The organism is Aliivibrio salmonicida LFI1238, assembly GCF_000196495.1.
Taxonomy (GTDB): domain Bacteria; phylum Pseudomonadota; class Gammaproteobacteria; order Enterobacterales; family Vibrionaceae; genus Aliivibrio; species Aliivibrio salmonicida.
Genome location: NC_011312.1, coordinates 921,314 through 978,984, shown reverse-complemented (window position 1 = coordinate 978,984; position 57,671 = coordinate 921,314). Strand labels below are relative to the sequence as shown.

Genomic DNA, 57,671 nt, shown 5'->3' with positions numbered 1-57,671 from the left:
ATCCATTTCATTTGCCAAATGGCAGTCAATGTAGCCTAGATGATTTTTGCCAAATGGTAGCAACAACTGCCGATATGGTCGGAATAGAACATTTAGGTATTGGCAGTGATTTGTGCTTAAACCAACCACAAGAAGTGTTGGAATGGATGCGTAATGGTCGTTGGTCAAAAGCGATGAATTATGGAGAGGGGTCCGCCAGTAATTCAGGATGGCCCGATGCACTCCCATGGTTTTGTGGCAGTGCAGGAATGGAAAATATCTACAACGGATTAATGCGTCATGGATTCAGTGAATCTGAGGCCGGAAAAGTACTGGGTGAAAACTGGTTTAACTTTTTAAAGCAAGGACTAGAGCCTATTTCGTAAAACGAAACCCATACATGGAGCACCTACTCAATACAACAATAATAGGGTAGGTAGCAAGCACACCTTTGCAGCTGCAAATTGAATACTGGAGCCAGAGTATGTCTGATGTAACCGATAACATGAAAAGTTCAAGCAAGAATTCGTCAATAAAAGAGAATGAATCCACGGCAGAAAAACTGGGGCTCGATAACCCCGCTTTATGGTATAGCGGTGGTTTTATCGCTTTATTTGTCTCACTTGCGTTAGTGAATGCTGAATTACTGTCGACCATTGTTAATAGTGGATTTGCATGGGCTGTGAGTGTCTTTGGTCCTTATTGGCAAATCTTATTATTACTGACATTCCTAATTGGTTTAGGGTTGGCAGCAGGACGTACTGGTCGAGTTATTTTGGGGGGAATAGATAAACCTGAAATGGACGGATTCCGCTGGATGGCGATCATCTTTTGTACTTTATTAGCGGGTGGAGGCGTATTTTGGGCCGCGGCTGAGCCGATAGCTCATTTTGTTAGTGCACCACCATTATATGGCGCGCAAGAGAACGTACAGCAAGCGGCGGTTAATGCGTTATCACAATCTTTCATGCATTGGGGATTCTTAGCATGGGCAATCGTGGGGAGCTTAACGTCCATTGTTGTTATGCATCTTCATTATGACAAAGGGTTACCGCTTAAACCGAGAATTTTACTTTATCCTCTCTTTGGTAAACGCGTACTGACTGGCCACACAGGTGCATTGATTGATGCGTGTTGTATTGTCGCGGTTGCGGCAGGGACAATTGGTCCGATTGGTTTCTTAGGTCTACAGGTGAGCTATGCGTTAAACGCTCTGTTTGATATACCAGATGGTTTTACCACACAGCTCATCATCATATTATTCGCTATCGCTCTATACACAATTTCTGCGTTAAGTGGTTTGAATCGTGGTATGCAAATGCTTAGCCGTTATAACGTTATTTTAGCGTCAGCATTGATGATTTATGTGCTTGTTTTTGGTCCAACTAACTTTATCGTCAATGGCTACATCCAAGGGGTGGGCAGCATGATTGATAATTTCATTCCGATGGCAACCTATCGTGGTGATGAAGGCTGGTTAAGTTGGTGGACGGTATTTTTCTGGGGATGGTTCTTAGGGTACGGACCAATGATGGCGATTTTTATTGCTCGCATATCACGCGGCCGCAGTATTCGCCAATTGATCTCTACCATTAGTATTATTGCACCGCTTGTGACGTGCTTTTGGTTCACGATAGTCGGTGGTTCAGGATTGGCTTTTGAAATTGCGAATCCAGGCAGTGTGAGCTCGGCTTTTGAAGGGTTTAACTTACCGGGGGCTTTATTGGCCGTGACCTCTCAATTGCCAATGCCAATGGTAACGTCAATCCTATTTCTAATTTTAACCACCATCTTTATTGTGACCACGGGTGACTCGATGACATACACCATCAGTGTGGTTATCAGTGGAGAAACAGAGCCAAATGCCATTATCAGAACCTTTTGGGGCGTGATGATGGGGGTAACGGCATTAATCCTTATCTCTCTTGGATCTGGTGGTATATCAGCATTGCAATCCTTCATTGTCATTACCGCTGTTCCTGTCTCTTTAATCTTGTTGCCCTCACTTTGGGATGCACCACGGATCGCCATGAGGATGGCAAAAGAACAAGGGTTGTAAACCCATCCAATAACGTGAAGCAAGAGCGGTGTTTGCCGCTCAACTTGGCTCTAATAATGAACTAAATTCTAATAAAAGAGCCCCTATCAATACACCTATAATTAGAAATGGTGGTGAGCAACATGGATGCACATCGTTCAACGTACGCTGAAACTCATCTGCGTAAACCTGAAATTGTAATGGCGCCGGAAAGACTGGGTGCAATGCACCAAAATAGAATCAGTTTTGTTCGTAGCTTAATACGCAAAATGGCACAGCAAGAGTGGCAAGTCACTAAGTATGAATGGCAATTATCACCACAAGGTTTTGGTCATGTTATTTATAAATTAGTGACACCGAATGATACGTATCATTTGGTTGTTTTTTGTGACGAAATTGCAGATGAAGAACGTAATGATCGTGTTATTGCTGAAAAGTGGGACGTAACGTTTGCTTTGGTTCTTGGGGAGGTAAATGTCGATTTATTAAGCCAATTAAGAGCCAATGTTCCATTGCAAGAAGCGGGTAGAAACTCAAATAATGTCTTGGTGTTAGCAAGAGCAAATAAAAGTGTTCGAGTGTTTGATCATCTTGTCTCTCATTTATCTAGAGGCGAACAACCCAATCAAAAAGAGCTTGCCGAGGTGGGGTATATTTTAAGAACGACCGCGGTGTATGGTAATGGTAAATTTGGTATTGCAGACTTTAAATTGTTAGAAAACAATGCCGATTTTAATCAGTCTTTTAGCGCTCAAATGTGTGCTGTTTATTTATTACGTCAGTTCAGTTTGGACTGGGTTCATTATTTAGCGACAGAGCAAGGGGGAGTGAATGCCGTTACTCTCGATCGTGAATTGCAACGCTATCTTGGTGTTGGTAATGCGACAGGGTTAGGGATGGCTCCTTATTTAATTAACCATCCTTGCATTGTTGATCAGTGGATGTTCGCACGAGAAATGGCGTTATCTGCGGTACTTAATGCGCCTGTAATACGAGAGAGAAAAGAGCCATTACAAACGTTATTGCGCAAAGGCGTAAGACATTTACAGCAAGTGATCACGATTAATGAACACCAAGATGCGCTAAATCATCGTGCGGTTTCTGAGCTTAACGAATTGATTGCCAGTTTAGATAACATCGTGGCGAAAAGTTCGACTTGGGAAGACGTCGTTACCCATTCAAATGGTATGAGTTTAGAAGCTCAAGAAATGTTGCTCTCTTGTTTGATGGAAATCTATCCTGAATTAGTTGATCGCTTTGAAGAACAAATGAACGGCAATGAAAATCTATCTTTACCTAGTGGAAAAAAGATTCAAGACTTAATCACGACCTTAGAAGCGTGCTATCAGTGGGCAATTAAAACGGACTTCACTAAACCTGAAAATAATTATTGGTTTTGGTATCGCTCACAAGATAAAGAAGAACCGCGTCTTGGGGTTCGAGGTGAAGAGAAAGGCGAAGACAGAGAATTGCCTCTTGATATTGGCCGTCAAGTGTATCGTCTTTATCACGCATTATTGAAATGTGAGGCATCAATGTCTTTAGCAGAGTTCTTAGTGGAGCATCCTCAATATCGCGCAATAAGCCGCAGAGTATGGACATTAGGACATAAAGCGTTAGGTGATATTCAAATGAATGTACTACATAAGTCGTCTTTACCAATGCATTTATTACGTTGTAAATTAGCCGTCTTTGGTGCAACGAAGTTTGATCCACGATCCGATCGCTGGGTTCGAGTTACTTTTTTTCAAGGCGCGCCTTTGTTAGATGAAGTTCATGATGGGGAATGGTTATTCCCGTTATTGCCAAATGCAGGAGAAGGCCAATGATCGTGTCACACAATGAATTAGTAGCGGTAACTAATAAGGCATTCTTAGGCATGCGCCGAACGTGCGGAGAAGCCGATGTTATTGCCAATATGGTGGCAGATCTGCAAATGGTTGGGTTGAATGGCGTCAGACATTTTAATAATTCGACCAAATTTTTAACGGTTGAGGAGGATTGTCCTGTCGAAATAACCATGAGCAAATCAGGTAATTTAGTGGTGGATTTACACGGTTGCAGTGTGGCTTGCCATTTACCTGTGATTGTTGATTACGCGGTTGAAAAAATGGTGAAACGTAAACGCTTAAGCATCACATTAACCAAATGTCATAACCGTTGGCTCGCCTACAGTGAGTTGGTGAAGTTGGCAGCAAAAGGCATCGCTTGTAAAGCCGAGTGGGAAAATGGCACTAGCCCTAAACGGACCTTGTATGTTTTAAATCGAGGGTGTGTATCACCTGAATTGTTTTTGTCAGATGACGTTGAGCTCAACAGTGGAAAATTAAATGACATGACCATTGAATTATCAGTACGAGATTTTGATGTGGTTGCTTTATCTGAAGGGTACAGCATTCATATTAATTCGGCTGAGCTGAATGGATCACAAGAAAATGCATGGAGTCATGGCATTCAGGTTGATGATGCTGATTGGGAAAGTTTGAAAAAAACAGCGACCGCTATTTTAGTCGAAAACAGTGAGCAATCGTTAAAAGGTGCGGGAGAGCTAGCCTGAAACCATACATAGTTAACGATTAAGATGACAACGCTCATGGTGAAAACGATGGGCGTTTTTTATACTATTGACTCAGTAGTAAAATGAATGCAAAGTACTTTAAGTACAATATTGCGTTAAGTCTTAATTAAAGAGCAAAAGGGTATGGTGATTTATATGAATAAATTAGATAAAAACAGCATGGTTTCAGATGAAGAAACCATAAAAACGTTGCCTACTCAACCTGCTCAGTCAAACGATTCGATAAATACATGGGATCAGCTGACCGATGAGCAACAACAAGATATTTTGGCTCACTTAACCGAAGTACCTTTTCAATAATCCTCGGCGTTAACTTCTTTTTCTGATTGTCGATACATTACCGCTTTAACTTTTATGTGGGGCACTTTTATTTTAATAGTGCCAAACACTTTTTCGCTCTCCCTTCCATGAGAGTTCTGCAAACTGTTAACTTGATTGCATTCTCACTAGCCTTCATTGTGATTCTCTATTTATTGAGCTAACTTAATAAAACTATTATAAAAAATAATGATAAGCAGCGGAGTCTGCGCCTTGGACATGGAGTACTAATCACGGATGATATCTTATTTATTTAGACGGCTTTTATTGGTTGTCCCTACTTTCATCGGTATTACCTTACTCATTTTTGCGCTAACCCGATTTGTGCCTGGTGGACCAGTAGAAAGAATGCTGCTGAGTTTACAAATGCAAGGGAGTTCTGAAACTGGGGGAACCAGCAGCGTTACTGATGGAAATAATGCATTATCTGAAGAGCAAATCGCAGAACTTAACGCCTTTTATGGATTAGATAAGCCCGTGTTTGAAGCTTATTATGATTGGTTAACAAAATTGGTCGTTCTTGATCTCGGTGAATCCACCCGCTATTACGAACCCGTATGGGACATGATCTCTGAACGATTACCCGTGTCTTTATTTTATGGAGGAATGACCTTTTTACTCAGTTACCTTATTTCAATTCCTCTGGGTTACTTTAAAGCCTTAAAGCACGGTTCCATCCTCGATTCTATGTCCTCTGTCGCTATTTTTGTTGGCTTTTCTTTGCCCGGTTATGTCATTGGCGTTTTCTTAATTAGTTTATTTAGTTATCAAATGGAGTGGTTCCCGATGGGGGGATTTGTCAGTGATGATTTTGATGACTACGGTGCGATAGAACAAATAAAAGACATTATGTGGCATGCGGTTTTGCCTCTGTTTTGTTATCTGATTGGCGATTTTGCATTGCTTACAATGACGATGAAAAACAATTTGATGGAAAATTTGACGGCCGATTATGTAAGAACGGCCATTGCAAAAGGGTTGCCATTTAAAACGGCCGTACGTAAACACGCATTAAGAAACAGTCTAATTCCGGTCGCGAGTCATTTTGGTAATTCGTTGATGTTTTTTATGACGGGATCATTTTTGATTGAGGTGATATTTAATATTGATGGTATTGGGTTGCTGGGTTATGAAGCGATCATGGAGCGAGATTACCCGGTTGTGATGGGGTTGTTCGCTATTAACGCAATGATGCTGATGATAGGGAATATTTTATCTGATGTGTGTGTGGCGGTGGTTGATCCTCGCGTTAAGTTTGGAGCCTAACTATGTCGTCTATCTTAAAAGTAAGTCCATTAACGCAGAAAAAAATACAGCGCTTTAAAGCGATAAAACGCAGTTATTGGTCTTTCATTATTCTGCTCTTATTGCTTGTGTTGTCGATCTTTGCTGAAGTCTTTGTAAACAGTCGAGCTTTACTGGTGAGTTACCAAGGTGAGTGGCACTTTCCAACGTACGGTGATGTTAAATCAGGCGAAATGTTTGGATTAGATTATGTCCATGAAACGAATTATCGAGACTTAAAAGCTGAATTTAAAGAACAAGATAATGGTGATTTTGTTGTTATGCCGATTGTGCCTTGGAATCCTTATGAACAAGATTTCTCAGGGGATTTTCCGCCTACCGCGCCTAGTGTTGAAGCGCAGCATTATTTGGGTACCGATACCATTGGGCGAGATATTGTATCGCGGTTAGTTTATGGCTTTAGGATTGCGATAGGCTTTGCGCTTATTACTTTAGTCATTTCATATGCGATAGGTGTATCGGTTGGCTGTGCAATGGGGTTCTTTGGGGGCAAGTTTGATCTGTTTTTTCAGCGCTTTATTGAAATATGGTCAATGGTGCCTTTTTTATTCGTCATCATGATCCTTGTTTCCATAATGAAACCTAGCTTCATGCTATTCACACTAATTAATGTCATGTTTGGGTGGATGGGGATGACATGGTACATGCGAACAATGACCTATAAAGAGAAATCTCGTGAGTACGTTATGGCTGCGAAAGCGTTAGGGGCTTCAAATTCACGAATTTTATTTCATCACATTTTACCCAATACGATGGTGATGATAGTGACATTAGCACCATTTACGATTGTGGCTAATATTACCGCGCTAACCGCTTTGGATTATTTAGGATTAGGGCTTATGCCACCCACACCGAGTTGGGGGGAATTATTACAGCAAGGTAAATCCAATTTAGATTCTCCTTGGATAGCAAGTTCGGTCGTGACTGCTATTGTTACAGTATTGATTATGGTGACTTTTATTGGTGAGGGAATACGAGAAGCTTTTGACCCTAAAAAACACACGCGTTATGTGTAAGCCAAAAAGAATAAATAATAGGAAGGAATCTATGACAATAAAAAATAAAATGACGTTATTTTCGGCATCTGCAGCGTTATTTAGCGTCGGACTTTTTTCTGCTGAATTACCGACAAATTTAGAATGGAAAACGAATGATTTAGCGCCGACGTTTGCTTCACCAGAGGCCGTGTTTGGTGGCACTTATCGTACGTATTCGTTGAGTTTTCCGCAGACATTTCGCTCGGTTGGTCCCGATTCAAATGGTGCTTTTCGTTCTTGGATTGTAGAGGCCAATTTACCGCCGTTAATTCAACACCCAAATACGGGTGAGTGGCTGCCTGGCTTGGCGACATCGTGGGCGTTTGGTGACGATAATAAAACGATGTATTTCAAATTAAATCCAAAAGCAACATGGAGTGATGGAAAGCCGGTAACCGCGGATGATTACCAATTCATGCTAACGTTAATGCGCTCAAAAGACATTGTCGCGCCGTGGTATAACGATTTTTTTACCAATGAAATCGCCGATGTTATTTCTTATGACGCTCATACGATTGGGGTTGTTTCAGCCAAAGAACGTAATCGTGATGAGTTGATTCAATATACTAATTTAATGCCCCGTCCAGCGCATTTCTATGGCAAACCAAAACTCGATGAAAACAACGATGGTATTGACGATAAATTTGTTCGTAAATATAACTTTAAACCAGAACCAGTTACAGGACCTTATTACATCGATAAAATCAGAAAAGGAAAAAATATTGTTTTTAAACATGTGGGTGAAGATTGGTGGGGCTATGAAAATAAATACAATCAGAATCGCTACAACGTAGAGAAAATCAATATCAAAGTGATCCGTGATGATGACATAGCATTAAAGCATTTTGAAAAAGGAAATTTAGATTCTTTTACGTTACTTCGTCCCGATTTATGGCATGAGAAATCGAACGGTAAAAACTATCAAAATGGGTATATTCAGAAGGCCTGGGTATATAACCAAGCCCCTGTTGGTGCGGGTGGGTTATGGCTAAACACAGCAAAACCGATGCTGAATGACATGAACATTCGTAAAGGCATTATGTATGCCACCGATTTTGACATGATGATCGCCAAAGTGTTGAGAGGGGACTATTCACGTAAACCCAATGGGATGGGATTTGGTCATATTGGCTACGATAATACCACCATCAATGCACCTACATTTGATGCGAAAAAAGCCATCGAATATTTTGAGAAAGCCGGATTTGAAAAAATAGGCCCTGATGGCATTCGAATAAACGCCAAGGGTGAACGACTCAGTTTCGCCATCACGTATTCCGCTCAAGCTCATACTCCTCGAATTGCGGTATTACGTGAACAAGCCAAGCTTGCTGGAGTCGATTTTGAGTTAAACCTGATCGATGGTTCAAGCATGTTTAAATACGTACTTGAGAAGAAGCACGACATTTCTTTTCATAATATGGGAACCAGTGAGATCCCTGCGTATTGGGAATATTTTCATTCAGACAATGCAAATAAACCGCAAACCAATCATTTTACTAATTTTACGTCACCTGAACTGGATACCTTAATCGATTCATTTAAAAACGAATTTGATATTGATAAAAAACAGGCATTGTCTCGCGAAATTCAACAAGCGATTGCAGATGCTAATGTTATTGTTCCCGGTTATATGGTGCCTTACGCTCGTTCTGGTTATTGGCGTTGGATGAAGTTACCCGAAAAAATGGCAACCAAACAAACGGGTTATTTATTCCATGGTTGGGGTTTTTCTCAAACCTTCAGTACGTTCTGGATTGATGCATCGATAAAAAAGGAAACCAAAGCGGCGATGAAATCAGGTAAGGCATTTGAGCCCGTTATTATTATTGATGAAACCTATAAATTATAACTATAAAAATAGTGAAGATGCGCATGGATAGACAAATCATATTGTCAGTGGAAAATGTGATCACTGAATTTGAAACCGATGAAGGGATCATTCGAGTACTTGATGGTGTCAGTTTTGATGTCCCTAAAGGGAAAACCATTGGCATTGTTGGAGAATCAGGTTGTGGAAAAAGCGTAACAGCATTGTCTATTATGGGCTTATTGCCTAAGCCTTACGGCAATGTCGTATCTGGACAGATTTTATATGGTAATACAAATTTAGTTCAACTTAGTCCAAGTCAATTATATGAAATGCGTGGCAATCACATTTCGATGATTTTTCAAGATCCAATGACGGCACTAAACCCGGTACATACGATTGGGAAACAACTCAATGAAGTGTTGGAATTGCATCGCTCTGATTTAAACAAAAAACAGCGTTTAGCGTATTCTATCGAAATGCTTGAAAAAGTAGGCATGCCATCTCCTGAATCTCGCTTACATGAATACCCTCATAGTTTATCAGGGGGGATGAGGCAGCGAGTGATGATCGCAATCGCATTAGCGTGTGAGCCAGATATATTGATTTGTGATGAGCCAACGACGGCACTTGATGTCACGATTCAAGCGCAAATTTTAACGTTAATGAAAAAACTGCAAGACGAGACGGGAATGTCGATCATTTTTATTACTCATGATCTTGGTGTTGTGGCTGAAATCTGTGACGAAGTGGTGGTGATGTACGCTGGTCGAGTGGCTGAGCAAGCTGACATTTTTGAGTTATTTGATAATCCTCTGCATCCTTATACTCAAGGATTAATGTCCTCAATGCCAAGCTTAAGTTTACAACCTAAAACAGAGCTTGAAACCATTCAGGGTACCGTACCATCATTAAATGAAATGCCTCAAGGGTGTCGCTTCTCTACTCGTTGTAAATTCAAACAAGACCAATGTGATTTAGTGGTTCCTGAATTGACTCAGATTTCACCGTTGCATAATGTGAGCTGTCACTTTTCTGGTCAGTTGATTGAGAATAAATCAGAGGGGACATTATGACGGAGTTATTAAGAATTGAGGGGTTAAAACAACATTTCATTTCAGGTAAAGGTGTATTTAATAAAGGATACATTGTACATGCTGTGGATGGCGTATCTCTGAGTGTTACTGAAGGTGAGACGTTAGGATTAGTTGGGGAGTCTGGATGTGGAAAAAGCACACTAGGGCGCAGTTTGCTGAAGTTGTTTGAACCAACGGCTGGTAACATTTTTTTTGAAGGAGAAGACATTACTGATCTTGGAAATAAAGCAATGCGATCTCTGCGTCAAGACATGCAGATTATCTTTCAAGATCCTACAGAATAGTTAAACCCAAGGCATACTATTGAAATGATTTTAGAAGAACCTTTCATTATTCACGGTATAGGGACAGCGAAAGAGCGCAAAGAGTGGGTAAAGGATCTGTTAGTTAAAGTGGGATTATCACCCAGTGCGATTACTCGTTATCCACATGAGTTTTCTGGGGGACAAAAACAACGAATTGGTATTGCGAGAGCCATTGCTTTAAAACCAAAATTGATAGTGTGTGATGAGTCGGTATCGGCATTGGATGTATCAGTACAAGCGCAAATCATTAATCTGTTATTAGATCTTCAAAAGGAGATGAATTTAGCCCTTATATTTATTGCTCATGATCTTTCTGTAGTGAAACATATTTCAGATAAAGTGGCGGTTATGTATTTAGGGAAGATTGTTGAGTACGGCAATTCAGAGGATTTATATCATTCACCTAAACATCCTTATACAGAAGCGTTATTGTCTGCGATTCCGGGTGCTCATCCTCGACTTAGAGGAAAAAAAAGAATCATACTAAAAGGCGACGTACCCTCGCCAATTAACCCACCTAAAGGGTGCCGTTTTTCGACTCGATGCCCAAAAGCTGAAAAAAGATGCGTTGAGATAGAACCACAAAGACAGTGTATTGATAGTGCTGAGCATGATGTTGCTTGTCACCTATATGAATAACAGATATCAGGGGGGAGTAGTGGCTGTTATTTAACGGATGAGTTGAATAAATATCTATTTTGAACCCTCTTTTTTGAGTTCATTTATTCTATAATCAGTAAAAATAAAACGATTGAGGAAGGTATGAAAAAATTATTCGCTTTGGCTGCTGTGATGACGCTTGCTGGTTGTTCGACGACGATGCCAGATATGGGAACGGCACAACCCGTGCACTATACGTGCGAAGCAGGACGTAATTTTCAAATAACATTTAATGACGATAACGCGTTACTGCAATTACCAAAAGAAGATTATGCATTAAAAAGAGCAGTATCAGCATCAGGGATGAAATACATTTCAGATGATGGAATGCCTGATGTGAGTAAGACGATTGTCTTTCATGGGAAGGGGGATTCTGCAATTCTTGAGTTAGGTCGCGTTGTTCTTAAAGAGTGCACCGTAATACAGTAATTGTTGGATCTGAAAATGGCCACGTAGTTGACATTACATGGCCATTTCATGTCACTTTTGTTTATGAGGAAACTACGACCCGTAAGTCACAATATAACGATTTGGTTTGTGATTCATTGCAAGCACAATGTTTAATACGATAGCACCAAGAACGGAAATCAGTAATAACGAAGGCGTAATAAAGAAGAAAGAGGCGCTTAAAATGCAGAAATCAATTGCCATTTGAACCTTGCCTACTGAAATGCCAAACTTCTCTTGAATGAATAAACATAAGACATTAAAGCCACCAAGACTTGAACGGTGTCTAAATAATATCAGCATACCTAACCCCATCAATAAACCGCCAGCAACTGCACAATAAATATCATTAATATGGTCAACTGAAATCATCATATTTAGATGATCGGTCATGATAGAAACGAGTGCACCTGAAATTAAGCTTGTTAGTGCAAACTTCTTACCGAATCGATTCCAAGCTAGCGCATAAAAAGGGAGGTTACATACAAAGTATAAAACCCCAAAACTGATGTCTGTCATTTGGCTTAACAGCAATGCTAAGCCTGTTGTTCCGCCCGTTAATAAATTAGCGGCTTGCAAAAAGAAGATCCCTTGAGAGACTAAAAATGTCCCTGTTAAAATCGCAATGACATCTTCTTTGTGAGTGTGTTTGATTTTTTCCATAATATCGATACCAACAAAATAATGCAGGCTAGCATAGGGTGAGATGGATTTTATGCAATCTGTTGGCTACAAATATCCGGCGTAGTTTGTAGTTAACCCTTTACACAGTGTAAAGCTAAAAATTGACACTTAATGAATATCTTTCATGTTGATAATGAGTAATCCCCAACAAAAATAACAAAGAAAAGTACAATTGAGGCTATCTGATCCAGATCAAATTATGTAGAATAACGACCAGTTAAGGCTAGTGACGTAATCGTTTGCGTCATTGGGCTATTTTTGGGTTTTATATTTATCTGAGTCAGGAGATACAGATGCTTAAGCGTGATATGAACATTGCAGATTACGATGCAGACTTGTTTGCAGCAATCCAGGAAGAGACAGTACGTCAAGAAGAGCATATCGAGCTGATTGCTTCTGAAAACTACACTAGCCCACGAGTGATGGAAGCTCAAGGTTCACAACTAACAAACAAGTATGCTGAAGGTTACCCTGGTAAGCGTTACTACGGTGGCTGTGAGTTCGTTGATAAAGTGGAAACACTGGCTATCAACCGTGCATGTGAATTGTTTGGCGCAGAGTACGCAAACGTACAACCGCATTCAGGTTCTCAAGCGAACAATGCCGTTTACATGGCACTACTAAACGCTGGCGATACCGTGTTAGGTATGAGCCTTGCTCACGGTGGTCACTTAACTCACGGTTCTCCAGTAAACTTCTCTGGTAAGCTTTACAACATCATTCCTTACGGTATTGATGAAGCGGGTCAAATTGACTACGAAGAAATGGAAGCGCTAGCAATAGAACATAAACCTAAGATGATCATCGGTGGTTTCTCTGCTTACTCTCAAATTTGTGATTGGGCGCGTATGCGTGAAATCGCAGACAAAGTTGGTGCTTACTTTTTCGTTGATATGGCTCACGTAGCGGGTCTTATTGCTGCTGGTGTTTACCCTAACCCTGTCCCACACGCTCACGTAGTAACAACAACAACGCATAAAACATTGGCTGGTCCTCGTGGTGGTCTTATTCTTTCTAACGAAGGCGAAGATCTTTACAAGAAACTGAACTCAGCAGTATTCCCTGGTGGTCAAGGTGGCCCTCTAATGCACGTTATCGCTGGTAAAGCGGTGGCATTTAAAGAAGCACTAGAACCAGAATTTAAAGAATACCAAGTTCGTGTTGTTGCTAATGCAAAAGCAATGGTTGCAGAGTTTCTTGCTCGTGGTTACAACATCGTTTCAGGCTCTACTGAAAACCACTTGTTCTTGGTTGATTTAATCGACAAAGACATCACTGGTAAAGAAGCCGATGCGGCTCTGGGTTCAGCTAACATTACCGTGAATAAAAACTCAGTACCAAACGATCCACGTAGCCCGTTTGTTACTTCTGGTATCCGTGTTGGTTCTCCTTCAATTACTCGTCGTGGTTTCTCTGAAGAAGACGCGAAGAACCTTGCTGGCTGGATGTGTGACATTCTAGACAACATGGGTGATGAGTCTGTTATCGAAGCAACTAAAGCGAAAGTATTAGAAATCTGTAAGCGTTTACCTGTATACGCTTAATTTTTAATTCAGTTTTAAAAATTGAAAAGGTCAGCCTGTTATAGGTTGGCCTTTTTTATTGCCTAAAATTTAATGAACTGTTGAGGGTTGTATTTCTTTATGTGATTAATGTGCAGATTGGAGAAGATAACTACATAACATTCAGTAATTCAATGTAAATATAATTCACATTCATGATTTTTATTCTATTTCTGTATTATTTATAAGATTGAGTGAAAATAAATGTGATATGTTTCGGCCTTAGTGAACTGGACGATTAGTTTCGGCACTTTTAAAAGGTTGAGCCATGAGTAAAAAATTATTATTAGCGTCGTTAATATCGATGCTGCTTGCTGGGTGTAATGACGAGAATATAGATACATCAGGAGCAATTCCTGATGTCGGAACTGGCGGTGGGTCGGTGACTCCTCCCAAGCCTGAACCAACGCCAGAACCGATACCACCAACGGATATTATTCCTCCGGTGACATACGTTGGTACCTTGATGGCTTCGGGTAAAACCGTTTCTGGTGACGTCTGGTGTAACGGCGTAGTTTTAGATGAAAATACAAGTACATTTACCGTTAAACAAGGGAATGAATTTAACTGTTCTTTTGGTGCGGTAGAGTTAGGTCGTTTTAAAGCTTCTTTTCCTAAGGTTAAATCAATCGATTTGGTTAATACAATCGTGCCTGCTTCTTTTGATCTTCAAGACAGTAAAGGGGTTAACGTAACGAAAGTTCTACAATCCATTTCCACATGTGAGCTGCAAGATGGTATTTGTTTAAATGAAATAAATGCATTTGATATTCAAGATATTTACTTAGACTTAGATAATAATGAGTCCGTGAATGAATTTTTAAAGCCGAAAGAAGAAGAAGCCACTGATGACGTCGGTAAAGCACCAAGTTCTCATGTTGATGCTGAAATAGCGCCAGTTGTCACGCCTGGTACAAGCAATGACCTCAATAGTGGGTTTGTATCAGCCAGCGCAGAAGACAGTTACGCTTATAAACCAAGTTCAGCGGCACAGGTGTTAACTAAAAGTAAATTAACAGGTGATAATAGTACACCATTAGCTGGGGTTAATTTCTTTTCTACTAATGCTATTGGGATCACGGATGACAATGGTGAATTTGAATACCTGTGGGGTGACAAACTTACCTTTAGTATTGATACTTTTGAATTTGGTAGTGTAACCGGCAACCAAATTAACTATAAAATTACAGATGTCAGCGATAATGAAATTGTAAAATCAAATATTCAGTCATTAATCACTCGATATGCAGAAAATAGTAATAATACACTGCTTATATCAAATCGAGTACAAGAGGTTTTCTCTCTTTATCCTAACGTAATCAATGAATTAATTAATCTGAATTTACCTAGCGGTGGAATGATTGAAGGCACACAGTTCTCGATTCCGAATGAATTTGATGCACAATTTGAACATGGTTTAACTGCCGCTATTGATGCAGAGTTACAACCGCAAGGGTCATCATTTTATTTTTCAGATTATCCACATGTATTTGCTGTAGATAGTGGTACCTATGTTACCGACTCTCTCACTGCAATATTCAAGGGGGTTGGCAGTTTCCATGTATTTAATGACAACGGCAGTTTCTATGGTGCGACAGGTTACACTCGAGGAATGCGCGCATTAAATTTATCTAATCGAGCATTTCCAATAATGATGCCTCGTGCTGATATTAATAAAGACATCCCATTTGGTCAGCAGCAAGCATGGACTCGTGAAGGTCGTCCTTATATTGCGGAATACCCAGGAATAGATAAGATGCCAGCTATCCCTGTTGTATCGAAAGATAATGCAACGTTCGGTTTCCCATTCGTTACCGCCGGTGAAATTGGTGCGGGTAAAGTGGTATTTATGGGGAATAGCATGTACCCGAGTATCATTTCGTGCCCTGATAACTATTGGGCTAATGGTGCTTTACGTATTGATAGTGTCAAAAAATCATGTACATCGTCATTTGATCTAGCAAATGATCCTCGTAATGATAACGGCAGTATGAAGACCTTTTTCTCTAATTTATTTACATGGTTAAATAATGATAAGACAATCAATGGCATCAATGTTGCTTCCAATATAGACGTTGCTACAGCTTTACGTTCTGGTACTTCTCATGGAACTGCATATGATTTCTTTGTTAATCCATCTTTTGGCTTTTCTTCTGTTGAAATGTTAACTAAAGATGGTTTTTCAGGGCATTTATCGGCATCAGAAACACCGTTGTTAATTCTTCAAGCTTACCCTCCGAAGCCCCAAGGTGATGGCATGAGTCATCGTTTTATTGCTGATTTAGAGAATCCAAACCTGAGTCAAGATGATATTACCGCTTTAATTACGTACATTAATGATGGTGGTAGCGTTCTATTTATGGACGCTATCGATAGAATCACTAACCCTGAACCTATTGGGCGTTTAGCTGACTCTGCAGGTGTATCATTAGGTGGAAGTAACGTAACGCCCACATCGCAAGCATTTTGTGGCTCGTCATATTATTGTCAAGTACCATCCCCAAATCTTCATGTAAAGAGTCAGTATGAAATGGTGGTTCTTGAACGTTTCCAAGATGTGGACGGAAAGCAACCTTATACAGTTACTCAGGATGGTTCGGTCGAGTGGATCAAAGATGAAACTAAGATCAAATTTGAAATCCCAACCTATGAAATGATCAAACGTGATGATAAAGGTCAGCCAGTATTAGATAAAAATGGTGTTCCAGTAATGGAAACCAAATTTGCTCGTATTTTTGTTAAAAATGAAGAAGAAAGAGCGGCTGCAATCTCTGAATTACAAACAGCGTTTAAAGGCACTCCTTTATGCTCTAATGGTTATGAATATGAGTTTAACTGCATAGAAACTCGTCAAGGTGATGGTATAGAAGTTCGTGGGTCGTACGGACGTGCAGATTTTGAACGCTATCAAATGAGTCAAGACGTTGTAGAAAGTATGGTTAAAGCGGCAAACCTTGGTGATAACTTTAATGCACTAATGGAGCATGAGCTTTATTACCGCACCAAAGGTAAGCAAGGCATTCGTTTATCTTCCGTCGAGTTAAATCAAACTTACGATAATCTTTCTATTTGGATGTGGAATGACAACGCTTATGCTTATGATTCAAACGTTCAAGATGAACTCGGCTTTAAAACTGCGGTAGGTTTTCTTAATTGCTACACGAATAATGCGCATGGCAATGGATTAACGTGTCCTGATGATTTAGCGACTAAGTTAATTAAAAATGGAATGATTTATGGTGAAGGTGAACTTGTTGGGCAAATGAATCCAAGTTACCCACTAAACTACATGGAAAAACCACTAACTCGTATTATGTTAGGTCGTTCTTTCTGGGATCATGAAATCACGGTTGATACGACTAAGTACCCAGGTAGAACCGTCGCTTCAACGATCACAGAGACCGTAAATATCGAGACGGCAGGTAAAGCGGTCAGTTATTCTGCAGGAAATAATCAATCTACGGGGTTATGGGCGCCCCAACTTAGCGATATCACTATTAATGGCGGGGTTTCGGCAACGATCACCGTCATGATGGCGGATGATCTAACGGGTAAACCTCAGCATGAAACCAGTCTAAATCGTCCACCAAGAATGCAAACTAGTTATGCTTATGATGGAAGATTACTGACCTTTAAAGTGCCTTATGGTGGTCTAATTTATGTTAAGCCAACTGAGGTTCTGAGTGGAGGTTCAACGATTGCATCGTTTAATCTTATTGGTGTTGAAAAAGCAGCGTGGTGGAAAAAGGATCCTGATAGCGCAAAAGGTGAGTGGATAAATGCCCCTGAGTCATCAACGGCTCCAATTGCTGAAATAGATACGGGCTCATTTATTTATACGACTGCTCTTAATAACGTTAAGACAGCTGATCTTAATGAGTTTAGTTAACCTGAATTCTGGATAAAACATGCTTTAAGCGAGGATTAGTTCAAATTCACATTCTGATAGCTTAATTCGTGGCTTTTGTTTTTTTAAACAATAAGCCACAACGCCTGAAATTACATTTAGCATGAAACCAGTCACGCTACGATGACGGCTATGTTCAATTTGAGAGATATTCTTCAATTGGTCATTTATCGTTTCGATAATGTATCTCTTTGATAACATAGCCTTATCAAAAGCACTTATCTCTTTTGCTTTCATGTTTTTTCGCGAGGTAGTCACTAAATCGACATCAGAGTTCTTTAAGCTCTCACTCAACTTTTTACCTATGTACCCTTTATCAGCGTACAATTTCCCCGAGAGTTCTTTGCATAAATCAGGTACAGGAGTCCTATCATTTACATTGCCAGCTGTGATTTTCAGCGAAATAATTTCTCCAAGATGGTTAATCAATAAATGAAGTTTGAAGCCGAAAAACCATCCCATGGTACCTTTTCCTCTTTTCGCAACACCATCAAAGACTTTATGGCGAGGAATTCGAATGTTATGGCATACTTTAAGACTCGTGGAGTCAACAAAAGCAATGCCAGTCGGCTTACCTTTGATAGATTGAAAATAGGCACACATTGGGGCGATTAGGCTAGGCATTTTGCTCACAAATCGAGTGTAGCTAAGTAAATTTGGAAAGTATCCTTTCCAATATTGATGAACTAACCCGATATAGAAGTTCTTGAAATCTCTATGATTTGATTGATGAAAAGCGATGACAATAGTCATACATTCACTAGTAGACATTACTGACTGACGTTTTCTTTTTCTCTCACTAGCCTCAACAAGGTATTTTTCCCATTGAGATAAGAATTGATAACAAAAATCATCGACATCACAAAATATATCAACTAATTTATTCATCTTGCCCACCTTTTAAAATACGTTCAAATAATTCTTGGTCGAAAGATCTGATCGTTAGGTGGGCAATTAGTTCAGCCTTATCCAGAATTCAGGTTAAATAAGGTATCTAAATCAGGAAAACCGGTATTGTGACGTGCAGGTACATGACCTAATAATAAACTTGTCGTTAATACATGATCATACCAAGCAAAATCACCCGCAGTAACAAAACCCAATCCAGACGCCGCCTGATCATTCCAATGACGCTGACGAAGCTCACTGCCTACTGATAATAATTCTTTTTGTTCGATCTCCCCGCGCCAATATTTCTCTTGTGCGAACTTAAGTTCACGTTGAGCGCCTACTCGTGGATAACCTAAAATATGCGTTACTGTTTTTGTTTTCAATTCTGTTGTCATTGCTCTAATTCCCTTAGCCGTTTGGATGGCTAAACAATGACTCTTTTCTTTACCAGGCACAACGGAGAAATATTCACATTGATTATGAATTTATTTCAACAACAATAATTTTTCAATTAAAGTATTAACATCATTTAGCCGTCTAGATGTTTACTTTGAAGGTTTTTCACTTTACTGTGAAGATTATTGAACTGACTCAAACGGAACTTGAGGAATTATAATGATTGAATTAAAACACCTAAAAACCTTAGTCACACTTAGAGATACGGGATCATTAACCGCAACAGCAAATGCCCTACACCTCACTCAATCAGCACTGTCTCATCAATTAAAAGATTTTGAAACTCGCCTTGGTGGCACTGTTTTTTTACGAAAAACTCGCCCAGTCAAATTTACGTCTGAAGGTGAAATACTGTTAACTCTTGCTGATGATATTTTGCCTAAAATGGCCAGAGCTGAATATGACATCGCAAGTTTAAAAGAAGATCTTCATGGAAGGCTGCACATGGCTATCGAATGTCATTCTTGCTTTCAATGGTTAATGCCTGCAATTAAAGAGTATCAAGTCGGTTGGCCAGAAGTAGAATTGGATTTTTCATCTGGCTTTGGTTTTGAACCTTTACCGGCATTAGTTAATGGAGATTTAGATCTGGTTATCACTTCTGATATTCAACCTCGTAATGAAGTACATTACGAACCTTTGTTCGATTTTGAAATGCGCCTGGTCATGGCAACCAATCACCCTCTTGCAAGTAAAGAATACATTGAACCGGAAGATTTGATCGATCAAACCATGATGACGTACCCAGTACAAAAGCAACGATTGGACGTGGTTAAGCATTTTTTATCGCCAAACAACGTTGAACCCGCTAAATGGAAGCAGGCAGAAAACACATTAATGTTAATACAGATGGTATCCGCAGGATTAGGGGTTGCAGCATTGCCAAATTGGGCAATTAGCGAATTTTCACGACAGGGGTTGATTGAAAGTAAACCATTAGGAAAAGGGTTATGGCGAAGATTGTTCGCTGCCGTTAGAGACAGCGAACATGATAAAAAATATTTACAAGCATTTTTCTCTACTGCGAAACAGCAGAGCCAGAGTCATTTAGATGGTATTAAAATGACTTAAATGAGGTATGTTTAAAATCATTTATTCTTGAATTGATTCGTTAATGGGTCATATTTATAACCCAAGCCACTGAGCTTGTCTTGAACTCCTTCTGTATCAAGCTCATACATTCTGGATAATTCTTCTAGACTGTGACATTCCAATCGCAATTTTTCGTTAATGATGCCGAGCAGAATTCCACTTTCTAGGCCATGAGCATTACTTAAATCCAATCTTCACCCTCCATATTGCTTAAGAGACAAGATTAGAATAGACCAGATTTTGGAAGCAAGACGTGGGCTACATCACAAAAAACAACTGAAATTGATAATAACCAGAAATAGCCATAATAATGCTTGCTGGTACTAAAAATTGCCATTTAGCGGCTTGCTTATTAAACAAGTGAAAGTTCCATAAACCAAGGCTCAGTAACATCAGTCCTAAACCAATACCCAACTTAACAGCCATTCTGTCTAAGAAGATTTCATGAATACTTAGGGTTTGACATAGTAAGATAACAACCATCACTATGCCGCTAATAATTCCACTGATGGGTAATAATCGATGAAATGCCTGTAAGCGAGTTCGTGCCAACGTTAATAAAAGATGAGTTAACAAAGCACCAAACAAGAAAGGACCAATAAGAGCAAAAAACAATTGCGTAAATGAGCCGGAGCCTAACGCCAAATTAACAAAACTTGCGGCTGCAAACCCATTCGCTAGAGCCATAATAATTAGAGGCCCTTTATCTCGAGTTTTACTTGTTTTAACACTAAAATAAAACCCAGCAATGGCAATTGCAGGAATAAGATTAATGGCAAAAACCATCGCGTAAGTCATCCCAACGCCCGCAATAAGGCACCAACCTAAAATTAATACTGGTAACCATTTGTGAATTCGTCCTCGTTGACCAGGACAAATATCGCCTTTATGCAAAATAATAGTTAACAGGATTTGTGCACCTAACAGTGCAGGAATAAGAATATATTGTAAGGTTTGAAAAAACATAATTACGCCACTGGATTAGAATAACGCTAGTATAAACCCTATTTTCACTTCGTCTAGTACGGTGAAAAAACAACCATATCTACTCAACATCTCAAAACATCACGTCATCTCTTTCAACTTATTATCCTTTTATAGCAACAAGAACAACAAGCCAATAGCATGTTATTAACAAAATTAATTATTGTTTGTTTTAGATCATAATGAGGTTAACTAGGTGATGTGCCACAAACAAAACTTAGGTAAGTTTCTATTATGAAATGTGTAAGAAAATGTATGTAAGTTACACAATTTTTGTATTTTTGAAACTTTATTAGAAGGAAATTCCATGTTGGAGTTAATGATTGGTTTAGTGATCACCGTTTTGGTTGGTTACTTTATTGTCAAAGGATATAAGGCTGCCGGTGTTCTACTGACTGCGGGTTTAGCGTTATTAATGATTGCGGGTTTATTAGGCCATACTGTTTTACCGGCTAAAGTTGCGACAACAGGTAACTTATTAACCGACGCATTAGAATACGTGAAATACATGCTGCAATATCGTGGGGGCGGCTTGGGTATGCAAATCATGCTACTTTGTGGTTTTGCTTCTTATATGACTCACATTGGCGCAAATAATGTCGTTGTTAAACAATTTTCTAAACCATTAGCATTTATTAAATCACCTTATGTGTTACTTGTAGCGGCTTACATTGTGGCATGTTTAATGTCCCTTGCTGTAAGTTCGGCAACAGGTCTTGGTGTGCTGTTAATGGCAACCCTTTTCCCAATGATGACAGCAATGGGTATTTCTCGCCCAGCAGCAGTAGCCGTTTGTGCTTCACCAGCCGCAATCATTCTTTCTCCGACTTCTGGTGATGTTATTGTTGCAGCAGAAAAGTCTGGCCTTCCTTTACATACCTTTGCGGTTGAAACGGTATTACCTGTTTCTATCTGTGCAATCATTGTAATGGCCGCCGCCGCTTTCTTCTGGAACAAGTATCTAGATAAGAAAGAAAACACGCCAATGGAAAAAGTGGATATTTCGGCAATGGAAGTAAACGCGCCGTCTTATTACGCGATTTTGCCTTTCTTGCCAATTGTGGGTGTTTTTATCTTCAACGGCCAAACTATCCCTGGTTTATCTTTAGATATTTATACTATCGTTGTAGCGTCTATCTTTATTGGCGCGATCGTCAATTTCATTACTAACCGCTTTAACGGCAGAGCAACACTTGAAGATTTAGAATCATGCTACGAAGGCATGGCCGATGCATTTAAAGGCGTGGTAATGCTATTGGTAGCCGCTGGCGTATTTGCACAAGGTCTAATGTCAGTAGGTGCCATTGATAACCTACTTCACCTTGCTGATTCTGCTGGTGCTGGTGGTATGGCGTTAATGCTTCTTCTTACTGGTTTAACCGTAGCCGCTGCAATTGCTACCGGTTCTGGTAACGCACCATTTTATGCCTTTGTTGAGCTTGCTCCACAACTTGCTGATAAAATGGGTCTAAGCCCTGCATTCTTAATCATTCCGATGCTTCAAGCATCTAACCTTGGTCGTACTATTTCACCGGTATCTGGTGTTATTGTTGCGACATCTGGTATGGCTAAAATCAGTCCATTTGAAGTAGTTAAACGTACCTCTGTTCCTGTTATCTGCGGTTTAATTACGGTTATCGTAGGCACAATGGTACTGGTTCCTATGTACGTATAATTAAGTAAAAAGTGATATTAACGCCAGTAGTGTAAAAGTACTGGCGTTTTTTATTATAGTAGGCACCTTTATCACAAAGAATTTACAGTTTGCTCACCCAAAATGCATCGATAGCCTATATATTTACCTCAAATATGAATCTACAATTAATAGGTAAATTAGTAATGATTAGACAAACAGCCATCCTTGTCGCTCTCTTTCTCTCCGCCACTTCCGTCGCTTATCTTTACCGCTTATTTTTATAATATTTCTTCAAATAATTCTCTTACTTAGAAAGGGGCCTTTCTTTTCTGGTTAAAACACTCTCAAATCGGTATAATTCGGCCTCCAAATTCTGAGGTGAACTAATGCACAACGTAACTCCAATAAACGAATACCCGAAATTCTGGGCAGAATGCTATGGAACAGCCCCTTTCTTTCCTACTTCTCGTAAAGAAATGGACCAACTTGGTTGGGATAGCTGCGACATTATCATTGTAACTGGGGATGCGTATGTGGATCACCCAAGTTTTGGTATGGCGATCATCGGACGTTTGCTAGAAGCACAAGGCTTCCGCGTTGGTATCATTGCCCAGCCAAAATGGGAAAACAAAGACGAGTTCATGATCCTTGGTCAACCAAACTTATTCTTTGGTATCACTGCAGGTAACATGGATTCCATGATCAACCGTTATACCTCGGATAAAAAACTTCGTCACGATGATGCTTATACTCCAAACAATGAAGGCGGTAAGCGCCCTGATCGTGCAGTATTAGTCTATTCTCAACGTTGTCGTGAAGCGTTTAAAGACACCCCTATCGTATTGGGTGGTATTGAGGCAAGTCTTCGTCGTCTAGCGCATTATGATTACTGGTCTGACAAAGTTCGTCGTTCTGTATTATTTGATGCAAAAGGCGACATTCTTCTGTTTGGTAATGCGGAACGTGCATTGGTTGAGGTTGCTCACCGTCTTGCTAGTGGTGAAGACGTGAAAACAATGACCAACATCCGTGGTACTGCCGTTAACCTCGCAGCGGAACCGGAAGGATTTAAAATCATTGATTCATCTCGTATTGAGAAGCCAGGCAAAACTATGTTTGTGCCTATTAACCCATACGCAACAGAAGAACAATGCGAAACCAATAAAGCTGAAGTGAAAGAAGAGCAACCACAAGTTATTACGGTAACCGCTTCTCGCCATGATTCAAAAACAACAGCAATTCGCATTCCACCGTTTGAAAAATTAAACAGTGACCGTATTCTTTATGCTCATGCTAGTCGTATTATGCATTTAGAAACGAACCCATATTCTGGTCGTGCATTAATCCAACGTCATGGTGATCGTGAGTTATGGGTAAACCAAGCGCCAATTCCTCTGACAACAGAAGAAATGGATTTTGTGTTTGATCTGCCTTATGCACGCGTACCACACCCAATGTATGGCAAAGCAAAAATCCCTGCGTATGAAATGATTAAAACATCAGTCAACATTATGCGTGGTTGTTTTGGTGGTTGTTCGTTCTGTAGTATTACAGAGCACGAAGGTCGTATCATTCAAAACCGCTCTAAAAAATCAATTCTTAATGAATTAGAAGAAATTCGCGACAAGGTTCCTGGATTTACCGGTACGATCTCAGATCTTGGTGGCCCAACAGCAAATATGTACCGTTTAGGTTGTTCAATACCAAAAGCGGAAGCAACGTGTCGTCGACCATCTTGTGTTTTCCCTAAGATCTGTGACAAGTTAAATACCGATCACGTACATACGATTGATTTGTACCGTGAAGCACGCCAAGTAAAAGGCATAAAGAAAGTCTTAATTGCCTCTGGTGTTCGTTACGACTTAGCGATTGAATCGCCAGAATACGTACGTGAGTTAGTGACTCACCACGTTGGTGGTTACTTAAAAATTGCCCCTGAACATACTGAAAAAGGCCCATTAGATCTTATGATGAAGCCTGAGATGGGGTCATACGATCGCTTCAAAACAATGTTTGAGAAATACAGCAAAGAAGCAGGTAAGAAACAATATCTAATTCCTTACTTTATCTCGGCTCACCCGGGCACAGAAGATGAAGACATGCTGAATCTAGCGATGTGGCTGAAAAAGAACAACCTTGAGTGTGATCAGGTTCAGAACTTCTATCCATCACCAATGTGTAATGCAACGTCAATGTATTACTCAGAAACCAACCCACTAAAACGCGTTAAATATAAAAAACGTGAAGATGTGACCGTTGCAAAAGGTGAGCGTCAACGCCGACTGCACAAAGGCCTATTGCGTTATCATGATCCTAAAAACTGGAAAATGATCCGTGAAGCATTAACTGAGATGGGTAAAAAGCACCTTATTGGTGACAAACCACACTGTTTAGTGCCTGAACATGACATTGATACACAAACACCGGCTGAACGTCGTCAAACAGGTCGTCATGGCGCAAAACGCTTTGCAACTAAGCATACGCAAGCGCAGTTTGATGGTGATCCTCGTACTAGCAATAATCGCAGTGGTCAAAATAATAGTAACCGCAGTGGCAAGCCTGCTACACAAGGACAGCAACAAAACCGTACAGGGAATTCTGGTTCAGATAAACCAGCCTCTAGCGGTCAAAAGAATGGGGTTCGCAACGGTTATTCAAACAACAAACCAAGTGGTAATGGCAAACCTGGTAGCAGTAAACCTACTGCAAATAAGCCAAGCGGTTCAGCACCAAAACGTAATAAACCAAAACACCGTTAATTACGGTTTCTTAAATAGAACAAATTAACATGCATAAAAAAAGCGAACCTTGTCGGTTCGCTTTTTTATTATCTGAACAATGAATAATTTATCTCCCATTAATGAGAGACAAATCCCTCATCAACGGAAGCTAATATTATTTCCAGATGTATAAGTTAAACAGTTTCTTACCACGCTTAATTACGCTGTATTTACCGAATAATGCGTCTTCTTTTTTCAGAATCACTTCAGCATCAGCCACTTTTTCACCATTCACTGAAACCGCACCGTTACCAATAAATTCACGCGCCATCTTATTTGATTTTGCTAGTTCAGATTGAGTCAGTACTTCAACGATAGTTTGCTCAGAAGCCTCAAGTTCAGTCGTTGGTAGACCATCTTGTGCTAATTGTGCTAAATCGGTTTCAGTTAGAGAGGCTAAGTCACCAGAGAATAACGCGGCTGTAATGCGCTCAGAAGACGCTAAACCTTCTTCACCATGCACTAAGCGAGTCACTTCTTTAGCTAGTACACCTTGGCCTGCAGGACGACCTTGTACACTTTTGTCACTCTCTTCAAAAGCAGCAATCTCATCAACAGATAAGAATGTGAAGAAACGTAAGAAATCATATACATCAGCATCTGCTGTTCCCAACCAGAATTGGAAGAATGCGTATGGTGACGTTTTGCTTGGGTCTAACCAAATTGTACCTGATTCTGTTTTGCCGAATTTAGTACCGTCGGATTTAGTCACTAGAGGTAGCGTTAAACCAAATACTTTATTACGGTTCATACGGCGAGTTAGGTCGATACCGCCAGTAATGTTACCCCATTGATCAGAACCACCGATTTGAAGCGTACATTCTTTCGCTTTATTCAATGCAGCAAAATCGTATGATTGAAGTAGCATGTAGCTGAATTCAGTAAATGAAATACCAGAACCTTCACGGTCAATACGCTGCTTCACTGATTCTTTTTGAATCATTGAGTTTACGCTGAAGTGCTTGCCGATATCACGCATGAATTCGATTACATTGATTTCACCAATCCAATCTAGGTTATTCACCACTTCTGCGCCATTTTTTGATTCATTAAAATCAACAAATGCAGACACTTGTGCACGGATTTTATTAACCCAATCACCAACAACATCAGATGTATTTAATTGACGCTCAGCCGCTTTAAAGCTTGGGTCACCAATTAGGCCAGTTGCACCGCCAACAAGCGCTAATGGCTTATGACCTGCTTGTTGAAAACGTTTAAGCACTAAAAGAGGAACAAGGCTACCAATATGTAAGCTGTCTGCTGTCGGATCGAAACCACAATAGAGAGTACGACAGTCTGTAGATAGGTGCTCAGCAAGTTCTTCATCTGCTGTACACTGTGCAATAAGCCCACGAGCTTTTAAATCCTGCAATAATTCATTTGTTGCTGTCATAGATAACCTACTTGTACTCTAAATTTCGGTATAAAAAAGAAGTCTCGATTTTACACATTTAGCGGCTAAATAACAGAGTTAGTGACTAAAAAGGCACTTCGTCGCCGTATCAATCTCTTATGATTAATTAATATCAAATATTCTCGTTACAATTGCTTTCATTTCCCGATTAGAAAAGTTCAAATTTTGACCTATATTTACGTCATAAAGTGTCATTTTGTGATGCCTAACTCAAACCTAAATAATGGTTATTTGCTAGGTATTGAATCTGCTAACTATGCCCATATTTCATTAGTAGGTGTTGCTAAGATACGCTTTACTTAGTTGCTATTTCTTTCTATCTTGCTAAGGAAAAAGAATGAAAAAGTTTGCCCGCGCTGCCGTCTTAATGGTTCTCGTCTTTGGACGACCTCAAGTACAAGCAGCCTCTTTAATTGAGTCCATTGAACCTGATTTTCAAGAAGCTAACCAATCAGAATTAGATCGCCATCATGTCCTTCATAGCTTAAATGGCCTACTTTCTATTGAAAGTTGGAACCAGTTTTCACATCAACCTTATTCCGATTTCGACATCTTAAATTCTAAAGCTCATCAAGCTCAACGAGAGTTAGAAAATATTTGTAAAGAAACCGCTCTGATTTCAAATACTCAGCCTCAATTTGCTGGCGTAAAAAGTAGCGAACGCGCTTTATTAAAAATAGAGCAAGAATTAAACGGGCAGGTAAATAAGCTCACAGACATCGCACGAGCAACCATCGTCGCTGATTCCATTCCTGATCTCGTGACTGCTTATGAATCATTAAATAGAGAAACAACCATACTGAGTGTAACGAATCGTTTTTCAACACCTGCTAAATCAGGGTATCGAGATATAAAACTATTAGTTGAATTGCCAAAAACAAAACTCGTTGCAGAAGTCCAATTGCATTTAAAAGACATCGCGATTGTTAAGAATGGCGCTGAACATAAAATTTACGAAGAAATACAAAATATGGAACGTCTTGTATTTGTCGAGGACAGGAACTTCACTGAATTTGAACAAGCACGCATAACAAAACTGAGAGCATTATCTCAATCTTTATATGCTAACGCTTGGAAATCTTACCTCCCAACACAAGCTCTGGCTTAATCAATAAAAAAGCCTTTTCTGTATTAGAAAAGGCTTACATTTTTTATCACACTGGATAATTAAACTTGATCACGCAATGCATCAATCGTGAGTTTTGCTTGCTGTTTAAAGTGTGCTCTTTCGCTATTATCTACAGGCGAAGCTTGAGGTAAAGGAACTTTCATTGCATTTACCGCTCGCCCATTTTTAATCAGCTCATAATGCAGGTGTGGCCCTGTTGAACGTCCTGTATTACCACTTAAAGCAATTTTATCGCCCATAGATACTTTCTGCCCTTTCTTCACCAAAATCTTACTCAAGTGAAGATAACGCGTCATGTATTCACGGCCATGCTTAATAATCACATAATTACCCGCTAAAGGATGGTGTAAAGCTCGAACAACCACTCCATCACCCGTCGCATAAACAGAGGTGCCTACAGGAGCAGCAAAGTCAGTCCCATTATGTGGTGAAATACGCCCTGTAATTGGGTGTTTTCGATATGGGTTAAATGGCGAACTGATTCTAAAACGCTCATGTGTTGGATAACGATCCAATGCTCGGTTTAAGCTTCGGCCTTGAACATCATAATAATGACCATCCGTATGTTTCAGTAAGGTAATTTCTCTACTGCCATTTTTGTACAGTACCGCTTCAACCTCACCAGATGACACGGCCTTTCCATCAATAAATTCTTTATTTATCTCAACCGCAAATTTATCACCTTTACGTGCTTCTCTGCCAAAATCAAATTTCCATTGCAATTGCTTGGTCAATGTTTGAATTTGTCCAGGCGTTAATCCTGCTGAACGTGCTGAGTTATAAAAGTTACTCGTCACTCTGCCCGTTAGAAATACCGGTTTAATTTCACCTTTCTCTTCTAACTGCGTAAATGTGTATTTATCGCCACTCCACGCATAAACATCAGTGTCTTTTATATTACGATGAATTTTAAGTTCAGTTAATTTTCCATCATTATCTTGCTGCCACTCAAGATCAGCACCAACTCTCATGTTCGCTGCTGACTTATTCACATCCAATAATGAATACATATCCGCCATTGGTAGCGCATATTGTTTGAATATTTCACCGAGTGTTTCACCGCTTGCAACAGTATGAGAATGCACAGTATCTGCTGCATCTAACTGTTTATCGAGTTCATCTTTAGGTGCATTGAAATTAGGATCATCTTGTTCAAAGATTGTCTCAACAGGTTCACTGTTTTGATCGGCTAATGTTTGAAGATTATCACTTGATAATGACACTTCATTTCGACCTTGAACTGATGAGGAAGTACCTAGACTGTGGGTAGGTTCCCAAATTAAGATAACGCAGGTAAACAGAGATAAAGACAATAAAATAAACTTATGTCTTTTTGATAATGTACCTACTTTAGCCGCGATGGCTTTTTTATATTTTATTGACTTAGACAACGTGATAACTCATTACTGATGGTTGATAGAAATATAAAATAAGCCCCATTTTCATCCGCTTGCTGTATGGCTAAAGGATCAAGTTCCCCTTTATGCACTTCTGTTCCTCTGGTAATTGTAGTCACAATTGCCGGTTCAAACTGAGGTTCAGAAAAAACACATACCGCTTGTTGATTTAAAAGTGATTTTTTTATATTAATCAAAGTTTTTGCACCCGGTTTTCTATCCGGACTCACCGTAAAGTGCCCCAAGTTATTCATTCCAAAATAACGTTCAAAATAACCATATGCGTCATGAAAAACAAAGTAGCCTTTACTCTGCACTGGTTTTAATTGCTTTGAAATAGTCTCCACAGCCTGTGCTAACTTATTTTCAAAGGCTGCAAGATTAGACTTATATTGGTCTTTATTCAATGGATCAATTTTAATCAATTGAACCGTTATCTCTTTTGCTACACCCAAAGCTTCTTTTGGGCCTAACCAAAAATGCGGATCAGTATTGTGATGGTGCCCGCTTTCTTCGGCATGAGCGTCATCCCCATGTTGGTCAAAGTGATAAAAATCAACCGAACTAAATTCACTGATGGTGATGACATTTTTTTGGTCCGCTAACACTTTACTTAGGAAAGGTTCTAAATCATTTCCGTACCAAATGATCATATCGGCATTTTTTATTTTTTTAATGTCAGAAGGACGTAATGCATAATCATGTGGAGAAGCACTTTGTGGAACCAAGTAAGAGGATTCCGATACGCCATTTGTCAGTTCTTGCACGATTAGGTTAATCGGTTTCACTGATGACAACACGTTCATTGCTTGAGCTTGAGCGCTTAGCAATGTACATAAACATAAGGCAATAAATTGATTTTTTTTACTCATTTTCTTCTCTTAAAAAATGTGATGGCGGTTGGATTTCTAAAATGTTACATTATAACACTTACTAATTGCAAACGACTCTTATTTTAAAATGACTACTTTACTCACTTTACAAGATGTCTGCGTTGTCTTTGATGACCGTCATGTTCTCGATAATATTTCATTATCCATCGAATCAAATAAGATCATTACTTTGATTGGTCCCAATGGTGCAGGTAAATCAACGTTAGTGAAAGCTATTCTCGGTTTGCAAAAACCGACCAGTGGTCAGATTAAAAGAGAAAAAAAATTACGCATTGGTTACGTACCTCAAAAAATACATTTAAATGATTCCCTTCCTCTAACAGTACAAGGCTTTTTGAAGTTAGCGGGGAAATACAGCCAACAAGAATACCTTGATGCATTAAAGCTGGTCGAGGCTGAACATTTACTTAACTCAAATATGCATAAATTATCGGGTGGCGAATCTCAGCGGGTATTACTCGCAAGAGCACTGCTACAACGCCCAGACTTACTAGTACTTGATGAACCAGCCCAAGGTGTCGATGTTCAAGGTCAAATCAGTTTGTATGCGCTAATAGAGTCAATTCGTCATCGCTTTAATTGCGCAATATTTATGGTTTCTCATGATTTGCATCTTGTGATGGCCAAAACAGACGAAGTCATTTGTCTGCAACATCACATTTGTTGTTCTGGTGCGCCAGAATCGATCTCTAAACACCCTAAATACATTGCATTATTTGGTCAACAACGAGATCAAGAATTGGCCTTCTACCATCATGACCACCACCACAATCATGATCTTTCTGGTGAACCAACAAATGGTTCATGCTGCAGTAAAAATAAAAAGGCATCATCATGATTGAGTTTTTGCTTCCTGCTCTTTTAGCAGGATTAGGCATTGCATTACTTGCAGGGCCATTAGGTTCTTTTGTTGTATGGAGAAAAATGGCCTATTTTGGCGATACTCTCGCTCATGCCTCTTTACTTGGGTTATCTCTTGGCTTTTTATTCGACATCAACTTAAATTTAGCGTTGATCGTCTGCTGTATTGCCATCGCATTATTATTAGTTACGCTACAAAAACAACGTTTAGTCGCAACTGATACCTTACTTGGTATTTTAGCGCATAGCTCTCTCTCGCTAGGACTCGTTGCTGTCAGCTTTTTAGATAATGTTCGAGTCGACTTAATGTCTTATTTATTCGGTGATTTACTTGCCGTAACTTATAACGATTTATTGTATATCTATACTGGTGTGATTATCGTTTTAGGCCAGATATACATTGTCTGGAGACCATTATTATCATCTACAATTAGTGAAGAATTAGCTCAAGTTGAAGGGGTTAACGTTGAATTAATGCGCTTGGTCTTAATGTTAATGGTTGGGTTGGTTATTGCGATATCAATGAAGTTTGTTGGTGCATTAATTATTACTTCGTTGCTAATTATTCCTGCGGCTACCGCTCGACGTTTTTCTCGTTCACCAGAACAAATGGTGCTATTCGCATCAATCTTTGGTTGTATTGCCGTTATTGCAGGTCTTGCCCTTTCTTGGCACTACGATACCCCAGCGGGCCCTTCCGTTGTTGTTTCTGGCGCTGCTATCTTTATGTTATCTCAGTTAAAGAAAACGACTCAATAACAGTCTTAATATAATAATAAGCTTTAGATAATACCTGTAAATAAAAACCCCGAGCTCACAAGAACTCGGGGTTTATTTTTACGGGAATATCAGCAGTTGATTACCAACCAGTGATTTCACGCAATCCTTTACCGATATCAGCAAGGCTCTTAACTGTTTTAACGCCTGCGGCTTCAAGTGCTGCAAACTTATCTTCAGCAGTACCTTTACCACCAGAGATGATTGCACCAGCATGCCCCATACGCTTACCAGGAGGCGCGGTAACACCCGCAATGTAAGAAACAACAGGCTTAGTTACATTGTGTTTAATAAACTCAGCAGCTTCTTCTTCCGCAGTACCACCGATTTCACCAATCATAACAATTGCTTCAGTCTCTGGATCTTCTTGGAATAACTTTAAGATATCAATAAAGTTTGAACCAGGAATTGGATCACCACCGATACCAACGCACGTTGATTGGCCGAAACCTTCATCCGTTGTTTGCTTTACGGCTTCATAAGTCAATGTACCTGAACGAGAGACAATACCTACTTTACCTTTTTTATGAATGTGACCTGGCATAATACCAATCTTACATTCATCAGGAGTAATTACACCCGGACAGTTAGGACCGATCATCACAACACCTTCAGCATCTAGACGAACTTTAACGTCAAGAAGATCAAGCGTAGGAATACCTTCTGTAATCGTTATGATTAATTTGATGCCCGCATCGATTGCTTCAAGAATCGCATCTTTACAGAAAGGTGCAGGTACATAAATAACAGAAGCGGTTGCGCCAGTTGCTTCAACTGCATCACGAACGGTGTTAAATACAGGAAGACCTAAATGAACTTGACCGCCTTTGCCTGGTGATACGCCACCAACCATTTTTGTTCCGTAATCAATTGCTTGCTCTGAGTGGAATGTTCCTTGGCCACCAGTGAAACCTTGGCAGATAACTTTTGTATCTTTATTAATTAGTACAGACATTATTTGCCCTCCGCAGCAGCAACAACTTTTTCAGCTGCTTCAGTTAATGAAGTAGCCGCAATGATATTTAGGCCACTTTCAGCCAGTTTTTGTGACCCTAGTGGTGCGTTATTACCTTCAAGGCGAACAACAACAGGCACTTTTACACCCACTTCTTCAACCGCACCAATAATGCCATCAGCAATAAGGTCACAGCGAACAATACCACCAAAGATGTTAACCAAAACCGCTTTTACATTGCTGTCTGATAAGATGATCTTAAAGGCTTCTGTTACACGTTCTTTTGTTGCACCGCCGCCAACATCTAGGAAGTTAGCAGGTTGGCCACCGTGTAGATTCACGATATCCATTGTGCCCATAGCAAGGCCTGCACCATTTACCATACAACCAATGCTACCATCTAGGGCAACGTAGTTTAATTCCCATTGTGCTGCATGTGCTTCGCGCTCATCTTCTTGAGATGGATCATGCATTTCACGCAGTTTTGGTTGACGGTACATAGCATTAGAATCAATGTTAATTTTACCATCTAAACACAGAAGGTTACCTTCTGCCGTCACCACAAGTGGGTTAATTTCAAGTAGCGCTAAATCATACTGAGCAAACATGTTGCCAAGACCTAGAAAGATCTTAACGAATTGCTTAATTTGATCGCCTTCAAGACCAAGTTTAAAGGCTAATTCACGGCCTTGGAAAGCTTGAGGACCAACTAATGGATCAATCGCCGCTTGGTGAATTAACTCTGGAGTTTCTTCAGCAATCTTCTCAATATCCACACCACCTTCAGTCGATGCCATGAACACGATACGACGCGTAGCACGGTCAACAACCGCACCTAGGTATAATTCATTTGCAATATTTGACGCTTCTTCAACCAATACTTTTGTGACTGGTTGACCCTTAGCGTCTGTTTGGAAAGTCACTAGGTTTTTACCTAACCACTTTTGAGCGAATTCTTTAACGCCTTCTTTTGTGTCATGCAGTTCAACACCGCCCGCTTTACCGCGACCACCAGCGTGGACTTGACACTTAACCACTTTTTTCGCAGTGCTAATACGTCCAGCAGCTTCAAAAGCCTCTTGAGCGGTATCACAAGCATAACCTTCAGGTACAGGAAGGCCGTATTCTGCAAAGAGTTGCTTTGCTTGATATTCATGTAGGTTCATTATGTTCTATCCATTTTAGTTATTCCCTTTAATGGGAATTTTTAATGTCCTAAGACGCTCTAAGGCATCTTTCTATTTTTATCCAATAATGAAGTTGAATAAGAGGCTACCGTGAGCATGATAGCCTTTGTTTATTTCTAGATATTTATTACTAAACGTCTAGTAGTAAGCGAGCAGGATCTTCAAGTAACTCTTTAATCGTTACAAGGAAACCTACTGATTCACGACCATCGATTAGACGGTGATCATAAGAGAGTGCAAGGTACATCATTGGTAGAATTTCTACTTTTCCATTGACAGCCATTGGACGGTCTTGGATTTTATGCATACCTAAAATTGCCGCTTGTGGTGGGTTAATAATTGGTGTCGACATAAGCGAACCAAACACACCACCATTAGTGATAGTAAAGTTACCACCGATTAAATCTTCAACCGCTAGTTTTCCATCACGGCCTTTAATCGCCAGTTCTTTAATGCCTTTTTCAATATCGGCAAAACCAAGTGCATCACAGTCTTTTAGTACTGGAGTCACTAAACCACGTGGCGTAGATACCGCCATACTAATATCAAAATAGTTATGATAAATAATATCATCACCATCAATGGATGCGTTCACTTCAGGGTAGCGTTTAAGTGCTTCAGTTACCGCTTTCACATAGAAAGACATGAAACCTAAACGAGTGCCGTGACGCTTTTCAAACTGCTCTTGATACTGCTTACGAAGTTCCATGATTGGTTTCATGTTTACTTCATTAAACGTCGTTAGCATTGCCGTGCTGTTTTTCGCTTCCAATAAACGTCTTGCTACTGTTTTACGAAGACGAGTCATTGGTACGCGCTTTTGGCTACGATGAGCTAATGGCGCAGCTGGCTCATTAGATACCGTGGCTTTTGCTGATGTTGCTTTTAATGCTGCAACATGTGCATCAACATCTTCACGAGTAATTCGACCACCAACACCAGTGCCTTTTACATCTGATGCTTTAATGTCATGCTCACCAAGTAAACGACGTACCGCAGGGCTTAATGCGTCATTTTTCTCTTCTGCTAACGATGCGGTGTGACGTTTATCAGGAGAAGACTCCGTCTCATTCGTCACATCTTTTGTTGGCTCACCAACAACTGCACCTAGTTTGATTTTAGCAAGCAACTGTTTAGAAAGAACCGTCGCACCTTCATCTTCAAAAATAGCTTCGAGTACACCAGCTTCAGGAGCCGGTACTTCAAGAACCACTTTATCTGTTTCAATATCTACAAGTATTTCATCACGCTCAACTGTATCACCAGGTTTTTTATGCCATGTAGCTACAGTAGCGTCTGCTACAGATTCAGGTAAATCTGGAACCAGAATTTCGATTGTCATATCCGTTTTCCTATACTTTCTAGTTCTTATCTAGGGTCAGAGCGTCTTCAACTAACGCTTTTTGTTGTTTCACGTGCACTGACATATAGCCAACTGCCGGAGAGGCAGACGCTGGACGTCCTGCATAGTGTAATATTGCGCTCGCAGGTAATGCTGAACGGAAGTTATGTTGGCTTGAGTACCAAGCACCTTGGTTTTGTGGCTCTTCTTGACACCAAACATAATCCACTACATTTGTATATTGTGCGATGGCGGCTTCTACGTCTTCTTTAGGGAATGGGTAAAGCTGCTCAATACGAACAATAGCAACATCATTCTGTTCATTAGTACGACGCTGCTCTAAAAGATCAAAATAAACCTTACCAGAACAGAACACGACGCGTTTAACTAACGCAGGATCCAGTGCATCGATTTCAGGGATTGCTGGTTGGAAATTACCTTCAGCAAGATCTTCTAGTGACGATGTACATAAAGGATGACGTAGTAATGATTTCGGTGACATTACGATCAATGGACGACGCATTGGACGAACAACTTGACGGCGCAGCATGTGGTAAACCTGTGCAGGTGTTGATGGAACAACAACTTGCATATTTTGTTCAGCACACATTTGTAAGAAACGCTCAAGTCGTGCAGATGAATGCTCAGGACCTTGACCTTCATAACCGTGAGGTAATAGCATTGTAAGACCGCACATACGACCCCATTTTTGCTCACCAGAAGAGATAAATTGGTCAATAACCACTTGAGCACAGTTAGCAAAATCACCAAATTGTGCTTCCCAAATGGTTAAACCACTTGGTTCTGCCGTTGCATAACCATATTCAAACGCAAGTACCGCCGCTTCTGAAAGCACGGAATCATGTACTTCAAATGGGCCTTGCTTATCATGAATATTTGCCAACGGAACATACGTACTCGCATCAGATTGATTATGCAGTACAGCATGACGGTGGAAAAAAGTACCACGGCCTGAATCTTGTCCAGTAATACGAATTCGCTGGCCTTCATCAACTAATGTTGCATAAGCTAATGTTTCAGCCATGCCCCAATCAATGGCTTTTTCACCAGCAACCATAGAGATACGGTCATTACACATCTTATTTACACGACTGTGTAATTTATGACTCTCTGGATACTGACAAACACGCTGACCAAGCTCAACTAAACGAGTTTTATCGAATTTATTGTCCCATTCAATATTCCAGTCATGACCGAGAAATGGAGTCCAGTCAACGTTATGCAGTTGCATTGGACGCCACTCTTTAACCACGACTTCACCATGGTCAAGTGCATCACGATACTCATTGATCAATTGTGTCGTTGTTTCTAGCTCAAGATCTTGACGCGCAATCAATGTATCTGCATACAACTTACGAGGCGTGGGATGTTTTTTGATTTTTTGATACATCAATGGCTGAGTTGCATTTGGTTCATCAGCTTCGTTATGACCATGACGGCGATAACAAACTAAATCAATCACAACATCACGTTTGAATTCATTACGATAATCAAGAGCAATACGAGTAACAAAAGCAACCGCTTCAGGATCATCCGCATTCACATGGAAAATCGGTGCCTGAACCATTTTAGCAATATCAGTACAATACTGCGTTGAACGCATATCTTTAGGATTCGATGTTGTAAAACCAACTTGGTTATTAATAACAATACGAATCGTACCACCAACATGGAATGCACGAGCCTGAGACATATTGAATGTTTCAGCCACCACACCTTGACCCGCAATCGCAGAATCACCATGGATAGTAATTGGAATGACTTTGTCACCTGCGGCATCATTCAAACGATCTTGACGAGCACGAACTGAACCGATAACTACAGGGTTAACAATTTCAAGATGAGAGGGATTAAACGCTAGAGCTAGGTGAACATTACCACCTGGCGTAGCAAAATCAGAAGAGAAACCTTGATGATATTTTACATCACCAGTACCCCATGATTCGCCATGTTTACCCGCAAATTCATCGAATAAGTCTTGAGGTTTTTTACCAAGGACGTTGATTAACATATTCAAACGTCCACGGTGAGCCATTCCGATAACGATTTCACGACATCCATTTTCACCACCACGGCGAATAATTTCTTTCACCATCGGAACCATGGCATCGCCACCTTCCAATGAGAATCGTTTGGCGCCAGGGAATTTAGCTCCTAAGTAACGCTCTAGCCCTTCGGCGGCAGTTAGCTCCTCAAGGAAGGTTAACTTTTCTTGAGGCGTAAATGTTGGTTTACCCGCAACAGATTCTAAACGTTGTTGGATCCAACGTTTCTCTTCTGTATTAGTGATATGCATGTATTCTGCACCAACAGAACCACAATAAGTGCCTCGTAGTGCTTCATACAAATCAGAAAGCTTCATTGTCTCTTGCCCAGAAGCAAAAGAACCAACATTAAACGTTTCGGAGAAATCGGCGTCAGTTAGATTATGAAAAGCAGGTTCTAACTCTGCAACATATTCATGTTGTTGTAGCTCTAATGGGTCTAAATTCGCATTTTGGTGACCACGGAAACGGTATGCATTAATTAACTGCAAAACACGTACTTGCTTAGCATCTACATCTGGATCATTAACTTGAGCACTAACTTGCTTTGTTTCTTTCGCAAGACGACGGAAATAATCTCGTACAGGGGAATGGGCTTGTTCTGATACACCAGTATTCTCAACTGGAAGTGTATCAAAAACTTCTCTCCATTCATCGCTAACGATTTCCGGGTCACTGAGATAGAGTTCGTAGAGTTCTTCTACGTACGTTGCATTAGCGCCAGCTAAATGTGAAGACTCAAACCATGCCTTCATCACGCTATTCTGCATTATTTTCCCTTAATCCAGTAGTTTCACGTCTATCCCGGTCTTTTGTACCGGGCTTATAAACTTCAACTTACTCACCGCTTAATAAGATTCATAAAACCAATGAGTAAGTTGAGGCAGTATGGTTATACCGCTTTCTTCAATAGCATGGTCTTAATATGACCAATCGCTTTTGTCGGATTTAACCCTTTAGGACATACACTTACACAATTCATTATGCCATGGCAACGAAAAACACTGAATGCATCGTCTAAATTAGACAAACGTTCGTTTGTTGCGGTATCACGACTATCAATTAACCAACGGTAAGCAGCAAGAAGCCCAGCAGGTCCAATGAACTTATCAGGGTTCCACCAGAATGATGGGCATGATGTCGTACAACATGCGCACATAATACATTCATACAACCCATCTAAGTGTTCACGTTCTTCAGGAGACTGTAGGTTTTCTCTTGAAGGCGGTGTAGCACCATCACTGATTAGGAAAGGTTTCACTTTCTCATAATTTTCATAGAACTGCGCCATATCGACAATTAAATCTCGAACGACAGGTAAGCCTGGTAATGGACGAATAACAAGATCACCTTTACCAATTAACTCTGATAACGGTGTGATACAAGCCAGCCCATTTTTACCATTCATATTTAAACCATCAGAACCACATACCCCTTCTCGGCATGAGCGACGGAATGAGATTGTAGGATCTTGCTCTTTTAATAAGATAAGTGCATCTAGCACCATCATGTCAGAGCCTTCTTCCACTTCTAACGTATACGCCTTCATGTGAGGAGCATTATCTACATCCGGATTATAACGATAGATTGAAAAATTTAATTTCATCTTTCTGCCCTCTCTTAATACGTACGTGCTTTAGGTGGAAATGCTTCACGATGGATAGGCTCCATGTTCACACCACGCTTAGTCATCGATTCTGTCTCAGGGTTATACACTGAATGACATAACCAATTCACATCATCACGATCAGGGAAGTCAAAACGAGCATGTGCTCCACGACTTTCTGTACGATAGTTTGCTGCAACTGCCGTCGCAAATGCCGTTTCCATCAAGTTTTCTAACTCTAAACATTCGATACGTTGAGTGTTAAATTCTGTTGATTTATCGGCAAGATAAGCATTTTTCAAACGCTCACGAATCGCTTTAAGCTCTTCAAGACCTTTAGCCATTGCATCGCCTTCACGGAATACCGAGAAGTTATTTTGCATACATTGTTGTAAGTCTTTGCGGATTTGAACTGGGTCTTCACCACCCGTACTGTTCTCCCAACGATTGTAACGATCAAGAGACGCTTCAATATCCGCTTCAGTAGCCGGCTTAGCTTCTGCTTGTTTCTTCAGTGTTTCACCTAAATGAAGACCGGTTGCACGACCAAACACGACTAAATCAAGCAGTGAATTACCACCTAGGCGGTTTGCACCATGGACCGATACCGACGCAATTTCACCACAAGCAAATAGACCTTGAATTTCTACATCTGCGCCCGTTGGGTCTTGCTTAATTGCTTGACCAGACACTTGTGTTGGTACGCCACCCATCATGTAATGACAAGTAGGAATCACTGGGATTGGTTCTTTTACTGGATCAACATGAGCAAAGGTACGAGATAGCTCACACACACCAGGTAGGCGAGATTCAAGCGTTTCTTTGCCTAAATGATCCAACTTCAGTTTAAGGTGAGGACCCCAAGGACCATCACAACCACGACCTTCGCGAATTTCAACCATCATTGAACGAGCAACAACATCACGACCAGCAAGATCTTTCGCGTTTGGAGCATAACGCTCCATGAAGCGCTCACCGTCTTTATTTAGAAGATAACCACCTTCACCACGACAACCTTCAGTAACAAGAACACCCGCACCGGCAATGCCCGTCGGATGGAATTGCCACATTTCGATATCTTGCATTGGAACGCCAGCACGAATCGCCATACCAACACCATCACCGGTATTAATGTGTGCATTCGTTGTTGACGCATAAATACGACCAGCGCCACCTGTAGCAAGGATGGTTGCTTTCGATTTAAAGTAACAAATCTCCCCTGTTTCCATGCAAAGCGCGGTACAGCCTAAAATGGCACCGTCTTCATTTTTAACAAGGTCAAGCGCGTACCACTCAGAAAAAATGGTCGTTTTGTGCTTAATATTTTGTTGGTATAACGTATGAAGCAAAGCGTGCCCAGTACGGTCAGCTGCCGCCGCAGTACGTGCCGCTTGCTCACCACCGAAGTTTTTAGATTGACCACCGAATGGTCGCTGATAAATCGTACCGTCATCAAAACGAGAAAAAGGCAATCCCATCTTCTCTAATTCGATAACTGATTCAGGGCCATTCTTACACATGTATTCGATTGCATCTTGGTCACCAATATAATCGGAACCTTTTACGGTATCGTACATATGTTGTTCCCAGTGATCTTCATGCGCATTACCGAGAGCAACGGTAATACCACCTTGAGCAGATACAGTATGAGAACGAGTTGGAAACACTTTTGATAACAAAGCACATGATAAGCCTTGTTCTGAAATTTGTAGTGCAGCTCGCATTCCTGCACCACCAGCGCCGATTACAACAGCGTCAAATTCTCTAACAGCAATACTCACTACACACCCCACACAATAATTAAACCAGAGAAGAAATACCCAAGCAAAACAGCAACCAAACCTAGTTGAAGCAGAGCACGCAACAATACTGGTTTAATATAATCTGTAAGTACTTGCCATAAACCTATCCACGCATGAATGATTATGGAGAGTAAAGCTAGCATGGTGAATACTTTGGTGAACAAACCACCAAAGAAGTTAGTCCATGACATATAGGTTAGCTCTGGGCCAAAAACACAAAAACCAACAATATATAGTGTGTAGAGGGTTAGGATGATCGCACTAGCACGGATCAAGATAAAATCATGAACTCCGCTACGACCAAGGGAAGATACATTAGCTACCATACCAATACTCCTGCTAAAAGAGATAACACTGCTGTAATTACAAACGCAATTTTAGCGCTTTGACTGGCTGACTCTAACTCTTCAAAATGTCCCATATCCATCAGTAAATGACGAATACCAACAACAATATGATAAGCGAGAGCAGTCAGGATACCCCACATAATGAACGTCACAAAAAAGCCATCGATATGATCAGCGGCTTGTGCAAATCCAATAGGTGAAGAAAGCGATAGGTTTAATAACCAAAGCAATATTCCAACAGAAACAAAAGTAATTACACCACTTACACGGTGTAAAATAGAGGCGATAGCCGTTATTGGAAAACGGATCGTTTGTAGATCTAAGTTGACAGGTCTTGACTTCTTAACTTTCACAAGGGGCTCACTCAGCTCCATTGAGCATTTTATTGTTATAGATACCCCTGATCTATCAAAAGTCAGTTAAATTTAACATTTTCATAACTTTCGTTGTGAGCAACATCTCTTTATGCGAGTTATTTAACAAATAAAACTCTATTTTTAAGTAGATGAAATTCACGTTAACCCTATATAATACAAGGGACAGACCAGAGACTCAGCCGCAGTATACGATGTGAAACATCTGATTACAAACGCATAAATAACACCTACATCACACCACAGAAAATTAACTTTTTTTTCATCAAAAATATAAACAAGTGCACACATAAGCGCACAAAAATTGACATTAGCCCGTGTAATGGGTACAAAGTTGTCACTCTCATATCCGGGATAGAATAAAAATATAACAAAAGGAGAATGTTATGGCTGATAAGAAAGCAACTCTTCACATTGAAGGTCAAGCACCAATAGACATGCCAGTAATGGAAGGCACTATCGGACCTGAAGTGATTGATGTACGCAAATTAGGCGCTAATGGTTACTTCACTTTTGACCCTGGTTTTCTTGCCACTGCATCTTGTGAATCTCAAATTACCTACATTGATGGTGACAAAGGTGTATTACTACACCGTGGCTTCCCAATCGATCAGTTAGCAAATAATGCTGATTACTTAGAAGTATGTTACATACTACTGAATGGCCAAGCACCAAGCCGTGAAGAATACGAAACGTTCAAAGATATTGTTACCCGTCATACGATGGTTCACGAACAAATTTCAAGCTTCTTCCATGGGTTCCGTCGTGATGCTCACCCAATGGCTGTAATGTGTGGTGTAGTTGGTGCATTAGCGGCCTTCTACCATGATTCACTAGATATTAATAATGATGAACATCGTGAAATTGCGGCATTTAGACTTCTATCTAAAATGCCAACACTTTCAGCGATGTGCTACAAATATTCGATTGGTCAACCGTTTATCTATCCACGTAACGACTTAACGTATGCTGAAAACTTCTTGCACATGATGTTCGCAAACCCATGTGAAGAATATGAAGTAAATCCTGTTGTTGCTCGTGCTATGGATAAAATATTTACTCTGCATGCTGATCATGAACAAAATGCGTCAACATCAACAGTTCGTTTAGCGGGCTCTTCAGGTGCAAACCCATTTGCATGTATCGCCGCAGGTATTGCTTCTCTTTGGGGACCAGCACATGGTGGTGCAAATGAAGCTTGTTTGCGTATGCTTGAAGAAATTGGCTCTCTTGATAATATTGATGAGTACGTTGCAAAAGCAAAAGATAAGGAAGACCCTTTCCGATTAATGGGCTTTGGACACCGTGTTTATAAAAACTACGATCCACGAGCAACAGTAATGCGTGAAGCGTGTCATGAAGTATTGAAAGAGCTAAACATTAAAGATCCACTGTTAGATGTAGCAATGGAACTTGAACGAATTGCGCTATCTGATGAATACTTTGTATCTAAAAAACTGTATCCAAACGTAGATTTCTACTCAGGTATTATTCTAAAAGCGATTGGGATCCCTGCATCAATGTTTACTGTTATTTTTGCACTGTCTCGTACTGTTGGTTGGATCGCACACTGGAGCGAAATGCACAGTGATCCAGATAACCGTATTGGTCGTCCTCGCCAACTTTATACAGGTGAAGAGTTACGCGAATTTAAACCACTTCACGAACGTGAATAATTTAGAGTTCATGTAGGTAATCACTATCTCTTAAATAAAAAGGTTGATGCGTTAGCATCAACCTTTTTTATTCTGATTTAATTTAAATAACATCAAATAATGAATCCATAAGTAAATGCCTATACTGGGTTATCAATATCAATAAATTTAACGTCAAATCCGTGCTCTCTTACCAACCACTCACCAAGAGCTTTAACTCCATAACGTTCCGTTGCATGATGACCAGCTGCAAAATAATGAATGCCTAATTCACGTGCGATATAAGTCGTTCTTTCAGATATTTCTCCTGATATAAACGCATCTATCCCCTGCTCTGCCGCCAACTCAATATAATCTTGACCTCCACCGGAGCACCAAGCCACTGTTTTAATATTTTTATTAACATCAGGGGTAATGTGTAAGGGCTCTCTATTCAATATTTGGCTGATTCTTAAACTAAGATCTTCGCCAGATAATGCAACGTCAAACTCTCCTTTCATTGCTATGGATTGAGGCGTTGGCTCTAGCCCTTCAACATTTATAATTGAAAATAAACGAGCTAACTCCGCATTATTACCAAGTGTTGGGTGTATATCTAAAGGAAGATGGTAAGCAAATAAATTAATGTCATTTTTAATTAAAGAACGAATACGATTCCCTTTCATCCCTTTAATTGACTCATTTTCGCCCTTCCAGAAGTAGCCATGATGAACTAATAATGCATCTGCTTTATACTCTATCGCAGCGTCAATAAGTGCTTGAGAAGCAGTTACACCTGTAATAATTTTCTTTACTTCATTTTTACCTTCAACTTGAAGTCCATTTGGGCAATAGTCTTTAATTAATTGAGGCTTTAATTCATTATTTAGTACTGTTTCTAACTGAAAATTATTCACTATCACGTCCCTATATTTAAAATAAAAAAAGCAGCGACATGCGCTGCTTTTTTTATTAACATTTTACTGAAATTATACTAGACCACTATAATCCAGCGTCTTTAAATACATTACTTACAATTTCTTGTGCTTCTTGCTCAATCAATGCCAAATGATCAGCACCTTTAAAACTTTCGCAGTAAATTTTATAAATCTCTTCAGTTCCAGATGGGCGTGCAGCAAACCAACCATTCGCCGTTGTTACTTTCAAACCACCAATCGCAGCACCGTTACCAGGAGCATGCGTTAAACGTGCAGTAATCTCATCACCTGCTAATGTTGTTGCAGACACCATCTCTGGAGAGAGTTTACTTAATACCGCTTTTTGTTCTTTATTCGCAACCGCTTGAATACGGTTATAACTTGATTCACCGTGTTGAGCAGCAAGTTTATTATAATATTCTTGCGGGTTCATACCAGTTATTGCTGTAATTTCAGCAGCAAGTAGACACAAAAGAATACCATCTTTATCTGTTGACCATGGTGTACCATCAAAACGTAAGAAAGAAGCACCTGCACTTTCTTCACCACCAAAGCCTAGTGTCCCATTGTATAAACCATCAACAAACCACTTAAAACCAACAGGAACTTCACATAAATCACGGCCTAAATCAGCCACAACCTTATCAATAATAGCTGAAGAAACGAGAGTTTTACCTACAGCAACTTCGCTTTTCCACTGAGGTCGATTTTGATATAAATAATCAATACATACTGCAAGGTAATGGTTTGGGTTCATTAGTCCTGATGGTGTAACAATACCATGGCGATCATAATCAGGATCATTACCGAACGCTAAATCATAATCATCTTTTAATGATAATAATCCAGCCATTGCATAAGGTGAAGAACAGTCCATACGAACTACACCGTCTTTATCTAACGACATAAACTGGAATGACGGATCGATAGCTTCACTCACAAGAGTCAAATCAAGTTCAAACGCCTGACCAATTTGACGCCAATATTCAATGCCAGAACCGCCAAGTGGATCCACACCTAATTTTAAATTTGCTTTTTGAATCGCTTCAATATTAATCACATTTTTCAGATCATCAATATACGGTTGAACTAAGTCAATTTGCTTAACAAGATCAGAAGCCATTGCCTCTGTTATAGAAACGCGTTTAACTTCTTTTAATTCATTCGCAATCAATTGATTCGCACGATTTTCAATGGCTGTCGTCAGCTCACCTTCTGCCGGTCCTCCATGAACAGGATTATATTTAATGCCGCCATCTTGAGGTGGGTTATGAGAAGGTGTAATCACAATACCATCAGCTTTCTCATCAAATTTAACATTATGCGTTAAAATTGCATGCGAAATACCAGGGGTCGGAGTGTAGCCATTATTCTCTTGAATAATAACTTCAACGCCATTTGCAACAAATACTTCAATTGCAGACGTAAATGCAGGTTCAGATAATGCGTGAGTATCTTTCCCTAAAAACAGAGGACCAGTCACTCCATTCGCTTTACGAACATCAACAACCGCTTGAGCAATTGCCCAAATATGATGCTGATTAAACGTTGATTTATCCGCCGTTCCACGGTGTCCAGAAGTACCAAATTGCACTTTCTGATCGGCATTAGCTGGGTTTGGCTCTAATAAAAAATAATTAGCAACTAATACTGGGATATTGTGTAAATCTTCTTGCTGAGCTTTTTGCCCAGCGCGAGGATGTATAGCCATTTGACGATTCCTTGTGACAAATTATGATTTGAGTGCTAACTCAAAAAATTAAATCGCCGCGCACACTTTTTCTGTTAAGTCATGTTGGAAACCCATACGTTCCATTAATAATTCAACCATGTGGCGCTTGCGATTAGTATTCGTGTTTGTAATAACCCAGAAAGGCGTTCCTTTGATTTCTCGAGGCTTAGTCGTTTTACCACTTGCTATTAAGGTATCTTGATTATCAGCAAAATAAACTCGAGTTCGACCTTTAACTTCTGTTGCTTCAGAAAAAGCTTTAGAGTCAATGGTATATAATTCTGATAATACAGTTAAAAAGCGATCGATCGCTTTATCTAGTGAGGAGAATTCATCAGAAATTAATAAGGTACGTACTGCTTTCACTCGATCAACAGAGCTCTCTTTGCCGGCATCTTTACTAACTACAATGCCTCGTTTGATAACAGCAGAAGGCGCTGTAACAACAAGTTCAGTTGCGGATGATTGCATTAAGATACGACGTAAAATATCAGAGGCACTTTCACCGATGTGTTGAGTTTGGCTCGCAATAAAGCGGTATAGTTCTTCATCTACTTCAATTGTCTTCATTATATGGTTCGTATTCTTAATCTATTTATGAAGGCACAATTATACCTTGTATAATCGTGATACTCTACGACAAACCTAACACAACATAAAAAAATGAAGCGACTTAATTACAAACAACAAGGAAACGGGGATCCATTGATCCTTATTCATGGTCTATTCGGAAGCTTAGATAACCTAGGATTGATAGCACGTCAATTTGAAAGTAGCTATCAAGTGATCAGTGTTGATCTTCGTAATCACGGACTTTCTTTTCACTCTAATGAACATAATTATGACTTACTTGCGACTGATGTAATTGAATTAATGGATCATCTTTCCATTACGTCTGCTCACATTATTGGGCATTCAATGGGAGGCAAAGTAGCAATGGCTATTGCAGGATCTTCCCCAGAAAAAATTAATTCTCTTTCTATCTTAGACATGGCCCCAGTTTCATACTCAGAACGAAAACATGATGCTGTTTTTACTGGATTACAACGTGTAATAACAACGCCACCAACGTCTCGAAAAGAAGCAGATGTCTTATTATCAACCTCAATTATTGACCCCGGAGTTAGACAATTTTTAAGTAAGTCATTGCATAAAATAAATAATACGTTAACTTTTAGATTTAACGTGTCGACGTTATTTAATCAGTATTCTGACATTATTGGTTGGCATGACATCACTCCTTTTTCAGGCCATGTCTTATTTATAAAAGGAGAAAATTCCGATTATATTCTGCCTGGGCATAGAGCCAGCATCATGGCTCAATTCCCTACTGCAAAAGCGCATGTAGTGAATGGAACCGGGCATTGGTTGCATGCAGAAAAACCAGAGACGATTTATCGCATAATTAATCGCTTTATAGAAAATAGTCGTAAAAGATAATCAATACCAACCAGCGCAAAGCTATGGTATAGTTTTGCGTCATTATATGATTAGTTTAGCAAACCTGCATAATGTAAGGGTGAATCATGCTGTATGAACATTTTGATCTTATTGAATCTATTGGATTAGATTTATTGTTTGCCTCGATTTTTTTCTTTATCGGTATGGCAATAAAAGATGTTTTAAAACAGGGGAATGTCCCATCTTTTGGCCGACGTATTGTTTGGCTAGTACTCTTTCTTGGTTGTACTGGTTTTATTGCGAAAGGTCTTATTCAGCTTAGCTGGGAAGGCGCAGGGCTTGGCTAAATTCAACTAATCAAATAACACCAAATTTCATTAATTAGAAAAATACAGGTATTCATCATATGGCAAGTGTAGGACTCTTCTTTGGTAGCGATACAGGTAACACTGAAGCTATTGGCAAGATGATTCAAAAACAGCTTGGTAAAAAGCTAGTTCATGTACAAGATATTGCGAAAAGCAGTAAAGAAGACATTGATAACTTTGACCTTCTTCTTTTAGGTATCCCTACATGGTATTACGGTGAAGCTCAATGTGATTGGGATGATTTCTTCCCAGAGTTAGAAGGCATTGATTTCTCAACTAAGCTTGTTGCTATTTTTGGTTGTGGCGACCAAGAAGATTACGCTGAGTATTTCTGTGATGCGATGGGCAATATTCGTGACATCGTAGAAGCAAAAGGCGGCACAGTAATTGGTTACTGGCCAACAGAAGGCTATGAATTCGAAGCATCTAAAGCTCTCGTTGATGAAAATAACTTTGTTGGTCTTTGTATTGATGAAGATCGCCAACCAGAACTGACTGAAGAACGTGTTACTGCATGGGTGAAACAAATCCATGAAGAAATGTGTTTAGCAGAACTTGAAGACTAAATTTTAGTTTTTATGAGTGCCCTCTTTCATGAGGGCATTATCTAAATTGAGGTTTTTTCCTTACGTACAATGTTCGATTAACTCTTGCCACCACCTTTCCATTCTTATCATAAATATACACTTCAAACTCTGGAAAGCATTTATTTCCATTTTCCGTTAATTGTTTAATTTCTTTTATTTTTTCATCGGAAATAACAAAATGAGCCTCTAGGTTACTTGTTCCCGGCGAAATAAAATCGATTTCTGCTTTTTTATCCCATACAAAATATTCTTCCCGAAAAATACCCATTAGCATCAACGAAAAAACCGGATCAGTCATAGAAAAAATACTTCCTCCATATTGGGTACGATTCGCATTCCTATTCCAAAATCGATCTTTTAGTACAACTCGAACATCTTGAAAATTTTCTGAAATGTTTTTGATCGATATCCCTGCTCCCCAAAATGGAGGCCAAATATTTAATGCCCATCGGACTATTTTTGGGGTAAAGTAACGGTACATATTTATTTCCCTTTAATTCTGGTCAGACCTCATAATAGTTTGTATATTAACAAAAGATCAACATCTATTTTTTTGTAAGAGATCTTGCAGATAAGGTTTCAACTGAATTGAATGTTCCCTATAATTAAGTTATTAAAACTGCACAAGAAATCGATGCAGAATGCCAATACAGGAAAAGTCAATGTCAGATAACAACCAAGCACTGAAAAAAGCCGGTTTAAAGGTAACTCTTCCGCGTCTTAAAATTTTAGAAATCTTACAGCAACCCGAGAGCCAACATATTAGCGCTGAAGATTTATATAAAAAATTAATCGATATTGGTGAAGAGATTGGACTTGCTACTGTTTATCGCGTACTAAACCAATTTGATGATGCAGGTATTGTTACTCGCCATCATTTTGAAGGCGGTAAATCGGTCTTTGAACTAGCAACACAACATCACCACGATCATCTTGTATGTCTAGATTGCGGCAAAGTAATCGAGTTCTCTGATGATCTAATAGAAGAACGTCAGAAAGACATTGCGAATAAATACAATGTTCGCTTAACTAATCACAGCTTATATCTATATGGTCATTGTATTACTGGTGACTGCATAGAAAATACCACTGCTCATAATGGCTAATATTTAGTTTACGTGCATAAAAAAACCAGCATCTCTGCTGGTTTTTTATTATCTATAAATTACTTGATTAGGATTAACCTTCCCAAGTATCACGTAAACCTACTGTACGGTTGAATACAAGAGCCTCTGGAGTAGAGTCTTTGTTATCAATACAGAAATAGCCTGTACGTTCAAATTGATAGCCAGCTTCCGCTTCTGCAGTTACTAAACTTGGTTCAACAAAACCCTGTTTAGTAATTAATGATTCAGGATTAATACTTTCTGAAAAATCCTCTAAAGCCGCAGAGTTTGGCACTGTGAATAAACGATCATATAGACGAATTTCTGCAGGGAACGCTTTGTCTGCAGATACCCAATGAATAACGCCCTTCACTTTACGACCATCTGCTGGGTTTTTACCTAGCGTTTCTGTATCATAGCTACAGAAAATAGTCGTGATGTTACCCGCTTCGTCTTTTTCAATTCGATTTGCTTGAATAACATAAGCACCGCGTAAACGCACTTCTTTACCAAGTACTAAACGTTTGTATTTCTTGTTTGCTTCTTCACGGAAATCATCTTGCTCAATATAAATTTCACGAGTAAATGGAACTTCACGAGTACCCATTTCTGGTTTATTTGGATGATTTGCAACGTTTAGCGTTTCGACTTTACCTTCTTCGTAGTTTTCAATCACTACTTTTACAGGTTCAAGTACAGCCATTGCACGAGGTGCATTTTCATTTAGATCATCACGAATACACGATTCTAATGAACCAAATTCAATCATGTTCTCTTGCTTAGTTACACCAATGCGCTTACAGAATTCACGAATAGACCCCGCAGTAAAACCACGACGACGTAAACCAGAAACCGTAGGCATACGTGGATCATCCCAACCGTTTACTAATTTCTCAGTAACCAGTTCATTAAGCTTACGCTTAGACATGATCGTGTATTCTAAGTTTAAACGGCTAAACTCATATTGATGTGGTTGGCAATCAATCGTAATATTTTCCAAAACCCAATCATATAAACGACGGTTGTCTTGGAATTCTAATGTACAGATAGAATGCGTAATGCCTTCAAGTGCATCCGAAATACAATGAGTAAAATCGTACATTGGGTAAATACACCACTTATCGCCAGTTTGGTGATGAGTAGCAAAACGAATACGATAAATAACAGGATCGCGCATAACGATAAATGAAGAAGCCATGTCGATTTTTGCACGTAAGCAAATAGTGCCTTCTTTAAATTTACCATCACGCATTTGTTCAAATAGCGCAAGGTTCTCTTCGACACTACGATCACGGTATGGGCTATTTTTACCCGGCTCTTTAAGAGAACCACGGTACTCACGGATTTGATCAGAGGTTAACTCATCAACATAAGCCAGTCCTTTCTCAATCAATTCGACCGCGTAATCATACAATTTATCGAAGTAATTCGAAGAATAATGAATATCACCACTCCAATCAAAACCTAACCATTTAACGTCATTTTTGATTGATTCAACGTATTCAATATCTTCTTTTTCAGGGTTAGTATCATCAAAACGTAGATTACACTGTCCCTGGTAATCTTGAGCAATACCAAAATTCAAACAGATAGATTTTGCGTGTCCGATATGCAGATAACCGTTTGGCTCTGGCGGGAAACGAGTATGGACACTGGAATGTTTACCTGACTTTAGGTCTTCATCAATAATTTGACGGATAAAGTTGGTAGGACGAGTTTCAGTTTCACTCATCTAAAGCACCTCATTGGTATTAGGAGAAAGAACAAATTGTTCATATCTCCCTATGATCCACAATTATGGGCCAATACTCAATATATAGAATCAAATAGTTGCTTTATTTCCATAAAAAAGCCGCTCTAATTAGAGCGGCTTATTAAATCGAGTTAATTTACTCAATAATTATGGTAGTGCAACTGCTGTTAAGTCTTCAGACGCTGGGATTTTTTTCATTTCACCAGCAACGATTTCAGTAAGAGGACCTAGGATAACTTGAACATTGTTTGAACCAAGTTTAACAACACCCATTGCACCAAGACCTTTAAGTTGCTTCTCGCTGATTACGCTAGTATCTCTAAGAGTTAAGCGTAAACGAGTAATACAAGCATCAATGTTTTCTATATTGTCGTGACCACCAAGCGCTTTAAGGTATTGCTTAGCTAGTTCACCAGTTTCTTTAGAACCACGGATTGAGCTTTCTTCTTCATCATCGTCTTCACGTCCTGGAGTCTTAAGGTTAAACTTAAGGATTACAGCGCGGAAGATAAAGTAGTATAGAGCGAAGAAAACGATACCTTGGATAATTAGCATATACCAATTAACCGCTAGTGGGTTACGACTAGAAAGAACCATATCAACTAGGCCGGCAGAGAAACCGAAGCCTGCAATCCAATGCATAGATGCTGCGATGAATACAGAGATACCCGTCAATGCTGCGTGAACTACATACAATGCAGGAGCAAGGAACATGAATGAGAATTCTAGAGGTTCAGTTACACCCGTAAAGAACGATGCGAAACCTGCAGCGATCATAATCGATGCTACTTTTTCTTTGTTCTCAACTTTTGCAGTGTGGTAGATAGCTAGTGCTGCGCCTGGTAGACCAAACATCATGATTGGGAAGAAACCAGCTTGGTACATACCGGTAACACCGACAGTTGCAGTACCTTCAGCGATAGACTTAGCGCCACCTAGGAAGTTAGGGATGTCGTTAATACCAGCAACGTCGAACCAGAACACTGAGTTAAGTGCATGGTGAAGACCTACAGGAATCAATAGACGGTTGAAGAATGCATAGATACCTGCACCCGTAGCACCCATACCTTGAATTGATTCGCCGAAGTGAACAAGACCATCGTAGATTGCTGGCCATACGTACATAAGCACGAACGCAATTAAAATACCTGCAAATGACGTTAGAATAGGTACAAGACGTTTACCTGAGAAGAATGCAAGTGTTTTATGCAATTCAACAGCAGAGAAACGGTTGTAAATTTCAGCAGATATGATACCAACTAAAATACCAACAAATTGGTTGTTGATCTTACTAAAAGCAGCAGGAACAGCAGCAGGATCAATGCCTTGAATTTGAGCTACCGCACCTGGTGAAAGAAGATTCGTTACAACAAGGAAACCAACAAAACCAGAAAGTGCCGCTGCACCATCTTTATCTTTAGACATACCATAAGCAACACCAATTGCGAATAGTACAGACATGTTATCAATAATAGACGCACCAGCTTTGATTAAAAACGCTGCTAATGCACTATTGCCGCCCCAAGCCACCGGATCAATCCAGTAACCAATACCCATTAAAATGGCCGCTGCAGGTAATGTAGCAACTGGTACCATCAGTGCTTTACCTACTTTTTGAAACTTTCCTAAAATATTCACCTTTAGATTCCCCCTATAAGGATTTTAGATTTTTTTGAGTAGCTTACGTTAGCTTATTATAAACTTATTTCGCTACTCGTTATTAACAGGGTCAGTGTAAGGGATTAATTTCGCCCCGCAAATTAAAAGCGAGCTAATTGTGATCATTATCACCTGCAGAGGGAATATTTAAGGTATTTTGCTAGCGAGATCATAAAACTTATTTTATCATTCGAAAGAATAAAACATCCAGAATAATATTTGGTCATAAATAGACTCAATTTTGTCATTACTGAACGAAACATTTAGGACATAGAGTGTACCGCTCAGTAAGCAGTTTTATTTTTTACTTGCTTAAAAATTTCCACAAAAAAAGTTCTATTTTTTTTGTATACTAAATTATAACTTAAAGGATTCACGCTATGTATGCGCTAACTAACTGTAAAGTCTATACTGGTAATGATGTTCTTGTTGATCACTCAGTGATTATCAACGGCACCAATATTGAAAAAATCTGCCTAACATCTGAACTTCCTGATGGCATCGAACGTAAAGATTTAGACGGTGCTAATTTAAGCCCTGGTTTCATCGACCTTCAGCTAAATGGCTGTGGTGGTGTAATGCTAAATGATGAAATTACAGCAAAAACCATGCAAATAATGCATGAAGCAAACCTTAAATCAGGTTGTACTAGCTTTTTACCTACATTAATCACTTCTTCAGACGAAGATATGCGCGCTTCTATTGAAGCTGCTCGTGAATATCACAATAAATATCAAAACCAATCTTTAGGTTTACACCTTGAAGGTCCGTACCTAAATGTCATGAAAAAAGGCATTCACAGCGTTGATCATATCCGTCACTCAGATTCAGATATGATCCAACTTATGTGTGATAACGCTGATTTAATCACCAAAGTGACATTGGCTCCTGAGCAAAATGATCCTGAACATATTGAGCGTCTTCACAAGGCTGGTATTGTTGTTTCAATTGGCCACACAAACGCAACGTATGCTGAAGCTCGGCAAGGTTTTGAGTCAGGCATTACATTCGCTACTCATTTATTTAATGCAATGACACCAATGGTAGGTCGCGAACCAGGTGTTGTTGGTGCCATCTACGATACACCAGACGTTTATGCTGGCATTATCGCTGATGGCTTCCATGTTGATTACGCAAACATTCGTATCGCGCACAAAATAAAGAAAGAAAAGTTAGTATTAGTGACCGATGCCACAGCTCCTGCAGGTGCTGACATGGAATACTTTATTTTTGTGGGGAAGAAAGTATATTACAAGGATGGTAAATGTGTTGATGAAAATGGCACATTAGGTGGCTCAGCTCTGACTATGATTGAAGCAGTTCAGAATACAGTTGAACACGTTGGAATCGCTTTAGATGAAGCTCTACGTATGGCTACGTTATATCCTGCTCAAGCAATTGGTGTAGATAATAAACTTGGTCGAATCAAAAAAGACATGGTAGCTAACCTTGCTATTTTTGATCGTGACTTTAATGTAAAAGCGACTGTTGTTAACGGACAATACGAGCAAAGTTAATATGACTGACGGACAAATTGGTAATGTAGATCTAGTAAAACAATTAAACAGTGCCGCTGTTTATCGTTTAATCGACCAAAAAGGACCGATTTCTCGAATTCAAATCGCAGACGTTAGTCAACTTGCACCAGCAAGTGTTACCAAGATAACCCGTCAATTATTAGAGCGTGGCTTAATTAAAGAAGTCGCGCAACAAGCATCAACAGGTGGTCGAAGAGCAATTTCTTTGACTACCGAAACCTCACCCTTTCATTCAATCGCAGTGCGCTTAGGTCGTGATTATATTCAACTGAGTCTGTTTGATCTTTCAACAAAAGAATTAGCCAGTGAATACCAAGAATTTCATTATAGTAACCAAGAACACCTTTTAGATGGCCTAAATAAATTACTTCAAAACTTCATTACCCGTAATCAAGACACCATCAAACAACTCATCGCTATTGGTATCACACTCCCTGGTTTGGTTAACCCAGAAACGGGCGTTGTAGAATATATGCCAAATACCGATATAGACAAACTAGCATTGGCTGACTTCATTAAAGAAACTTTTGATATTCAATGCTTTGTTGGTAATGATATTCGAGGTTTAGCGCTCGCTGAACACTATTTCGGAGCCTCTCAAGATTGCCGAGATTCTATTCTAGTGAGTGTTCATAGAGGAACCGGTGCTGGTATTATTGTTAATGGTAAAGTATTTCTAGGGCACAATCGAAACGTTGGAGAAATCGGTCATATTCAAATCGATCCAATCGGTGATAAATGCCAATGTGGTAACTTTGGTTGCTTAGAAACAGTTGCCGCAAACCCTGCAATTATTTCACGTATAGAAACGTTACTTGAACAGGGTTATCCATCTAGTCTCTCTCAATTAGAAACGATAACAATGTCTGATATCTGCCATGCCGCAAACCATGGAGATGAATTAGCAATACAGACTTTATTACGCGTTGGTAATCAACTTGGTAAAGCGATTGCAATGACTGTAAACCTATTTAATCCACAAAAAATAGTCATCGCAGGAGCAATCACCCAAGCGGATAAAATAGTCTTTGCTGCAATACAGAATTGCATTAAAAATCAATCATTAACCGCTTTCCATAAAAACTTACCCGTTGTAGCCTCACAACTCGACAACCAACCAACTATTGGCGCCTTCTCAATGGTTAAGCGCGCAATGCTTAATGGTGTCTTGTTACAAAAATTATTAGATGAATAAGAACGAATAATTTTTGTCATGTTACTCTAAGGGCTGCATTTGCGGCCCTTTTTATTACTTTCAGGAAAATATATTTTTATGGAGTTGCTCTTTATTATCGCAGCCTTTGTTATGGGCTTTATCGCACTAAAAATTAATTTACCTCCATTGGTAGGCTTTTTATTAGCAGGGTTCGGCTTACACGCTTTCGGCTTTCAATCTAACGATACATTATCTACTTTTGCTGATCTTGGTGTCACTCTTCTCTTATTTTCTATTGGTTTAAAACTTGATATAAAAACACTACTAGCAAAAGAAATTTGGTTAGGTGCCACACTTCATAATGTATTTTCAACCTTATTTTTCACCCTCGCATTATTAGGGTTAAAGTTACTTGGCATTACCATGCTAGCAAATATAGAAATAGCACAATTAGTGTTATTTGGCTTTGCTCTTTCTTTTTCTAGTACCGTTTTTGCAGTTAAAGCCTTACAAGAAAAAGGGGAAATGAATGCAACCTATGGGACATTAGCCATTGGTATTCTGGTCATGCAGGATATTTTTGCTGTTGTATTCTTAAGTGTATCGACTGGAAAAACCCCTGAAATCACCGCCCTTGCTTTATTTGCCCTTCCTTTATTTAGACCCCTTTTCTTCAAACTATTAGATTGGGCGGGTCATGGTGAGATGCTCGTACTCTATGGTATTTTCTTAGCGTTAGTCGCAGGAGCTGGTACATTTGAATTGGTTGGAATGAAACCGGATCTTGGCGCACTTATTTTAGGAATGCTACTCGCTGGCCATTCAAAAGCATCCGAGTTATCTAAATCTCTATTTAACTTAAAAGAAATACTCCTTATTTGTTTCTTCTTAAATATAGGTTTATCAGCAGCACCTACGCTATCTGGACTGACTCTTGCTCTACTTCTCGTTTTATTACTTCCAGTAAAAGGATTTTTATATTTTATTATTATCAATAAATTTAAATTCCGTGTACGTACTTCTTTACTCGCCTCCCTCACACTGTTTAATTACAGTGAGTTTGGTCTTATTGTTGGTGGCCTGGCCTTTAAAATGGGTTGGTTACCAGGAGACACTCTAGTTGCCATCGCTATAGCCGTTTCTATATCATTTATTATTTCAGCGCCATTAAATAATTTCGGACACTCCATTTACCAACGATCTCGCCATTGGTTAAAAGAACATACCGCAGAAAAGCTAAATTCAATGGATAAACTGATTAATCCAGGTAGAGCACAAATATTAATTTTAGGTATGGGTAGTATAGGTAGCGGTGCTTACGATGAGCTTAAAGATAAATATGGGGATATTATTTTAGGCATAGAACTTAAAGACGATGCAGCAAAACATCATCAAGAACTAAGACGAAACGTGATCACTGGTGATGCTACCGATCCTGATTTTTGGGAACGCATTTTATCAACATCTCACGTTAAACTTGTTTTACTTGCGATGCCAAACCATCAAGGTAATCAATTTGCTTTAGAGCAACTAAAATCGAGAAATTACAAAGGACAAACCGCCGCAATTGCCGCTTATAATGACCAAATCGATGGCTTAGTAGAGCAAGGGGTTGATGCAGCCTTTAATATATACAATGAAGCAGGTAACGGTTTTGCTCGCCATGTCACAGAGCAACTTAACCCTAAATTCAATCAATAACGTTTTATTTATAATCACTCAAAAGATAGTCAAGCACATCAAATAGGAGGGGATGATATCAATTCCTTCTTATTTCCTTTCGTTTTCCCTTCAAATCGATTGATTTTGGCTCTTACATTAACGATTCAATCAATTTTTACTTAAAATATTAGATATATTCTAATCAGGTTACGTTTTTGTGATTTTATTTGTATTTCTGGGTTGTTTTTTTTAGTTATTATGTCAAATTGTATTCAAGACAATAATTTACGATAAAAATTAAGAAAAAAAGAGGGAATTTTATGTGCTCAATTTTTGGAATTTTAGATATAAAAAGTGACCCTACGCCACTTCGCAAAGTTGCGCTTGAGATGTCAAAAAAACTACGTCACAGAGGACC

At 39.6% G+C, this 57,671-nt stretch carries 48 protein-coding genes and 2 pseudogenes (2 of these 50 running past the window's edge); 28 read left to right on the top strand and 22 right to left on the bottom strand.

Features of this window, described 5'->3' with window-relative positions:
- The 11 genes and pseudogenes from VSAL_RS04880 to VSAL_RS04835 all read left to right on the top strand — a co-directional run.
- Window positions 1-365, top strand: partial view of a membrane dipeptidase gene (locus VSAL_RS04880; protein ID WP_012549659.1) — the final stretch only. The gene continues 625 nt to the left of window position 1, outside the view; only the last 365 of its 990 coding nucleotides appear in the window; the start codon falls outside the window, past its left edge; its stop codon occupies window positions 363-365.
- 98 nt (window positions 366-463) lie between these two features.
- Window positions 464-2,038, top strand: coding sequence for a BCCT family transporter (locus tag VSAL_RS04875; protein ID WP_012549658.1), 1,575 nt, complete (start codon window positions 464-466; stop codon window positions 2,036-2,038).
- 122 nt (window positions 2,039-2,160) lie between these two features.
- Entirely contained in the window at window positions 2,161-3,846 is a 1,686-nt protein-coding gene (locus VSAL_RS04870) for a hypothetical protein (RefSeq protein ID WP_044583203.1), read from the top strand.
- Window positions 3,843-4,574, top strand: a complete 732-nt coding sequence (locus VSAL_RS04865) for a DUF3726 domain-containing protein (protein WP_012549656.1) — start codon at window positions 3,843-3,845, stop codon at window positions 4,572-4,574. Before VSAL_RS04870 ends, VSAL_RS04865 begins: the two co-directional genes overlap by 4 nt.
- Before the next feature lie 156 nt (window positions 4,575-4,730).
- Window positions 4,731-4,895, top strand: a complete 165-nt coding sequence (locus VSAL_RS23615) for a hypothetical protein (RefSeq protein ID WP_162467883.1) — start codon at window positions 4,731-4,733, stop codon at window positions 4,893-4,895.
- Window positions 4,896-5,150: 255 nt separating this feature from the next.
- Window positions 5,151-6,179, top strand: coding sequence for an ABC transporter permease subunit (locus VSAL_RS04860; protein WP_012549654.1), 1,029 nt, complete (start codon window positions 5,151-5,153; stop codon window positions 6,177-6,179).
- Window positions 6,180-6,190: 11 nt separating this feature from the next.
- The gene (locus tag VSAL_RS04855; RefSeq protein WP_173362136.1) at window positions 6,191-7,234 is read left to right on the top strand and encodes an ABC transporter permease; all 1,044 of its coding nucleotides are present in this window, start codon (window positions 6,191-6,193) and stop codon (window positions 7,232-7,234) included.
- Window positions 7,235-7,265: 31 nt separating this feature from the next.
- Window positions 7,266-9,107 (top strand): extracellular solute-binding protein, encoded by a 1,842-nt coding sequence (locus tag VSAL_RS04850; RefSeq protein ID WP_407921275.1) that lies wholly within the window; start codon window positions 7,266-7,268, stop codon window positions 9,105-9,107.
- Window positions 9,108-9,130: 23 nt separating this feature from the next.
- Complete coding sequence (locus VSAL_RS04845; protein WP_012549651.1) at window positions 9,131-10,141, top strand: ABC transporter ATP-binding protein; 1,011 nt, start codon at window positions 9,131-9,133, stop codon at window positions 10,139-10,141.
- Window positions 10,138-11,106, top strand: a pseudogene (locus tag VSAL_RS04840) (ABC transporter ATP-binding protein). Before VSAL_RS04845 ends, VSAL_RS04840 begins: the two are co-directional and overlap by 4 nt.
- Before the next feature lie 123 nt (window positions 11,107-11,229).
- A complete protein-coding gene (locus tag VSAL_RS04835; RefSeq protein WP_012549650.1) occupies window positions 11,230-11,556 on the top strand; it encodes an MliC family protein in 327 nt (108 codons plus the stop codon).
- A 72-nt stretch (window positions 11,557-11,628) separates the two neighbouring features.
- Here VSAL_RS04835 and VSAL_RS04830 read toward each other — a convergent pair whose 3' ends face one another.
- Complete coding sequence (locus tag VSAL_RS04830) at window positions 11,629-12,237, bottom strand: YitT family protein (RefSeq protein ID WP_012549649.1); 609 nt, start codon at window positions 12,235-12,237, stop codon at window positions 11,629-11,631.
- A gap of 314 nt (window positions 12,238-12,551) precedes the next feature.
- Between VSAL_RS04830 and glyA the strand changes: the two genes are divergently transcribed.
- On the top strand, window positions 12,552-13,802 hold the full coding sequence (glyA, locus tag VSAL_RS04825; RefSeq protein WP_012549648.1) for a serine hydroxymethyltransferase: 1,251 nt from the start codon (window positions 12,552-12,554) through the stop codon (window positions 13,800-13,802).
- Between the two features lie 286 nt (window positions 13,803-14,088).
- Window positions 14,089-17,709 carry an SslE/AcfD family lipoprotein zinc metalloprotease gene (locus VSAL_RS04820; RefSeq protein WP_044583394.1) on the top strand — a complete coding sequence of 1,207 codons (3,621 nt, stop codon included), beginning with the start codon at window positions 14,089-14,091 and terminating at the stop codon, window positions 17,707-17,709.
- A 24-nt stretch (window positions 17,710-17,733) separates the two neighbouring features.
- Here the strand turns inward: VSAL_RS04820 and VSAL_RS04815 are convergent, their stop codons facing one another.
- Together VSAL_RS04815 and VSAL_RS04810 are read right to left on the bottom strand one after the other, a co-directional pair.
- Window positions 17,734-18,615, bottom strand: coding sequence for an IS982-like element ISVsa6 family transposase (locus tag VSAL_RS04815; protein ID WP_012548944.1), 882 nt, complete (start codon window positions 18,613-18,615; stop codon window positions 17,734-17,736).
- An 80-nt stretch (window positions 18,616-18,695) separates the two neighbouring features.
- Window positions 18,696-19,013: pseudogene (locus tag VSAL_RS04810) on the bottom strand (5-methyltetrahydropteroyltriglutamate--homocysteine S-methyltransferase); the annotation flags it as partial.
- 220 nt (window positions 19,014-19,233) lie between these two features.
- Between VSAL_RS04810 and VSAL_RS04805 the strand changes: the two are divergent.
- Window positions 19,234-20,145, top strand: coding sequence for a LysR substrate-binding domain-containing protein (locus VSAL_RS04805; protein WP_012549647.1), 912 nt, complete (start codon window positions 19,234-19,236; stop codon window positions 20,143-20,145).
- Between the two features lie 17 nt (window positions 20,146-20,162).
- Here the strand turns inward: VSAL_RS04805 and VSAL_RS04800 are convergent, their stop codons facing one another.
- On the bottom strand, window positions 20,163-20,357 hold the full coding sequence (locus VSAL_RS04800; RefSeq protein WP_012549646.1) for a DUF4250 domain-containing protein: 195 nt from the start codon (window positions 20,355-20,357) through the stop codon (window positions 20,163-20,165).
- 67 nt (window positions 20,358-20,424) lie between these two features.
- The gene (locus VSAL_RS04795) at window positions 20,425-21,132 is read right to left on the bottom strand and encodes a hypothetical protein (protein ID WP_012549645.1); all 708 of its coding nucleotides are present in this window, start codon (window positions 21,130-21,132) and stop codon (window positions 20,425-20,427) included.
- Between the two features lie 325 nt (window positions 21,133-21,457).
- Between VSAL_RS04795 and dcuC the strand changes: the two genes are divergently transcribed.
- Together dcuC and VSAL_RS04785 are read left to right on the top strand one after the other, a co-directional pair.
- Entirely contained in the window at window positions 21,458-22,825 is a 1,368-nt protein-coding gene (dcuC, locus tag VSAL_RS04790) for an anaerobic C4-dicarboxylate transporter DcuC (RefSeq protein ID WP_012549644.1), read from the top strand.
- A 347-nt stretch (window positions 22,826-23,172) separates the two neighbouring features.
- Window positions 23,173-25,545 (top strand): YgiQ family radical SAM protein, encoded by a 2,373-nt coding sequence (locus VSAL_RS04785; protein WP_012549643.1) that lies wholly within the window; start codon window positions 23,173-23,175, stop codon window positions 25,543-25,545.
- A 136-nt stretch (window positions 25,546-25,681) separates the two neighbouring features.
- On the opposite strand, the gene tyrS is transcribed toward VSAL_RS04785, so the two are convergent.
- Window positions 25,682-26,962 carry a tyrosine--tRNA ligase gene (gene tyrS, locus VSAL_RS04780; protein ID WP_012549642.1) on the bottom strand — a complete coding sequence of 427 codons (1,281 nt, stop codon included), beginning with the start codon at window positions 26,960-26,962 and terminating at the stop codon, window positions 25,682-25,684.
- A gap of 358 nt (window positions 26,963-27,320) precedes the next feature.
- Here tyrS and VSAL_RS04775 point away from each other — a divergent pair, with 358 nt between their 5' ends.
- Window positions 27,321-28,091: a phosphoribosylglycinamide formyltransferase gene (locus VSAL_RS04775; RefSeq protein ID WP_012549641.1), complete on the top strand. Its 771-nt coding sequence runs from the start codon at window positions 27,321-27,323 to the stop codon at window positions 28,089-28,091.
- Window positions 28,092-28,150: 59 nt separating this feature from the next.
- Here the strand turns inward: VSAL_RS04775 and mepM are convergent, their stop codons facing one another.
- Together mepM and znuA are read right to left on the bottom strand one after the other, a co-directional pair.
- Complete coding sequence (gene mepM / locus VSAL_RS04770; protein ID WP_012549640.1) at window positions 28,151-29,491, bottom strand: murein DD-endopeptidase MepM; 1,341 nt, start codon at window positions 29,489-29,491, stop codon at window positions 28,151-28,153.
- The gene (gene znuA, locus VSAL_RS04765; RefSeq protein WP_012549639.1) at window positions 29,488-30,381 is read right to left on the bottom strand and encodes a zinc ABC transporter substrate-binding protein ZnuA; all 894 of its coding nucleotides are present in this window, start codon (window positions 30,379-30,381) and stop codon (window positions 29,488-29,490) included. The genes mepM and znuA overlap by 4 nt, the downstream gene beginning before the upstream one ends.
- Window positions 30,382-30,469: 88 nt before the next feature.
- Between znuA and znuC the strand changes: the two genes are divergently transcribed.
- A complete protein-coding gene (znuC, locus tag VSAL_RS04760) occupies window positions 30,470-31,240 on the top strand; it encodes a zinc ABC transporter ATP-binding protein ZnuC (RefSeq protein ID WP_012549638.1) in 771 nt (256 codons plus the stop codon).
- Complete coding sequence (znuB, locus tag VSAL_RS04755) at window positions 31,237-32,022, top strand: zinc ABC transporter permease subunit ZnuB (protein ID WP_012549637.1); 786 nt, start codon at window positions 31,237-31,239, stop codon at window positions 32,020-32,022. Before znuC ends, znuB begins: the two co-directional genes overlap by 4 nt.
- Before the next feature lie 100 nt (window positions 32,023-32,122).
- On the opposite strand, the gene sucD is transcribed toward znuB, so the two are convergent.
- From sucD to sdhC, 8 genes are all read right to left on the bottom strand, one after another.
- Window positions 32,123-32,995, bottom strand: a complete 873-nt coding sequence (sucD, locus tag VSAL_RS04750; protein ID WP_012549636.1) for a succinate--CoA ligase subunit alpha — start codon at window positions 32,993-32,995, stop codon at window positions 32,123-32,125.
- Window positions 32,995-34,161, bottom strand: coding sequence for an ADP-forming succinate--CoA ligase subunit beta (gene sucC / locus VSAL_RS04745; RefSeq protein WP_012549635.1), 1,167 nt, complete (start codon window positions 34,159-34,161; stop codon window positions 32,995-32,997). The genes sucD and sucC overlap by 1 nt, the downstream gene beginning before the upstream one ends.
- A gap of 151 nt (window positions 34,162-34,312) precedes the next feature.
- Window positions 34,313-35,524 carry a 2-oxoglutarate dehydrogenase complex dihydrolipoyllysine-residue succinyltransferase gene (gene odhB / locus VSAL_RS04740; protein WP_012549634.1) on the bottom strand — a complete coding sequence of 404 codons (1,212 nt, stop codon included), beginning with the start codon at window positions 35,522-35,524 and terminating at the stop codon, window positions 34,313-34,315.
- Window positions 35,525-35,543: 19 nt separating this feature from the next.
- Window positions 35,544-38,360 (bottom strand): 2-oxoglutarate dehydrogenase E1 component, encoded by a 2,817-nt coding sequence (gene sucA, locus VSAL_RS04735; RefSeq protein ID WP_012549633.1) that lies wholly within the window; start codon window positions 38,358-38,360, stop codon window positions 35,544-35,546.
- 122 nt (window positions 38,361-38,482) lie between these two features.
- Entirely contained in the window at window positions 38,483-39,196 is a 714-nt protein-coding gene (locus VSAL_RS04730) for a succinate dehydrogenase iron-sulfur subunit (RefSeq protein WP_012549632.1), read from the bottom strand.
- 14 nt (window positions 39,197-39,210) lie between these two features.
- A complete protein-coding gene (gene sdhA, locus VSAL_RS04725) occupies window positions 39,211-40,977 on the bottom strand; it encodes a succinate dehydrogenase flavoprotein subunit (RefSeq protein ID WP_044583201.1) in 1,767 nt (588 codons plus the stop codon).
- On the bottom strand, window positions 40,977-41,324 hold the full coding sequence (gene sdhD, locus VSAL_RS04720) for a succinate dehydrogenase, hydrophobic membrane anchor protein (RefSeq protein ID WP_012549630.1): 348 nt from the start codon (window positions 41,322-41,324) through the stop codon (window positions 40,977-40,979). The genes sdhA and sdhD overlap by 1 nt, the downstream gene beginning before the upstream one ends.
- Complete coding sequence (gene sdhC / locus VSAL_RS04715) at window positions 41,318-41,713, bottom strand: succinate dehydrogenase cytochrome b556 subunit (protein ID WP_023603601.1); 396 nt, start codon at window positions 41,711-41,713, stop codon at window positions 41,318-41,320. The genes sdhD and sdhC overlap by 7 nt, the downstream gene beginning before the upstream one ends.
- Window positions 41,714-42,105: 392 nt before the next feature.
- Between sdhC and VSAL_RS04710 the strand changes: the two genes are divergently transcribed.
- Window positions 42,106-43,395, top strand: coding sequence for a citrate synthase (locus VSAL_RS04710; RefSeq protein WP_012549628.1), 1,290 nt, complete (start codon window positions 42,106-42,108; stop codon window positions 43,393-43,395).
- Between the two features lie 119 nt (window positions 43,396-43,514).
- Here VSAL_RS04710 and VSAL_RS04705 read toward each other — a convergent pair whose 3' ends face one another.
- The 3 genes from VSAL_RS04705 to seqA all read right to left on the bottom strand — a co-directional run bounded on the left by VSAL_RS04705 (window position 43,515) and on the right by seqA (window position 46,593).
- Window positions 43,515-44,270, bottom strand: coding sequence for a Nif3-like dinuclear metal center hexameric protein (locus VSAL_RS04705; RefSeq protein WP_012549627.1), 756 nt, complete (start codon window positions 44,268-44,270; stop codon window positions 43,515-43,517).
- 85 nt (window positions 44,271-44,355) lie between these two features.
- A complete protein-coding gene (pgm, locus tag VSAL_RS04700; protein ID WP_012549626.1) occupies window positions 44,356-46,002 on the bottom strand; it encodes a phosphoglucomutase (alpha-D-glucose-1,6-bisphosphate-dependent) in 1,647 nt (548 codons plus the stop codon).
- A 48-nt stretch (window positions 46,003-46,050) separates the two neighbouring features.
- Window positions 46,051-46,593 (bottom strand): replication initiation negative regulator SeqA, encoded by a 543-nt coding sequence (gene seqA, locus VSAL_RS04695; protein ID WP_012549625.1) that lies wholly within the window; start codon window positions 46,591-46,593, stop codon window positions 46,051-46,053.
- A 93-nt stretch (window positions 46,594-46,686) separates the two neighbouring features.
- On the opposite strand from seqA, the gene VSAL_RS04690 reads away from it, so the two are divergent.
- The 3 genes from VSAL_RS04690 to fldA all read left to right on the top strand — a co-directional run bounded on the left by VSAL_RS04690 (window position 46,687) and on the right by fldA (window position 48,358).
- Complete coding sequence (locus VSAL_RS04690) at window positions 46,687-47,463, top strand: alpha/beta fold hydrolase (protein ID WP_012549624.1); 777 nt, start codon at window positions 46,687-46,689, stop codon at window positions 47,461-47,463.
- Between the two features lie 86 nt (window positions 47,464-47,549).
- Window positions 47,550-47,771, top strand: coding sequence for a DUF2788 domain-containing protein (locus VSAL_RS04685; protein ID WP_012549623.1), 222 nt, complete (start codon window positions 47,550-47,552; stop codon window positions 47,769-47,771).
- Between the two features lie 59 nt (window positions 47,772-47,830).
- Window positions 47,831-48,358, top strand: coding sequence for a flavodoxin FldA (gene fldA, locus VSAL_RS04680; protein WP_012549622.1), 528 nt, complete (start codon window positions 47,831-47,833; stop codon window positions 48,356-48,358).
- Window positions 48,359-48,395: 37 nt separating this feature from the next.
- Here the strand turns inward: fldA and VSAL_RS04675 are convergent, their stop codons facing one another.
- Window positions 48,396-48,860, bottom strand: a complete 465-nt coding sequence (locus VSAL_RS04675) for a DUF4442 domain-containing protein (protein WP_012549621.1) — start codon at window positions 48,858-48,860, stop codon at window positions 48,396-48,398.
- A gap of 181 nt (window positions 48,861-49,041) precedes the next feature.
- On the opposite strand from VSAL_RS04675, the gene fur reads away from it, so the two are divergent.
- A complete protein-coding gene (gene fur / locus VSAL_RS04670; RefSeq protein ID WP_012549620.1) occupies window positions 49,042-49,485 on the top strand; it encodes a ferric iron uptake transcriptional regulator in 444 nt (147 codons plus the stop codon).
- A gap of 73 nt (window positions 49,486-49,558) precedes the next feature.
- Here the strand turns inward: fur and glnS are convergent, their stop codons facing one another.
- Window positions 49,559-51,217, bottom strand: a complete 1,659-nt coding sequence (glnS, locus tag VSAL_RS04665) for a glutamine--tRNA ligase (protein ID WP_012549619.1) — start codon at window positions 51,215-51,217, stop codon at window positions 49,559-49,561.
- Between the two features lie 168 nt (window positions 51,218-51,385).
- Window positions 51,386-52,876, bottom strand: coding sequence for an N-acetylglucosamine-specific PTS transporter subunit IIBC (gene nagE, locus VSAL_RS04660; protein WP_012549618.1), 1,491 nt, complete (start codon window positions 52,874-52,876; stop codon window positions 51,386-51,388).
- Window positions 52,877-53,277: 401 nt separating this feature from the next.
- Here nagE and nagA point away from each other — a divergent pair, with 401 nt between their 5' ends.
- The 4 genes from nagA to asnB all read left to right on the top strand — a co-directional run.
- Window positions 53,278-54,414: an N-acetylglucosamine-6-phosphate deacetylase gene (nagA, locus tag VSAL_RS04655; protein ID WP_012549617.1), complete on the top strand. Its 1,137-nt coding sequence runs from the start codon at window positions 53,278-53,280 to the stop codon at window positions 54,412-54,414.
- Between the two features lies 1 nt (window position 54,415).
- A complete protein-coding gene (gene nagC, locus VSAL_RS04650; protein ID WP_012549616.1) occupies window positions 54,416-55,630 on the top strand; it encodes a DNA-binding transcriptional regulator NagC in 1,215 nt (404 codons plus the stop codon).
- A 78-nt stretch (window positions 55,631-55,708) separates the two neighbouring features.
- Entirely contained in the window at window positions 55,709-57,292 is a 1,584-nt protein-coding gene (locus tag VSAL_RS04645) for a cation:proton antiporter family protein (RefSeq protein WP_012549615.1), read from the top strand.
- Between the two features lie 281 nt (window positions 57,293-57,573).
- On the top strand, window positions 57,574-57,671 hold the beginning of the coding sequence (gene asnB / locus VSAL_RS04640) for an asparagine synthase B (RefSeq protein ID WP_012549614.1). 1,570 nt of this gene lie beyond the right edge of the window; the window shows 98 of its 1,668 coding nt (coding positions 1-98); its start codon is at window positions 57,574-57,576; its stop codon lies off the right edge, out of view.

Excerpts from the sequence above, each read along its gene's own strand:
- sucD (WP_012549636.1), bottom strand. The coding sequence starts at position 32,995 with ATGTCTGTACTAATTAATAAAGATACAAAAGTTATCTGCCAAGGTTTC.
- fldA (WP_012549622.1), top strand. The coding sequence starts at position 47,831 with ATGGCAAGTGTAGGACTCTTCTTTGGTAGCGATACAGGTAACACTGAA.
- nagC (WP_012549616.1), top strand. The coding sequence starts at position 54,416 with ATGACTGACGGACAAATTGGTAATGTAGATCTAGTAAAACAATTAAAC.
- VSAL_RS04795 (WP_012549645.1), bottom strand. The coding sequence starts at position 21,132 with ATGTTTTTTCAAACCTTACAATATATTCTTATTCCTGCACTGTTAGGT.
- VSAL_RS04860 (WP_012549654.1), top strand. The coding sequence starts at position 5,151 with ATGATATCTTATTTATTTAGACGGCTTTTATTGGTTGTCCCTACTTTC.
- znuA (WP_012549639.1), bottom strand. The coding sequence starts at position 30,381 with ATGAGTAAAAAAAATCAATTTATTGCCTTATGTTTATGTACATTGCTA.
- VSAL_RS04685 (WP_012549623.1), top strand. The coding sequence starts at position 47,550 with ATGCTGTATGAACATTTTGATCTTATTGAATCTATTGGATTAGATTTA.
- VSAL_RS04865 (WP_012549656.1), top strand. The coding sequence starts at position 3,843 with ATGATCGTGTCACACAATGAATTAGTAGCGGTAACTAATAAGGCATTC.
- VSAL_RS04645 (WP_012549615.1), top strand. The coding sequence starts at position 55,709 with ATGGAGTTGCTCTTTATTATCGCAGCCTTTGTTATGGGCTTTATCGCA.
- fur (WP_012549620.1), top strand. The coding sequence starts at position 49,042 with ATGTCAGATAACAACCAAGCACTGAAAAAAGCCGGTTTAAAGGTAACT.
- VSAL_RS04690 (WP_012549624.1), top strand. The coding sequence starts at position 46,687 with ATGAAGCGACTTAATTACAAACAACAAGGAAACGGGGATCCATTGATC.
- VSAL_RS04805 (WP_012549647.1), top strand. The coding sequence starts at position 19,234 with ATGATTGAATTAAAACACCTAAAAACCTTAGTCACACTTAGAGATACG.
- VSAL_RS23615 (WP_162467883.1), top strand. The coding sequence starts at position 4,731 with ATGAATAAATTAGATAAAAACAGCATGGTTTCAGATGAAGAAACCATA.
- VSAL_RS04870 (WP_044583203.1), top strand. The coding sequence starts at position 2,161 with ATGGATGCACATCGTTCAACGTACGCTGAAACTCATCTGCGTAAACCT.
- pgm (WP_012549626.1), bottom strand. The coding sequence starts at position 46,002 with ATGGCTATACATCCTCGCGCTGGGCAAAAAGCTCAGCAAGAAGATTTA.
- VSAL_RS04850 (WP_407921275.1), top strand. The coding sequence starts at position 7,266 with ATGACAATAAAAAATAAAATGACGTTATTTTCGGCATCTGCAGCGTTA.
- tyrS (WP_012549642.1), bottom strand. The coding sequence starts at position 26,962 with ATGACAGCAACAAATGAATTATTGCAGGATTTAAAAGCTCGTGGGCTT.
- odhB (WP_012549634.1), bottom strand. The coding sequence starts at position 35,524 with ATGACAATCGAAATTCTGGTTCCAGATTTACCTGAATCTGTAGCAGAC.
- VSAL_RS04875 (WP_012549658.1), top strand. The coding sequence starts at position 464 with ATGTCTGATGTAACCGATAACATGAAAAGTTCAAGCAAGAATTCGTCA.
- VSAL_RS04830 (WP_012549649.1), bottom strand. The coding sequence starts at position 12,237 with ATGGAAAAAATCAAACACACTCACAAAGAAGATGTCATTGCGATTTTA.
- VSAL_RS04835 (WP_012549650.1), top strand. The coding sequence starts at position 11,230 with ATGAAAAAATTATTCGCTTTGGCTGCTGTGATGACGCTTGCTGGTTGT.
- dcuC (WP_012549644.1), top strand. The coding sequence starts at position 21,458 with ATGTTGGAGTTAATGATTGGTTTAGTGATCACCGTTTTGGTTGGTTAC.
- VSAL_RS04785 (WP_012549643.1), top strand. The coding sequence starts at position 23,173 with ATGCACAACGTAACTCCAATAAACGAATACCCGAAATTCTGGGCAGAA.
- VSAL_RS04730 (WP_012549632.1), bottom strand. The coding sequence starts at position 39,196 with ATGAAATTAAATTTTTCAATCTATCGTTATAATCCGGATGTAGATAAT.
- sdhD (WP_012549630.1), bottom strand. The coding sequence starts at position 41,324 with ATGGTAGCTAATGTATCTTCCCTTGGTCGTAGCGGAGTTCATGATTTT.
- VSAL_RS04845 (WP_012549651.1), top strand. The coding sequence starts at position 9,131 with ATGGATAGACAAATCATATTGTCAGTGGAAAATGTGATCACTGAATTT.
- VSAL_RS04820 (WP_044583394.1), top strand. The coding sequence starts at position 14,089 with ATGAGTAAAAAATTATTATTAGCGTCGTTAATATCGATGCTGCTTGCT.
- sucC (WP_012549635.1), bottom strand. The coding sequence starts at position 34,161 with ATGAACCTACATGAATATCAAGCAAAGCAACTCTTTGCAGAATACGGC.
- VSAL_RS04675 (WP_012549621.1), bottom strand. The coding sequence starts at position 48,860 with ATGTACCGTTACTTTACCCCAAAAATAGTCCGATGGGCATTAAATATT.
- VSAL_RS04775 (WP_012549641.1), top strand. The coding sequence starts at position 27,321 with ATGAAAAAGTTTGCCCGCGCTGCCGTCTTAATGGTTCTCGTCTTTGGA.
- VSAL_RS04815 (WP_012548944.1), bottom strand. The coding sequence starts at position 18,615 with ATGAATAAATTAGTTGATATATTTTGTGATGTCGATGATTTTTGTTAT.
- seqA (WP_012549625.1), bottom strand. The coding sequence starts at position 46,593 with ATGAAGACAATTGAAGTAGATGAAGAACTATACCGCTTTATTGCGAGC.
- znuB (WP_012549637.1), top strand. The coding sequence starts at position 31,237 with ATGATTGAGTTTTTGCTTCCTGCTCTTTTAGCAGGATTAGGCATTGCA.
- VSAL_RS04710 (WP_012549628.1), top strand. The coding sequence starts at position 42,106 with ATGGCTGATAAGAAAGCAACTCTTCACATTGAAGGTCAAGCACCAATA.
- nagA (WP_012549617.1), top strand. The coding sequence starts at position 53,278 with ATGTATGCGCTAACTAACTGTAAAGTCTATACTGGTAATGATGTTCTT.
- znuC (WP_012549638.1), top strand. The coding sequence starts at position 30,470 with ATGACTACTTTACTCACTTTACAAGATGTCTGCGTTGTCTTTGATGAC.
- glnS (WP_012549619.1), bottom strand. The coding sequence starts at position 51,217 with ATGAGTGAAACTGAAACTCGTCCTACCAACTTTATCCGTCAAATTATT.
- glyA (WP_012549648.1), top strand. The coding sequence starts at position 12,552 with ATGCTTAAGCGTGATATGAACATTGCAGATTACGATGCAGACTTGTTT.
- sucA (WP_012549633.1), bottom strand. The coding sequence starts at position 38,360 with ATGCAGAATAGCGTGATGAAGGCATGGTTTGAGTCTTCACATTTAGCT.